Origin of the sequence: Hymenobacter nitidus (assembly GCF_020447315.1) — a bacterium.
In the GTDB taxonomy this organism is placed as follows: domain Bacteria; phylum Bacteroidota; class Bacteroidia; order Cytophagales; family Hymenobacteraceae; genus Hymenobacter; species Hymenobacter nitidus.
Window position 1 is genome coordinate 230,687 of the sequence record NZ_JAJADQ010000004.1, and the last position, 57,671, is coordinate 288,357.

50 protein-coding genes, 1 tRNA gene and 1 riboswitch (2 of these 52 running past the window's edge) are annotated in these 57,671 nt (G+C 60.1%); of the genes, 29 read left to right on the forward strand and 22 right to left on the reverse strand.

Features of this window, described 5'->3' with window-relative positions; translation table 11 throughout:
- A protein-coding gene (locus LGH70_RS09365; RefSeq protein ID WP_226184973.1) for a DUF6687 family protein crosses the window boundary here: on the forward strand, positions 1-244 show its final stretch. 833 nt of this gene lie to the left of the window's left edge; the window shows 244 of its 1,077 coding nt (coding positions 834-1,077); its start codon lies beyond the left edge, outside the window; the stop codon is at positions 242-244.
- Positions 245-248: 4 nt separating this feature from the next.
- On the opposite strand, the gene LGH70_RS09370 is transcribed toward LGH70_RS09365, so the two are convergent.
- The 6 genes from LGH70_RS09370 to LGH70_RS09395 form a co-directional block, all read right to left on the reverse strand.
- On the reverse strand, positions 249-3,686 hold the full coding sequence (locus LGH70_RS09370) for an SbcC/MukB-like Walker B domain-containing protein (RefSeq protein ID WP_226184974.1): 3,438 nt from the start codon (positions 3,684-3,686) through the stop codon (positions 249-251).
- 55 nt (positions 3,687-3,741) lie between these two features.
- Positions 3,742-4,038 (reverse strand): hypothetical protein, encoded by a 297-nt coding sequence (locus LGH70_RS09375; RefSeq protein WP_226184975.1) that lies wholly within the window; start codon positions 4,036-4,038, stop codon positions 3,742-3,744.
- A gap of 12 nt (positions 4,039-4,050) precedes the next feature.
- A complete protein-coding gene (locus tag LGH70_RS09380) occupies positions 4,051-5,292 on the reverse strand; it encodes an exonuclease SbcCD subunit D C-terminal domain-containing protein (RefSeq protein ID WP_226184976.1) in 1,242 nt (413 codons plus the stop codon).
- Between the two features lie 93 nt (positions 5,293-5,385).
- Positions 5,386-5,709, reverse strand: a complete 324-nt coding sequence (locus LGH70_RS09385; RefSeq protein WP_226184977.1) for a hypothetical protein — start codon at positions 5,707-5,709, stop codon at positions 5,386-5,388.
- 13 nt (positions 5,710-5,722) lie between these two features.
- A complete protein-coding gene (locus tag LGH70_RS09390) occupies positions 5,723-7,099 on the reverse strand; it encodes an MBL fold metallo-hydrolase (RefSeq protein WP_226184978.1) in 1,377 nt (458 codons plus the stop codon).
- A gap of 366 nt (positions 7,100-7,465) precedes the next feature.
- Positions 7,466-8,197, reverse strand: a complete 732-nt coding sequence (locus LGH70_RS09395; RefSeq protein WP_226184979.1) for a hypothetical protein — start codon at positions 8,195-8,197, stop codon at positions 7,466-7,468.
- A gap of 334 nt (positions 8,198-8,531) precedes the next feature.
- Here LGH70_RS09395 and LGH70_RS09400 point away from each other — a divergent pair, with 334 nt between their 5' ends.
- Positions 8,532-10,115, forward strand: a complete 1,584-nt coding sequence (locus tag LGH70_RS09400; protein ID WP_226184980.1) for an amino acid permease — start codon at positions 8,532-8,534, stop codon at positions 10,113-10,115.
- A 90-nt stretch (positions 10,116-10,205) separates the two neighbouring features.
- On the opposite strand, the gene LGH70_RS09405 is transcribed toward LGH70_RS09400, so the two are convergent.
- Positions 10,206-10,430, reverse strand: coding sequence for a hypervirulence associated TUDOR domain-containing protein (locus LGH70_RS09405; RefSeq protein WP_226184981.1), 225 nt, complete (start codon positions 10,428-10,430; stop codon positions 10,206-10,208).
- A gap of 173 nt (positions 10,431-10,603) precedes the next feature.
- Here LGH70_RS09405 and LGH70_RS09410 point away from each other — a divergent pair, with 173 nt between their 5' ends.
- The 6 genes from LGH70_RS09410 (at position 10,604) to LGH70_RS09430 (ending at position 19,669) form a co-directional block, all read left to right on the forward strand.
- Positions 10,604-13,657: an amidohydrolase family protein gene (locus LGH70_RS09410; RefSeq protein ID WP_226184982.1), complete on the forward strand. Its 3,054-nt coding sequence runs from the start codon at positions 10,604-10,606 to the stop codon at positions 13,655-13,657.
- Between the two features lie 31 nt (positions 13,658-13,688).
- The gene (locus tag LGH70_RS09415) at positions 13,689-14,996 is read left to right on the forward strand and encodes an amidohydrolase family protein (protein WP_226184983.1); all 1,308 of its coding nucleotides are present in this window, start codon (positions 13,689-13,691) and stop codon (positions 14,994-14,996) included.
- Positions 14,997-15,379: 383 nt separating this feature from the next.
- Positions 15,380-16,057: a response regulator transcription factor gene (locus LGH70_RS09420; protein ID WP_226184984.1), complete on the forward strand. Its 678-nt coding sequence runs from the start codon at positions 15,380-15,382 to the stop codon at positions 16,055-16,057.
- A gap of 334 nt (positions 16,058-16,391) precedes the next feature.
- A complete protein-coding gene (locus LGH70_RS23590; RefSeq protein ID WP_262905292.1) occupies positions 16,392-16,517 on the forward strand; it encodes a hypothetical protein in 126 nt (41 codons plus the stop codon).
- Positions 16,518-16,695: 178 nt separating this feature from the next.
- Entirely contained in the window at positions 16,696-18,693 is a 1,998-nt protein-coding gene (locus LGH70_RS09425) for an RICIN domain-containing protein (protein WP_226184985.1), read from the forward strand.
- Between the two features lie 73 nt (positions 18,694-18,766).
- Positions 18,767-19,669 carry a DUF6929 family protein gene (locus LGH70_RS09430; protein ID WP_226184986.1) on the forward strand — a complete coding sequence of 301 codons (903 nt, stop codon included), beginning with the start codon at positions 18,767-18,769 and terminating at the stop codon, positions 19,667-19,669.
- A gap of 80 nt (positions 19,670-19,749) precedes the next feature.
- On the opposite strand, the gene bshB1 is transcribed toward LGH70_RS09430, so the two are convergent.
- The 5 genes from bshB1 to LGH70_RS09455 form a co-directional block, all read right to left on the reverse strand.
- Positions 19,750-20,487 (reverse strand): bacillithiol biosynthesis deacetylase BshB1, encoded by a 738-nt coding sequence (bshB1, locus tag LGH70_RS09435; RefSeq protein WP_348533743.1) that lies wholly within the window; start codon positions 20,485-20,487, stop codon positions 19,750-19,752.
- 219 nt (positions 20,488-20,706) lie between these two features.
- Complete coding sequence (locus LGH70_RS09440; protein WP_226184987.1) at positions 20,707-21,732, reverse strand: LLM class flavin-dependent oxidoreductase; 1,026 nt, start codon at positions 21,730-21,732, stop codon at positions 20,707-20,709.
- 4 nt (positions 21,733-21,736) lie between these two features.
- Entirely contained in the window at positions 21,737-22,765 is a 1,029-nt protein-coding gene (locus tag LGH70_RS09445) for an ATP-grasp domain-containing protein (RefSeq protein WP_226184988.1), read from the reverse strand.
- Between the two features lie 395 nt (positions 22,766-23,160).
- Positions 23,161-23,255: riboswitch (SAM riboswitch) on the reverse strand.
- A gap of 178 nt (positions 23,256-23,433) precedes the next feature.
- Positions 23,434-24,429 carry a DUF4886 domain-containing protein gene (locus LGH70_RS09450; protein WP_226184989.1) on the reverse strand — a complete coding sequence of 332 codons (996 nt, stop codon included), beginning with the start codon at positions 24,427-24,429 and terminating at the stop codon, positions 23,434-23,436.
- An 87-nt stretch (positions 24,430-24,516) separates the two neighbouring features.
- Positions 24,517-25,818 (reverse strand): dicarboxylate/amino acid:cation symporter, encoded by a 1,302-nt coding sequence (locus tag LGH70_RS09455; protein ID WP_226184990.1) that lies wholly within the window; start codon positions 25,816-25,818, stop codon positions 24,517-24,519.
- A 397-nt stretch (positions 25,819-26,215) separates the two neighbouring features.
- On the opposite strand from LGH70_RS09455, the gene LGH70_RS09460 reads away from it, so the two are divergent.
- Both LGH70_RS09460 and LGH70_RS09465 read left to right on the forward strand, forming a co-directional pair.
- Positions 26,216-27,061, forward strand: coding sequence for a universal stress protein (locus LGH70_RS09460; protein ID WP_226184991.1), 846 nt, complete (start codon positions 26,216-26,218; stop codon positions 27,059-27,061).
- A gap of 291 nt (positions 27,062-27,352) precedes the next feature.
- Positions 27,353-28,195 (forward strand): oxidoreductase, encoded by an 843-nt coding sequence (locus tag LGH70_RS09465; protein ID WP_226184992.1) that lies wholly within the window; start codon positions 27,353-27,355, stop codon positions 28,193-28,195.
- A gap of 523 nt (positions 28,196-28,718) precedes the next feature.
- Here LGH70_RS09465 and LGH70_RS09470 read toward each other — a convergent pair.
- Entirely contained in the window at positions 28,719-29,801 is a 1,083-nt protein-coding gene (locus LGH70_RS09470; protein WP_226184993.1) for a prenyltransferase/squalene oxidase repeat-containing protein, read from the reverse strand.
- A 310-nt stretch (positions 29,802-30,111) separates the two neighbouring features.
- Between LGH70_RS09470 and LGH70_RS09475 the strand changes: the two genes are divergently transcribed.
- Entirely contained in the window at positions 30,112-31,161 is a 1,050-nt protein-coding gene (locus LGH70_RS09475; protein WP_226184994.1) for a UbiA family prenyltransferase, read from the forward strand.
- On the opposite strand, the gene LGH70_RS23825 is transcribed toward LGH70_RS09475, so the two are convergent.
- The 5 genes from LGH70_RS23825 to LGH70_RS09500 form a co-directional block, all read right to left on the reverse strand.
- Positions 31,158-32,363 (reverse strand): glycosyltransferase family 4 protein, encoded by a 1,206-nt coding sequence (locus LGH70_RS23825; protein ID WP_226184995.1) that lies wholly within the window; start codon positions 32,361-32,363, stop codon positions 31,158-31,160. The genes LGH70_RS09475 and LGH70_RS23825 overlap by 4 nt on opposite strands.
- A gap of 334 nt (positions 32,364-32,697) precedes the next feature.
- Positions 32,698-32,779: transfer RNA gene (locus LGH70_RS09485), tRNA-Leu, on the reverse strand.
- An 18-nt stretch (positions 32,780-32,797) separates the two neighbouring features.
- Complete coding sequence (hscB, locus tag LGH70_RS09490; protein WP_226184996.1) at positions 32,798-33,334, reverse strand: Fe-S protein assembly co-chaperone HscB; 537 nt, start codon at positions 33,332-33,334, stop codon at positions 32,798-32,800.
- A complete protein-coding gene (locus tag LGH70_RS09495) occupies positions 33,334-33,654 on the reverse strand; it encodes a putative quinol monooxygenase (RefSeq protein WP_226184997.1) in 321 nt (106 codons plus the stop codon). The genes hscB and LGH70_RS09495 overlap by 1 nt, the downstream gene beginning before the upstream one ends.
- Before the next feature lie 135 nt (positions 33,655-33,789).
- Entirely contained in the window at positions 33,790-34,560 is a 771-nt protein-coding gene (locus LGH70_RS09500) for an SAM hydrolase/SAM-dependent halogenase family protein (RefSeq protein ID WP_226184998.1), read from the reverse strand.
- Positions 34,561-34,694: 134 nt separating this feature from the next.
- Between LGH70_RS09500 and LGH70_RS09505 the strand changes: the two genes are divergently transcribed.
- From LGH70_RS09505 to LGH70_RS09565, 13 genes are all read left to right on the forward strand, one after another.
- Entirely contained in the window at positions 34,695-35,804 is a 1,110-nt protein-coding gene (locus tag LGH70_RS09505) for a PhoH family protein (RefSeq protein ID WP_226184999.1), read from the forward strand.
- Positions 35,805-35,920: 116 nt separating this feature from the next.
- Positions 35,921-36,367 carry a GNAT family N-acetyltransferase gene (locus tag LGH70_RS09510; protein WP_226185000.1) on the forward strand — a complete coding sequence of 149 codons (447 nt, stop codon included), beginning with the start codon at positions 35,921-35,923 and terminating at the stop codon, positions 36,365-36,367.
- 99 nt (positions 36,368-36,466) lie between these two features.
- Positions 36,467-38,734, forward strand: a complete 2,268-nt coding sequence (locus LGH70_RS09515) for a ComEC/Rec2 family competence protein (RefSeq protein WP_226185001.1) — start codon at positions 36,467-36,469, stop codon at positions 38,732-38,734.
- 139 nt (positions 38,735-38,873) lie between these two features.
- Positions 38,874-39,686, forward strand: a complete 813-nt coding sequence (locus LGH70_RS09520) for an enoyl-CoA hydratase/isomerase family protein (protein WP_226185002.1) — start codon at positions 38,874-38,876, stop codon at positions 39,684-39,686.
- Between the two features lie 166 nt (positions 39,687-39,852).
- Positions 39,853-40,362: a sterol desaturase family protein gene (locus tag LGH70_RS09525; protein WP_226185003.1), complete on the forward strand. Its 510-nt coding sequence runs from the start codon at positions 39,853-39,855 to the stop codon at positions 40,360-40,362.
- An 11-nt stretch (positions 40,363-40,373) separates the two neighbouring features.
- A complete protein-coding gene (locus tag LGH70_RS09530; RefSeq protein WP_226185004.1) occupies positions 40,374-41,273 on the forward strand; it encodes a MerR family transcriptional regulator in 900 nt (299 codons plus the stop codon).
- A 300-nt stretch (positions 41,274-41,573) separates the two neighbouring features.
- Positions 41,574-42,089 carry a sigma-70 family RNA polymerase sigma factor gene (locus tag LGH70_RS09535; RefSeq protein WP_135462914.1) on the forward strand — a complete coding sequence of 172 codons (516 nt, stop codon included), beginning with the start codon at positions 41,574-41,576 and terminating at the stop codon, positions 42,087-42,089.
- A gap of 198 nt (positions 42,090-42,287) precedes the next feature.
- On the forward strand, positions 42,288-43,790 hold the full coding sequence (locus tag LGH70_RS09540; RefSeq protein ID WP_226185005.1) for a phytoene desaturase family protein: 1,503 nt from the start codon (positions 42,288-42,290) through the stop codon (positions 43,788-43,790).
- A gap of 166 nt (positions 43,791-43,956) precedes the next feature.
- Complete coding sequence (locus LGH70_RS09545) at positions 43,957-44,799, forward strand: phytoene/squalene synthase family protein (RefSeq protein ID WP_226185006.1); 843 nt, start codon at positions 43,957-43,959, stop codon at positions 44,797-44,799.
- A 69-nt stretch (positions 44,800-44,868) separates the two neighbouring features.
- The gene (locus LGH70_RS09550; RefSeq protein WP_226185007.1) at positions 44,869-45,345 is read left to right on the forward strand and encodes a hypothetical protein; all 477 of its coding nucleotides are present in this window, start codon (positions 44,869-44,871) and stop codon (positions 45,343-45,345) included.
- 340 nt (positions 45,346-45,685) lie between these two features.
- Entirely contained in the window at positions 45,686-46,534 is an 849-nt protein-coding gene (locus LGH70_RS09555; RefSeq protein ID WP_226185008.1) for a 4-hydroxy-3-methylbut-2-enyl diphosphate reductase, read from the forward strand.
- Between the two features lie 158 nt (positions 46,535-46,692).
- Positions 46,693-47,334, forward strand: a complete 642-nt coding sequence (locus LGH70_RS09560; protein ID WP_226185289.1) for a fatty acid desaturase — start codon at positions 46,693-46,695, stop codon at positions 47,332-47,334.
- 185 nt (positions 47,335-47,519) lie between these two features.
- Complete coding sequence (locus tag LGH70_RS09565) at positions 47,520-49,547, forward strand: tetratricopeptide repeat-containing sensor histidine kinase (protein ID WP_226185009.1); 2,028 nt, start codon at positions 47,520-47,522, stop codon at positions 49,545-49,547.
- On the opposite strand, the gene LGH70_RS09570 is transcribed toward LGH70_RS09565, so the two are convergent.
- Positions 49,522-50,265: a LytR/AlgR family response regulator transcription factor gene (locus LGH70_RS09570; RefSeq protein WP_226185010.1), complete on the reverse strand. Its 744-nt coding sequence runs from the start codon at positions 50,263-50,265 to the stop codon at positions 49,522-49,524. The genes LGH70_RS09565 and LGH70_RS09570 overlap by 26 nt on opposite strands.
- A gap of 258 nt (positions 50,266-50,523) precedes the next feature.
- Between LGH70_RS09570 and LGH70_RS09575 the strand changes: the two genes are divergently transcribed.
- Entirely contained in the window at positions 50,524-51,093 is a 570-nt protein-coding gene (locus LGH70_RS09575; protein WP_226185011.1) for a hypothetical protein, read from the forward strand.
- Between the two features lie 96 nt (positions 51,094-51,189).
- Here LGH70_RS09575 and LGH70_RS09580 read toward each other — a convergent pair whose 3' ends face one another.
- The 3 genes from LGH70_RS09580 to LGH70_RS09590 all read right to left on the reverse strand — a co-directional run bounded on the left by LGH70_RS09580 (position 51,190) and on the right by LGH70_RS09590 (position 54,475).
- On the reverse strand, positions 51,190-51,579 hold the full coding sequence (locus tag LGH70_RS09580; RefSeq protein ID WP_226185012.1) for a heavy-metal-associated domain-containing protein: 390 nt from the start codon (positions 51,577-51,579) through the stop codon (positions 51,190-51,192).
- Between the two features lie 98 nt (positions 51,580-51,677).
- The gene (locus tag LGH70_RS09585) at positions 51,678-53,951 is read right to left on the reverse strand and encodes a TonB-dependent receptor (protein ID WP_226185013.1); all 2,274 of its coding nucleotides are present in this window, start codon (positions 53,949-53,951) and stop codon (positions 51,678-51,680) included.
- Between the two features lie 77 nt (positions 53,952-54,028).
- Entirely contained in the window at positions 54,029-54,475 is a 447-nt protein-coding gene (locus tag LGH70_RS09590; protein ID WP_226185014.1) for an HYC_CC_PP family protein, read from the reverse strand.
- Positions 54,476-54,805: 330 nt separating this feature from the next.
- Here LGH70_RS09590 and mraZ point away from each other — a divergent pair, with 330 nt between their 5' ends.
- The 4 genes from mraZ to LGH70_RS09610 form a co-directional block, all read left to right on the forward strand.
- Complete coding sequence (mraZ, locus tag LGH70_RS09595; RefSeq protein ID WP_135394020.1) at positions 54,806-55,282, forward strand: division/cell wall cluster transcriptional repressor MraZ; 477 nt, start codon at positions 54,806-54,808, stop codon at positions 55,280-55,282.
- Positions 55,279-56,211 carry a 16S rRNA (cytosine(1402)-N(4))-methyltransferase RsmH gene (gene rsmH / locus LGH70_RS09600; RefSeq protein ID WP_226185015.1) on the forward strand — a complete coding sequence of 311 codons (933 nt, stop codon included), beginning with the start codon at positions 55,279-55,281 and terminating at the stop codon, positions 56,209-56,211. The genes mraZ and rsmH overlap by 4 nt, the downstream gene beginning before the upstream one ends.
- Positions 56,212-56,306: 95 nt before the next feature.
- Positions 56,307-56,978, forward strand: coding sequence for an FtsL-like putative cell division protein (locus LGH70_RS09605; protein WP_226185016.1), 672 nt, complete (start codon positions 56,307-56,309; stop codon positions 56,976-56,978).
- Positions 56,962-57,671, forward strand: the 5' portion of a protein-coding gene (locus tag LGH70_RS09610) for a penicillin-binding protein (RefSeq protein ID WP_226185017.1). It continues 1,603 nt past the right edge of the window; 710 of the gene's 2,313 nt are visible here — the first part of the coding sequence; it begins with the start codon at positions 56,962-56,964; its stop codon lies off the right edge, out of view. The genes LGH70_RS09605 and LGH70_RS09610 overlap by 17 nt, the downstream gene beginning before the upstream one ends.

Genomic DNA, 57,671 nt, shown 5'->3' on the forward strand with positions numbered 1-57,671 from the left:
GAGCTTCGACGGCATCACCGACACGGGGCCGCTGCTGCGCCTTGCGGGCAATACCCTGAAGAAGGCCGAGCGGTACGCCGACCCCGACCAGCGCCCGATTTATCCATCCTCTATTGCTCCCGATGCGCTGGAGCAGATCGTAGTAGAATTCCTACGGCAGGGGTACACCCAGATTCAGCCCCGCCGCTACTGGACGTGGGCTGAAATCAGAACGGCCGGGCAGCCGCTGCGCGTAGCCGAATAGGTTGCTATTCTATCTCCACGCCGAACCCGACGACGCGCAGCGAACTGACGCCGCCCGCGCCCTTGCGTACGCTGATCTGGGTGCTCACGCGCTCCTTCAGGGCCTCCACGTGGGAAATGATGCCGATGGTTTTGCCCGTGCCCTGCAGGGTTTCCAGCGCTGAGAGGGCCACTTCCAGCGTGTCGGGGTCGAGCGTGCCGAAGCCTTCGTCGATAAACAGCGTGTCGATCTGGGTTTTACGGCCAGCCAGCTCCGAGAGACCCAGCGCCAGCGCCAGGCTCACCAGGAAGCTCTCCCCACCCGACAGTGAGTTCATCGAGCGGCTGTTACCGGCCTGATACTCATCTACGATCAGCAAATCGAGGTGCTCCTCGGGGTTGCGCATAATACGGTAGCGGTCGGTGAGGCGGTGCAGGTGGCGGTTGGCCAGCTCTACGAGGCGGGCCAGGGTGAGGCCCTGGGCAAACTCGCTGAACTTTTTGCCGTCGGCCGAGCCAATGAGGTCGGCCAGCTGCCGCCAACGGCGAGCTTCCTGCTGCTGCTTTTCCAGCTGCTGGGCCAGCTCGGCGTGGCGCTCCAGGCCCCGGTGGTGGTCGAGCAGGCGCTGCTGGCGCTGGCCCAGCTGCTGGTTGAGCCCGGCGAGCAGCTCGGTGGTAGCGCGCAGCTGCTGGCTGACGGTTTCGGCCGGCTCGGTGGTCAGGTTCCGGGTTTGCTCCTGCTGAAACTGCTGGGCCGCTTCGGTCAGGCTTTGCTGGGTGGTGGCCACGGCCCGCTCGTGGGTCTGGAGCTGGTCGGCCAGGCGGCGCACTTCAGTATCGGGCAGCAGCAGGGCGGCCAGGGCAGCCGGGTCGGGCGCCAGGCCGGCGGTTTGCAGCTCGGCTACCAGGGCTGCGTGCTGCTGCTCATGCTCCTGGTGCTGGCGCTTGGCGTCCTGCTCGCCTTTGCGCAGACTTTCGGTGGCGACCTGCAAGGCCGTTTCCCTGGTTTTCTGCGTTTCCGCCGATTTTTCCAGCTGCTGCGTGGCCTGCTCTACCGCCGTGGCCAGTTCCCGCAGAGCCGCCGCTACGTTGGTGCCGGCAAAAAGCTCGTGGCGCTGCTGCTTGTGCTGCTGAATAGCGGCGTGCTGATTCAGCAGCTCTTGCTTGTGGGCGCGGAGCTTGGTTTGCAGCCGTTCCCGCTCTTCCTCCGTCTTCTCGAACGTGGCGCTGATGCCGCTCAATTCCTGCTGGGCTTTGTTTTGCTCCTGCTGCTTGCGGCTGAATTCGGCCGCCCGCTTGCTGGCCGATTCCATAATGGCCCGGCCGTTCTGGTCGGTAAATTCCAGGCCGAAGTTGTGCAGCATGCTCACGATAATGCCCCGCACGGTGGGTACCCGCTCCTCGGCGTCGCGCAGCTGCTCACTGAGCTTGTGCATATCCTGGGCGTAGGCTTCCTGTTGCTGGGTCGCGCTGGTTTGCTGGCTGCTGGCCTGGGCGAGCTGCACTTCCAGGGCGGCCCGCTGCCGCTCCTGCTCCTGCAGCAGCTTTACCAGCGCCCGGGCCTGCTCCCCAACCAGGGGTTCCTCCGTTTCAGGCAGCAGCTGAACCGGTTCCTCCAACCCGATTTCCGGGTCGCCGCTGGTTTGCTCCAGCATGGTTACGTAAGTATTCAGGCGGTTGAAGCGGGTGCCCAGGGCGCGCACGCGCTGCCCAAGTTCCTCTTCCCGCTCCGTGTCGCGCCGCACCGAATCCTGGCTGATGCCCAGCACGCCCGATAAGAACGGGTGCTCAAGGGCGCCGCACACGGGGCAGGGCTCACCGGCTACCAACAGCTGGCGCGTGCCCTCGTGCGATAATACCAGCTGCTGCATCTGCAGGCTGCGGCGCAAATCATCATGGTGCTGCTGCTGGGTTTCCTGTTCTTTCTGCAGCGCCGCTACCTGGTGGCGCAGGCGGCGCAGCCACTGGTTTCGGTCGGCCGTAGCCGCCAACTGCCGGGTAGCCAGGTCGGCTAGCTGCTGCTGGGCACTGGCGGCAGCCTGCTGAAACTTGGTCACGGCGGCCTCGGCCTGCTGATGGCGCAGGTGGGCCTCCTGACGCCGCAGCCGCAGCTGGCCCAGCTCCGAAGTCAGGTGCTCCCAGTCTTGGATATTGGCCGACAGCTCGGGTAATACCTCGGCCAGCTCTTTTACGTTGGCATTGATTTCCAGCCACTTGCTCAGCTCTTTCAGCTGGGCCTGCAGCTCACGCAGCCGCGTAGCGGCCTGCTCGGCACTGGCTTTGAGCTGCTTACACTGCTCATTATTGGCGTCATATTCCTGCTTGCCCTTCTGCAGCTGGGCTTCCTCCAGCTGAATAACGGTATCGAGCTTTTCGGCCTCGCGCAGGCGGGGCTCCTGCTGGTGCTGGTCTTCGGTGGCCGCGTCGCGCACTTGTTGGGCCTGCTGCCGGGCTTGGCGGGCGGCTGCAAACTGCTCCTGAAGCTGCGGCAGCGCGTTTTTTAGCTGCTCTGCTTCCCGCTGCAGCCGCTGAATCTGGGTTTGGGCCTGCTGCAGCAGCGCCCAGGGTGTGCGGAAGGGCAGGGCCTGCTCGTGCTGGTTCACGCGCTGCCGGATGGGCGTCAGCGTCTCGGCTTCCTGGGCCAGGGAGAGCAGGCGCTGCTGGCCGTGCTGCTGGCGGGCCGTCAGCTCTTCCAGGCGCCGCAGCCAGGTCTGGGCCTCGCTCAGGCGCTGCTGCTCCTGGGTAGCGGTGCTGAGCTGGGTCTGGAACTCGGCTGCTTCGGCATCGAGAGCGGCTACTTCCTCGGCGCTGAGCAGGGTGACGCCCGCCAGGCCGGCGCGCAGCACGTCGACCTGCTGGGCTTCCTGCTTGGCTTTGTCGAAGGCGGCGCGCGAAATGTCGGAGTACTTGCGCGTGTCGGTAATCTTCTCCAGCAGCTGGGCCCGCTCGCCCGGGCTCGACTTCAGGAACTTGGTAAACTCGCCCTGGGCCAGCAATACGGAGCGCAGAAACTGCCGGTATTCCAGGCCGCTCAGCTCGGCCACCCGGACTGGCACCTTCATCTTGTAGGTTTCCAGAAACGGCCACGTTTCCTCGCCGTCAGCAGCAATTTGCCGCTCGCTCAGCTCCATTTTGGGGGGCTGCAGGTTGCCTTCCGGCCGCTTGCGGGCCCGGTACTGGCCCCACTTCGAGCGGTAGTGCTTGTCGTTGACCTGGAACTCGACTTCGGCCCAGCTTTCCCCCGTGCCGTGGCTCATCACCTGCTCGGGGCCGCTGCCGTCGTGGCGCGGCACCTGCCCGTAGAGGGCCAGCGTAATAGCGTCCAGAATGGTGGTTTTGCCCGCGCCGGTGGGGCCGGTAATAGCAAACAAACCCGCATCGGACAGGGGAGAAGCCGCAAAATCGACTTCATGCTGCCCGCGCAGGGAGTTCAGGTTAAAAAAACGGACGCGGAGAATTTTCATGCGGGTAAGCTAGGCCGGGAAAAGGCGGAGAAAGTATGCTTGGAGACGGGCAAGGCTAGTTTGGTTGGCGGATCAGGTTCCAGTATTCGTCGCGTGCATCCTCGTCGATGGCCACGGGCTGATTTCCAAAAAGCCGGTCGGTACCATCCTTTTTACAGCCCGAAATCCAGTATTCGGCCCCTGACTCCTCATCGAAGTAGTTGCCGTAAAGCTTCTCGCTGCCGCCTCGGAGAAATAACCGGCCCTGGTAACGGATGCCCAGGCCGCTTTTGGTAAACGTAACCCGGCCAATGCGAGCTTCCCCACTCAGCTCGCCGGTTTTGCACTCCATGTACATGATTCTGCTTTTCATCGGGCCAGTTGATTATGAGCGTTCCTGCTGCATCCATTCCAGCAACTCGTCAAACGCCTCCTGCAGCTCGGCGCGGCTGGCTTCGGGCTCGTTTTCCAGGCGCCGCTCAAACACCTGGCGCTCGGTAAAGTCGTCGAGGCTGGGCGTGAGAGGCTCGTCGTCGGCCTCCGCGCCCAGGGCCCGTAGCTTCACGAGGCGGAAGTGGCGGCGGGCCAGCACCTCAATGTGCTGCCGGTTGAGCTGCTCGATGGTTTTGAGCAACTGCTCGGCCACTTCCAGCTGGGTCAGCTCCGAGCGAACTTCCACATCGACCCAGGCCGGCAGCAGAAAGCCCGTGTTGTCGTAGGCTTCCAGGCTGGCAATAACTTCATCCAAAGCCCCATGAAACCGGGCCAGCCGCCGCGTGCCCGGCACCGGCAGGGCTTCCAGGCTGTGCAGCTTGCCCTGGGCAAAGTCGAGCAGCAGAATTTCCTTGGGGTGGTCAACCTCCGAAAACGAGAGTGGAATGGGCGAGCCGCTGTAGCGGATATGCTCCCGGCCGCCCACGCGCTGCGGCCGGTGCAAATGGCCCAGTGCCACGTAGTCGAAAATGGCGGGGAAGTGGTCGGCCGTCACCTGACCCAGGTTGCCCACGTGAATAGTGCGCTCCGAATCGGAGGGGGCGGCGCCGGCCGCGTAAAGGTGGCCGGTAGCCAGCACCGGCAGCCCCATATCCTTGAGCTGCCACACCCGCTCAATCTCCGAAACCCGGGCGTAGTGGTCGGCTATGCCCTGCTTAATGCGGGCTTCGCGTTCCTCCGCCGACTCGCCGGGCACAGAGAGGCGCACGTCCCGGTCGCGCAGGAAGGGCACGGCGCACACCACTAGGCCGGGCTGGCCGGCGGCATCGTCGAGCACCAGTACCTGGTCGTCGAAGCACTCGGGCACGCAGCCCACCACGTGCACGCGCAGGTGGCGCAGCAGGCGGGCCGGGGCATTCAGCGTGGCCGGCGAGTCGTGGTTGCCGCCCACCACTACGATGTCCCGGCAGCCGGTGCCGCGCATGTTCAGCAGAAACGAGTAGTACAGCTCCAGCGCTTGGTTGGACGGGGAGCCGGTATCGAACACGTCGCCGGCCACGACCAGGACTTCTATCCGCTGCTCGCGCACCACATCCACCAGCCACTCCAGAAAGTAGCGGTGCTCGTCGGTTCGTTCGTGGCCGCTGATAAAGCGTTGGCCCAGGTGCCAATCGGCAGTGTGTAATACGCGCATCTACAGTATTCTGGGTGAGAGTAGCTTACAAAAATAAGCCGTTCCAGTAAGCTTATGCTAACTGAAACGGCTCATCCAATGGTTCAAAGACGCTTACAGCAGAATATGTTCTATGAGCGAGAAGTAATAAACTTGATTCATGGTAAGGCGACACACTTCTTTGCTAACACTTTCTCCCTGTGCCCTTCTGAAAAAGTAGGGGAGTATCTCGTTGAATTTCTTGAAGGATAATCTTCTTCGCAAAGTCAGGATACTTGAAGGACTATTTTGGGAAGCAGAAGTAACCCATATAAGATCAAGCTCACGATTTACAGCAAACCACACTGGCTGCTTTTTGGTAATCGGTACCGTATGAAGCTCTCGGCCATCAGCAGGAATGGCATCCAAAATCTTCCTCCAGGCTTGCTGACTGTCCATAGAGGTGATTACGCTAGTGTACCGCCTGCTTCTGAAAATCAGTAATGGCGTCGCTCAGATCATAGATCTGGGCGCTGGGCAGGGCGGCTTCCAAGATGCTGCTGCCCGCGGCCGAACGGTAGCCGCCGGCGCAATGCACCAGAATGGGCTTATCGGTCGGCACCTCGTGGGCGCGCTCCCGCAACTCGGGCAGCGGAATCACCAGGGCATCGGCAAAGACGGGCTGTTTGGCCTCGGTGTAGTTGCGGATGTCGACGATGGTAAAGTCCTCGGGCCGCTCGCGCACGTGCTCCACATTGGCCACCGGGCTGGTGGCGGGCAGCACTGCGGGCGTCAGCAAGGCGCCTTTGATATTCGCCTCGTAGCCGATTTTAGCCGTTTTGCGAATTACCGTGTCCAGGGCAATCTGCGAGTCGGCAATGAGGTAGAACGGCTCGTTGGGTCCCACGACTGAGCCCAGCCACGTTTCAAACTTGCCACCATCCTGCAGATTGATAGCGCCGGGTACGTGGCCCTGCTTGAATTCGGCCTGCGGGCGGGTATCAATAACGACCACACCGTTTTCCAGGGCGGCGCTGGGCTGCACGCGCGGCACGGCCCGCACGCTGTCCTCGAAGGGTAGCGCGCCCTGCTTGTTTAGCTGCACGTCGTGGCCGAAGTATTTGGGTACGAAGGGCTGGTCTTCGAGCAGCACTTTCACGAACTCCTGCTCGCTCATGGGCTGCAGGGCGTAGTTGGTTTTCAGCTCCTTGCCAATGGTGCTGTCCAGGTCGGTGCTGGTGGTTTTGCCGCAGAGGCTGCCGGGGCCGTGGGCCGGGTAAACCCGCGTGGTGGCGGGCAGGGTCATCAGTTTGTTGCGGGTGCTGTGGTACATCTGGGCGGCCAGCTCCTCGCGCTTATGGCCGCCTACCAGCTCATTTTCGCGCAGGTCGGGCCGGCCTACGTCGCCCACGAAGAGGGTGTCGCCGGTAAATACGGCCCGCGTCTGGGCCATGTCATCGATGAGCAGGATGGAAATGCTGTCGGGCGAGTGACCCGGGGTGTTGATGGCGTGCAGCTCCACGCTGCCCAGCGTAATACGGTCACCGTCGTCGAAGGGCCGGTGGGGGTAGCTGGCCAGCACCAGCTTGCTGCAATAAATAAAGGCGTCGGTTTCCTGTGCTATTTCCAGGTGCGACGACACAAAATCAGCGTGCGGGTGCGTTTCAATAACGGCGACGATGTTAGCCTCGTGCTCGTCGGCGAAATCGTAGTACTGCTGCGGGTCGCGGGCCGGGTCGATGATGGCCACCTGGCGGCCGCAACGGATAGCGTAGCTGGCGTGGGCCAGTCCCTTGTCATAGAATTGCTGAATCTGTACCGACGCGGTACTACTGGGAAGGGGACTCATGGGGTGTACGGTTGGTGGACGCCGGGCTTTGGGAAGCTAGCGAATAGGTCAAATATAACAAACAGCGCCGGGAAATATGGGTTCGGCCGCGGCTAAATAGTTACGCAGGATGCTGCTCCCGAGCCCAGGGGAATTTCTGGAACGGCCCCTGCCTTGCTAGCCATTCGCCAAGCAGGGTAGGGGCGGCCCGCTCACGGGGGCACTGCGTAGGTGGCCACTGCGGTTGTTGTTCAGCTCAGGGCTGCAAGCTTTTGCCTGAATTAGCTGCGGTATAGACGCAAAAAGGGAGGCCCGAGAGCCTCCCTTTTGTAACTGGTGGTAATGCCAAAGGCTTGGCGGCCTCAACGCATACCGGAGTTGATGCGCTTAGCGCTGGCCCCGACGCATACCGGGCTTGATGAGTTTGCCGTTACCGTTGCCATTACCATTGTTACCTCTGCCACCACCGCGGCCATTGAGGTAAGAGTCGCGGTTGCTTTGGTAGGTCGTAAACTGCTCAGGGCTAAGAGCTGCCTTGACCACGTTGTCAAACTGAGCGGTAGCAGCGGCTAGCAGAGCCTGGTCGTTGGTTTGCTGGGCCGTCGTCCGGTCCCGGACATACGTCTCGGCACCCTGGCGGATAGCGTCGCGCTGGCCGTTGTTCAGGCCGCCAAAAGCCTGCTCGAAGCGGTTACTGATGGTGGCTGCTGTCGTCGAGCCATTAGCCGGCTGGGCCGAAGCCGGCCGCTGACCTCTACCGGTCAGATAAAAGTCTTTGCCCGCCAAGTACTGGTCGTATTGAGCGGGAGCCAGAGCCGATTGCGCCACCCGGTCGAACTGCGCGGTAGCCGCGGCTAGCAGGGCCTGGTTATTAGTTTGCTGGGCCGTGCGGCTGTCGCGGGCGTAACTTTCGGCACCCTGGCGCAGGGCATCGCGCTGACCGTTGTTCAGGCCGCCGAGGCTGCGCTCGATGCGGGTTACGATAGCCGAAGCTTCTTCGCTAATTGTCCGGTCGCCTTGCAGCACCGTGGCCGGAGCCGAGGCAAAAGAAGGTACGAGAGCTACACTATTGAGGGCAAAGGCAACTACACAGCTGGCCAGAATTTGATTAGTTTTCATGAGAAAGGGAAGTGGTCGAGAAGAGGTTTTTATCATGTTCTTTTTGGCCATTGTCCAAAAGCATGCCAAGAAAGAACAAGCACCAAATGAAGTACGCCCATACGAATTCCACGCACCCAAAGGTTGGGTTTGTTTTACGGTAGCGTTTTCGGCCGGCCCAAAACGCGGCTGGCTGATACGGTGCCCGTGGTTTTGCGGTTGGTGCAACTAATGCGCGAGGTGCTGCTCTTTGCCTAAAGAGTGCCGATTATCGCCTATATTCGGGCCAGGCGAAGCGTATTCGCACCTCTTTCACTATCCTTTCTCACCTTCTTTCTTCTCCTTTTTCTCTTGTATGGCAAATATTTTCGCCAAAAAACCACTGGCTCAGCTTCTGGGCGAGGCTAACTCCACCGGGCACGGTACGCTGAAGCGCACCCTGGGTGCCGGCAACCTCGTCGCGCTGGGCGTGGGCGCCATCATTGGTGCGGGCCTGTTTGTGCGCACGGCCGCTGCGGCCGCCCAGGCTTCGGGCCCGGGCGTGACGCTGGCGTTTGTGGTAGCCGCCATTGGCTGCGTATTCGCCGGCCTGTGCTACGCCGAGTTTGCCGCCATGATTCCGATTGCCGGCTCGGCCTACACCTACGCCTACACCACCATGGGCGAGTTTGTGGCCTGGGTTATCGGCTGGGCCCTGATTATGGAATACGCCCTGGGGGCCGCTACAGTATCTATTGCCTGGAGTGAATACCTAAACAAGCTCCTGGAGGTCTTTGGCACCAGTATACCGTATGAATTAAGCCACTCGCCCTTCGAAAAGATTGTGGTGAATGGGGCTGAAATTCACGGCCTCATCAACCTGCCGGCGTTGCTAGTTATTGCGGCCCTGTCGTTGCTGCTGATCAAAGGCACGCAGGAGTCGGCTATGTTCAACGCCATAGTGGTATTCCTGAAAGTGGCCATTGTGCTGGTATTCATTGCCGTTGGCTGGCAGTTCATCAATCCTGCCAACCACACGCCCTACCTGATTCCCGAAAATGCGGAGCCCGTTAAAGACGCCGCCGGCAAGATTATCCGCGAGTACACGGCCTGGAACAAGCACGGCTGGGGCGGTATCCTGGGTGGCGCAGCCATCGTATTCTTTGCTTTCATTGGTTTCGATGCTGTGAGCACCGCGGCCCAGGAAGCCAAGAACCCCAAGCGCGACATGCCCATCGGTATTCTCGGCTCTTTGGCCGTGTGCACCGTGCTCTACATCCTGTTTGGCCACGTGCTGACGGGTGTGGCCAACTGGCGCGAATTTGCCGACCCCGCGAAAGGCGGTGAGGCTTCGGTTACCTACGCCATCAAGGCACACATGCCCGGCTTCGAGTGGCTGAGCACGGCCGTAACCCTGGCTATTCTGCTGGGCTTCTCCTCCGTAATTCTGGTGATGCTAATGGGCCAGAGCCGCGTCTTCTTCTCTATGGCCAAGGATGGCCTGATGCCCAAGGCATTTGCTGAGCTGCACCCGCGCTTTGCCACTCCCTATAAGTCGAACCTGGCCCTGCTGGTGTTCGTGGGTGGTTTCGCGGCCTTCGTGCCCGGTTCCCTGGCCGGTGACTTGACCTCGTTTGGTACCCTGCTGGCCTTCGTGCTGGTGTCGGCCGGCGTCTGGATTATGCGCCGCTCCGACCCCGCCCAGCACCGTCCGTTCCGGGCACCGCTGTCGTCGCCCATGTTCCCCTTCGTGCCCATCATGGGTATTCTGGTGTGCACCAGCATGATTCTGGCCCTCGATGCCTTCACCCTGAAGGTGGCTATGGGCTGGATGATTCTGGGCTTCATCGTGTACTTCCTCTACGGCAAGCGCAACTCCATGCTCCAGAAGGGCATTGTGGTAGTGCCCACCGAAATGGAAGAGCAGGCCTTTATCGAGCCCGACGTGCACAACCGCTAGATCGTGCACATTGCATAAAAAAGCCCCGTTAGCAGCTGCTGACGGGGCTTTTTTATGCAATGTGCTATACGGCTGGAACCGTGCGCCGCATCACTTTTTAGCTTTGGCCGCCACGGCCGTCACTTCGCTTTGCAGCTTGATTACCCGGTCGCCGTTTTCCTGCACGATGACAAAAGCGGGGTTTTCGGGGGTGCCGTTGCGGGTGATGTCGCTGCCCTTGAGCTTGCGCGTCACGGGTTCCTTGTGAGTTTCTTCAATCTTGCCGGTGGCCGTGCCGGTGCCGTATTTCCAGCTGACTTGCGTGCCTTTGCGCATGGTGGGTAGAGTTTAGAGCCAGGTATATTTCTACGTACTGTCCTGACCCCCGAAATGTTAAGCTTACCGCCCCGCTCGGTTTGCGGATTTTTCAGGAAAAACGGCCGGAAAGTGCAACGGTGCCGCTACCTTTCCAGTCCGATGCTTTATTCATCACCCTCCACCGTTTTTCAATGTCCATCTTCTTACGCCAGCTAGGGCTGGCCGGCGGCCTGCTGCTCGGCAGTGTGGCCGCCTACGCCCAGCCTAGTACCTACCCGCGCAACGGCGTGTACGACCAGCGCCCGGGCCTGTATGCCTTTACGCACGCCACCATTTTCACCGACTACAAAACCCGCCTCACCGATGCCACGCTGGTTATCCGGGACGGCCGGGTGGAGGCCGTGGGCACGGGCGTGAAAATTCCGGCCGGCGCGGTGGTAACCGACTTGAAGGGCCACTTTATCTACCCCGGCTTCGTGGATCTGTACGCCAGCTACGGCCTACCCGAAGTAAAGGCGCCCGAGCGCCAGGGCCGGCGCAGCGGGCCGCAGTTTGAAAGCCAGAAAACCGGCGCCTACGACTGGAACCAGGCTATTCACCCCGAAACCAGCGCCGCCGAACTGTTCAAAGTCAACGACGAGCAGGCCGACATGTACCGCCGCCTGGGCTTTGGGGCCGTGCTCACCCAGCAGGCCGACGGCATTGCCCGTGGCACCGCGGCGCTGGTGACGCTGAATACGGCCCGCAAGGAGCAGGAAGTAGTGCTGGCCGACCGCGCCGCTGCCGCCTTTTCCTTCGACAAAGGCACCAGCCCCCAGGATTACCCCAGTTCTCTGATGGGCAGCATCGCGCTGCTGCGCCAGACCTACCTCGACGCCGACTGGAACCAGCGCAACCCGACCAAGGAGCAGAACCTGTCGCTGCGGGCCTTCAACCAGCAGCGCCAGCTACCCCAGATCTTCGACGTGCGCGACAAGCAGTCGGCGCTGCGAGCCGACAAGGTGGGCGACGAATTCGGGGTGCAGTACATCCTGAAAGGCCGCGGCGACGAGTACCAGCGCCTCTCGGACATTCAGGCCACGAAGGCCCCGCTCATCGTGAGTCTCAACTTCCCGGATGCGTATAATGTGGACGATGTGTACGACGCGTCCCGCATTTCGCTGGAGGAGCTAAAGCACTGGGAAATGGCCCCCGCCAACGCCGCTATGCTGGCCAAGGCCGGGGTGCCCTTCGTGCTGTCGGCCGCCGACCTCAAGGACAAGAAGAAATTCCTACCCAACCTGAAAAAGGCCATTCAGTACGGCCTGAGCGAGGAGCAGGCTCTGCGCGCCCTTACCGCTACGCCCGCCGAGCTGCTGAAGCAGCAAAACCAGGTGGGCAGCCTGAAAGCCGGGATGGTGGCCAACTTCCTGGTGTGCTCCAACCGCCTGTTTGCCGACGACAACGTGTTGCTCGACAACTGGGTACAGGGGCAGCGCTACCAGCTCAGCACCGTGCCCACCGATTACCGGGGCGTATACACGCTTAAAATCGGCACCCAGCCCGAGCTGAAAATGCTGGTGGCCGGCAAGCCCGAAGCCCCCGAAATGCGCATCGTGCTGGCCCCCAAAGACACGGTGCGCGGCACATTGTCGGTAAACGGGGAGCTGGCGACCATCGTGTACAACCCCACGCCCAAAACCAAGGGCACGGCGGTTCGCCTCGGGGGCTTTTATACGCCCGAAACCCGCTTGTTTCAGGGTGATGGGCAGCTGGCCGATGCTTCGCAGGTGAAGTGGAGCGCCCAGCGCCAGGAAGAAGCTACCCGCGCCGCCCGTCGCGACTCGGCCAAAGCCCCTGAGCCCGTGCAGCTGGGGCAGCTGCAGTACCCGTTTGTGGCCTTTGGCCGGGCCCAGGTGCCGCAGCAGGAAACTGTGGTTATCAAGAATGCCACCGTGTGGACCAGTGACGCCGCTGGCAAGCTGGAAAACACCGACGTGCTGCTCCAAAACGGTAAAATTGCCAAAGTCGGCAAGAACCTAGCCGTGCCCAAAGGCGGCCGCAGCATCGACGGTACCGGCAAACACCTCACGCCGGGCATCATCGACGAGCACTCTCACATTGCCATCAGCGAGGGCGTCAACGAAGGCACCCAGGCCGTGACCAGCGAAGTGCGGGTGAGCGACGTAGTGGATGCCGAGGACATCGACGTGTACCGCGACCTGGCCGGCGGCGTGGTGGCTTCGCAGCTGCTGCACGGCTCGGCCAACCCCATTGGTGGGCAGTCGGCTTTGATTAAGCTGCGCTGGGGCATGACGGCCGAGCAGATGAAAATTGAGGGCGCGCCGGGCTTCATCAAGTTTGCCCTGGGCGAAAACGTGAAGCAAAGCAACTGGGGCGAACTGAACGTGCTGCGCTTCCCACAGACACGCATGGGTGTGGAGCAGGTGTTCGTGGATGCCTTCACCCGGGCCAAGGAATACGAGCAGGAGTGGAAAAGCTGGAACAAACTCAGCAAAGGCAAACAGAAGAAAGGGGAGACCCCGCGCCGCGACCTGGAACTGGAAGCTCTGGTCGAAATCCTGAACCAGCAGCGCTTCATCACCTGCCACAGCTACGTGCAGAGCGAAATCAACATGCTGCTGAACACGGCCGACCGCATGGGCTTCAAGGTGAACACTTTCACCCACATTCTGGAAGGCTACAAGGTGGCCGACAAGATGAAGGCCCACGGTGTGAATGCCAGTACCTTCTCCGACTGGTGGGCCTACAAGAACGAGGTGCGCGACGCCATTCCCTACAACGCGGCCATCATGCACGACGCGGGCCTGAACGTGGCCATCAACTCGGACGACGCCGAAATGAGCCGCCGCCTCAACCAGGAAGCGGCCAAAACGGTGAAGTACGGCGGGTTGTCGGAAGAGGAAGCCCTGAAGCTGGTGACCATCAACCCGGCCAAAATGCTGCACCTCGATAAGAACATGGGTAGCATCAAGGAAGGCAAAGATGCCGACGTGGTGCTCTGGAACGACCACCCGCTGAGCGTGTATGCCCACGCCGAGCGCACCTTTGTGGATGGCCGCCAGATGTTTGATGTCGAGTCGGATGCCCGCATGCGCCAGGAAGTGGAGAAAGAGCGCCTGCGTATCGTGCAGAAAATGCTGGACGCCAAAAAAGCCGGCGCGCCCACCCAGGGTGCCACCGCCAAGGCCAACAAGCACTTCCACTGCGACACGATGGGTGAAGAAAAAGAGCTGGATAACTAGCTCTGGCCCTGACTATTAACGACTTCTGTGCATGAAAAATATTCTCTTTTCTCTCGCTCTGCTTGCGGCCACGCCCGCGCTGGCTCAGGTGCCTACGCCGGCACCTGCTCAGAGCAAGCCCGTGCTGCTCGTGGGCGGCACCCTGCACGTCGGCAACGGCACCGTGGTGCCCGATGCCGCCGTAGCCTTCGATAAGGGCCGCATTACCTACGCCGGCGCCCAGTCGGGCTTCAGCCAGGACAAATCGACTTATGAGGTGGTGGATGTAAAAGGCCAGGAAATCTACCCCGGCCTGATCTTGCCCAACACGACCCTGGGTCTGACCGAGGTAGAAGCCATCCGGGCCACCGTGGATGAGCGGGAAGTGGGCATGCTCAACCCCAACGTGCGCGCCCTGATTGCCTACAACACCGATTCCGACATCATCCCGACGGTGCGCACCAACGGCGTGCTGCTGGCCCAGGTGACGCCCCGCGGCGGCATGCTCTCGGGCCAGAGCAGCATCGTGCAGCTCGACGCCTGGAACTGGCAGGACGCCGTGGTGAAAACCGACGACGGCCTGCACCTGAACTGGCCGCCGATGGTGCTCAAGCTGAATCCGACCGAAGATGCCACGGCAGTGGAAAAGCGCGAAAAGGCCCGGCAGCAGCAGCTGCGCGACCTGGAGCAGCTGCTCAGTGAAGCCTCCGTCTACCGGGCGCTGCCCGCCGGGCGCCGCGAAAACCTACGGCTTTCGGCCCTGAACGGCTTGTTCGACGGCTCCAAAACGCTATTCATTCACGCCGACTACGGCAAGGAAATCATTGAGGGCGTGCGTTTCGCCAAGCGCCTGGGCGTGCAGAAGGTTACCGTCATCGGGGCCCGCGACGCCTGGATGATGCTCGACTTCCTGAAGCAGAATGACGTAGCTGTAGTGCTGTCCCGGATTCACGCTTTGCCCCGCCGCTCCGGCGACGACTACGACCTGCCCTACAAGCTGCCCAGCCTGCTGCAGCAGGCCGGCGTGCGTTTCTGCCTCGACTACGAGGGCGACCAGGAAACGGCTGGCTCGCGCAATCTGGCCTTCATTGCCGGCACGGCCGCCGGCCACGGCCTCACCAAGGAGCAGGCCCTGACGGCTGTCACGCTTAGTCCCGCCCGCATCATGGGTGTCGATAAGGACTACGGCAGCCTCGAAGCCGGCAAAAGTGCCACGCTGGTGGTCAGCAGCGGCGATTTGCTGGACATGCGCACCAACAACGTGACCCACGCCTTCATCGACGGCCGGGCCTTCAACATGACCAACAAGCAAACCTACCTGAATCAGAAGTTCAGGGGAAAGTATGGCATGAAGAACTAACTGCTGGCATTCAATAAAAGAGGCTCTGCTTACTACAAGTAGAGCCTCTTCTATTTTTGCTCCTTCATGCGCTATACTTCTAGCTGTGTATAAATTATTGGCATTTAATGCACTAGCGTTGGGTTAACGAAAGTCAAATCCAGCGTTGCTAGCGGGTGGAAGTAGCTGGTTTTGGTCTGTATGCCAATGTAAATTAAGCAGTTATAAACTGTAATATGCTAATATGAGTGTTTTTTGGAAAGCTGTAAGTAATTGTTTAAGTTTCACTTACGCTTAGTGGGTATCAATTAATTAAATCCCATTAGAAGCGGTGAGTGAGGTGGTGCGGGGCGCCAGAGTGGCGGCCGCGTGATGCGTGAATTTTGTGAGCGAAACTTCTGACTATGGAGAAAACCCTTACCGACGTTTCCAAGATTACGGTTTTGGTGGTGGATGATCATCCGTTGGTTGTTGCCGGCATCAAGAGCCTGCTGCAGAAAGAAGCCGGCATTCAGATCGTGGCGGTGGCTACCAGCGGCAGCGAGGCTGTGCGTATTCTGGACCGGCAGCCCGCCATCGCCGTGGCCCTGCTCGATCTGAATATGCCCTACATGAGCGGGGTGGAGCTTATCCGGGTGCTTCGGGAGCGGCACCCACGGGTGCGTACTCTCATTCTGAGCACGTTTCAGGACCATGCCTCGGTGGCCGAGGTGCTGGAAGCTGGGGGCTCGGGCTACCTGCTGAAAAGCACTAACCAGCAGGAATTGAGTACCGCAATTCGGGCCGTAGCAGCCGGACAGCGGTATTTTGGGCAGGAAGTAACGGCCACCATGGTGCAGAATATGGAAATCCAGGCCAACCACGCCAGCCGGGTGCCGCAGCCCGTGGTAGAGCTTACCAGTCGGGAGGCGGAAATATTGCGCCTCATTGCCCAGGAGTATTCCAATCAGCACATTGCCGAACAGCTCTTTATCAGCGAGCGAACGGTAGAGTCACACCGGAAAAACATGCTGACCAAAACCAAGTCCAAGTCGATAATCGGACTGATTCGGTACGCACTGCTCAACAAGCTTATCCCATAGGTCGGTAGGCTTAAGGCCGTTTGGAGCCTGTTAAAGCACAATACCGGTGCCAGCATCCGTAGCAGTACGGATACAAAAATGAGGGTTGGTACGGACTAGATTATTTTTATAAAAATTTTAACTTAGCATCATTCAATTCAATGGTAATATGTTTATATTTGTCATGAAGGTATATAAGTGAACTATTCAAATATTTACTTTCACTTCTGGCTTACCATCAGTTGAACTTCTCTTTTCTTCTTACCACCTAATTCAACACATCATGGCGTCCAAAATTCTATCCTTTATTTGCCACGTGCCCGCAATGATGCCCGGCGCATTTCCCTCCACCTCTATGCCTGCTCCTAAGCCCAGCAGAGCCGCTGAGCGCAAGACCGACACGCAGGCGCCCGGCGGACATTTCACGGCCATTTACGAGAACGAGCGTTTTGTACGTTTCAAGTACATCAGCAACGACTAGCTGCCTGCCGGTAGCCATAACCATGTCTCATGGGAAAGACCGGAGTCGTGAATACACGCAAGGTTCCGGTTTTCCTGTGAGCCCTGGCCCGCTGCCCTCCGCTCGTATTTAAGCTTAACTTGCGCGCCTGTCCATCCGTTTTGCGTGCATGCGTCGTTTCTGGTTTTGCTTTCTCCTGTTGCCCTTACTGCTGAGCGCAACCTCCTTATTTGCGCAGTCAGCTGGTTTTATCCCCGATGAAAACGCCTGGTACGGCGTAGTGGCCCGCGGTAGCGGCCGCTCGCTGGACATAGCCGGGGCATCACCGGAAGCGGGTAGCGGAGCAGTACAGTGGGAGTTTACGCACGCTTCCAGCCAGCAGTGGCGGTTTGTGCGCGTCACGCCGGGCGGCGAGTATTTTCGCCTGGAAGCCAAGCACAGCAGCAAGTGTCTGACAGTAGAAAAGCCCGACGAAAACGCCCCGCTGGCCCAGCGGCCCTGGTCGGGCAGCTTGTATCAGCAGTGGAAGCTGGTGCCCGCCGGCCCGATTGGCAGCTACGAGCTCGTGAACCGGGGTAATGAAAAATGCGCCGCCGTGGCCTCCTCCGATAAGTTTAACGGGACGCCCATTGTCGCGCAGCGCCCGGCCAACCGGGCTACGCAGCAGTGGCGCCTGTTCAAGCTGCGGCTGAACCTGGACCCAAGCCAGCCCGGCTTCGGGCCCGCCGAGCCTCTTACTGGCCTGAACACGCCGGGCAATGAGCTGCACCCCGTACTCACGCCCGACGGCAAAACGATGTATCTGTCCCGCACCAAATATGTGGGCAACACGGAAGGCAATACCGATTCGGGAGATATCTGGGTCAGCCAGTCGGCCGATGGGCAGAGCTGGGCCCCAGCCGTACGCCTGGACGCCCTCAACACGCGCCAAAACAATGGCGTCATGTCGGTAGTGGGGCCGCAGGGCAACCTGCTGCTTGTGCGGGGCCTGTATGAGCGCGACGGCAGCTTCCGGGACGAGGGGGCTTCTCTGATACCCCGGGAAAGTAGCGCCAAAGGCAAGGCCGCCCGGCCCGAGCCGCTGGATATCGTGAACTACTACTCGGCCGGAGCGGCTACGACCTTTTTCATGTCGGCCGACCAGAAGGTGCTGCTGCTGTCGCTGGAGCGCGGCGACTCGTTTGGGGGCAACGACCTTTACGTGAGCCGGGCGCTGACCAACGGCTCCTGGAGTGAGCCCCAGAGCCTGGGTGGCGTGCTGAACTCGCCCGGCTTTGAGTTTGCGCCCTGGCTGGCTCCGGATGGCCGCACGCTTTATTTCGCCTCCTATGGGCACGCCGGCTACGGCAGCGCCGATATTTTCGTGAGCACCCGGCTCGATGACAGCTGGGGTAAGTGGAGTGAGCCCCGCAATCTGGGCCCGACCCTGAACGGGCCGGGCTTTGATGCGTACTTTATGCTTAGCGCCGATGGCAAGCAGGCCTATTACGCCGCCTCCCGCACCCCCAACGGCCCCGCCGATTTGTTCCGCACTGCTGCCAGCGGCGTGGCCCCCGCCGATACCGTGCGCCCGGCTACGCCCACGATGGCCCAACGCATACTGCTGACCGGCAAAGTGCTGAATGCCAAAACCCGGACGCCTGTGAAGGCGGAAGTGAAGGCCATCCGGCTGGATAACGACATTGTTTTCAATGCTACGCTGCGCACCGATGCCAGCGGGATTTTCCAGTTTTCCTTGCCCACTGGCAGCTACCGGCTGTCGGCGGCCAGCACCGGATTTCTTACCAGCACCGACACGGTACGCATGATGGCTGCCCTCACGCGGGAGCTGCTGGTGGTGCCGGCCGAAGTAGGCGCCAAGCTCGAATTGCCGACTCTTATTTTTGCCCAGGGCAAATTCACGCTGCTGCCGGCTTCGTATGCCGAGTTGAACCGGCTGGCCCGTACCCTGACCGACAACCCCACCGTGGCTATCCGGCTGGAAGGCCACACCGACAACCAGGGCCGGGCTGACTTGAATCAAAAGCTGTCGGAAGACCGGGTGCAGGAAGTGAAGCGCTACCTCGTAACGCGCGGCATTGGGGAGGCCCGCATCAGCACCGTGGGCTACGGAGGCAGCAAGCCCCGGGCCAGCAACGACAAAGAAGAAACCCGCAAGCTGAACCGGCGCGTCGAGTTTACGATAACCAAACAGTAGCGCTCTGCGAATAGAGGCTGGCGTACTGGTGCCCTGACTGCCCATCGCCTTACCGCTTCGTTTTTCTTCTGCTATGAAAGCTACCATTCTGCGCCAGATTGACCTTCCCAAGCTGCCCTCGGCCTCGGGCATCGAAATCGTGGGCGACACGGCCTATATTATCGGCGACGACTCACCGTTTCTCTACAGCTTCGCGGCCCAGTCGTTGGTAGCGGGGGCCACCATGACGCTGTTTGAGACGGCGCATTTCAGCTCCGGGCGCATTCCTAAAGACCGCAAGCCCGATCTGGAATGCCTGACGGCCATACCCTCGGGTAGCGGCGAAACGGGCTTGCTGGTGCTGGGCTCGGGGGCCACAGCGGCACGGGAGCAGGGTTTCTGGGTGGCGCTACCCGCCGGGCCGGGCTCAGCTACGGTGCAGCCCGTGTCCTTGAGCCGCCTGTATGCGGCGTTGCGTCAGAAGCTACCCGCTGGGGTAGTGCTGAATCTGGAGGCGGCGGCGGCCACGGCCACCGAGCTGCTGCTGTTTCAGCGGACAGTGGGCTCTACGGGAGGCAACATTGTGTTTCGGCTGCCGCTGCTGGTCACGCTCGACGCTCTGCGCCACCAGGGAGCAGTGCCCGCCGTGCAGCAGCAGGAATATGTGCTGCCGACATTACAGGGCAAAGCGGCCGGGTTTTCCGGGGCCTGCACCTTCGAAAATAACGTCTTTATTACCGCATCGGTAGAAGACACTACCGATGCCATAGCCGATGGCGAGGTACTCGGCAGCTTCGTGGGCCTACTCTCGGCGGCGCAGAAAAACCCGCTGCGCCTGGCGCACCTGCAACTGCCCGACGGGAAACCCTACCGGGGCAAAGTAGAAAGCATCGTGGTGCGCCGGGCGCTGGGAGCTGGCCGCTACGAAGCCCTGCTCGTTACCGACGACGACGCGGGCGGCTCTACGGCAGTGCTGGTAGAATTGTCTGTGGATTAGCTATTTGCCAGGCCTGAAAAGCACTAGCGCGACAGTTCCAAGCTTACCGAGGATAGGCCAGATGCCCAGGCCGGGCCGGGTTAGCGCAGCTGAAACAGGTCATCCACGCCCAGCAGGCGGCGGCAGGTGAAGCCCTCGGCAAAGGCCACCCGGATGTACTTGCCACAGTCGCGGGCCTGGCCTTCGAGAATCTTCAGGAAGTCGGGGGAGGAAATGTAAGTGGACGTCGGGTCGTCGTAGTCGGGGTGGTAAAACTGGCTTTTAAACGCCGTAACGGCCTGCAGCTTCCGTTCCCAGTACTCGGAAATATCCACCACGATGTCGGGCTTCACATACGTGTTATGAATCACCTGTAGCATCAGGTCGGGGCGCCACGGGGGCTGGGGCTGGCCCTGGTACTGGGTTTCAATTTTGGGCAAACCCGACAGAAAAGCCGCGTCGTGCACCAGGTTGGCGGCCCGGCCGTGGTCGGGGTGGCGGTCCACGTTCGGGTTGGTCAGGATAATGGAGGGCCGGAAGCGCCGAATGACCTGGATGATCTGGAGCTGGTGGGCTTCGTCGTTGAGAAAGAATCCGTCGCGCATACCCAGGTTTTCGCGCACGTGCAGCCCCATGATGCGGGCCGAGTCGGCGGCTTCCACGTCGCGCAGCTCGGCCGAGCCCCGGGTGCCCAGCTCCCCGCGCGTGAGGTCGACCACGCCCACGCGCCGGCCCTTGGCAATATGCTTCATCAGCGTGCCCGCGCAGCCTACTTCGGCATCGTCGGGGTGGGCCGCAATCATCAGGATATCGAGCTTCATCGAGAGCAGAGTAAGCAACTTATAAGGCCGGCAGGAATCGGCTGGTATAGGCAAAAGAACGTCATGCTGAGTGCTGCTGCGGCGCCTCAGGCACCACGGTAGGCAGATTACCGTGGCGAGAGATGCTTCGACAGACTCAGCATGACGTTCTTGGTCAGCAACATCAGTATGCAAGCTTCCTGGAACTCTGCCGCAGGCGTATCCTGCTCAGTATGAGGCTTAGGAAGAGGTGTCGGCTTACGCCAGCACCTGGATTACGGCTTCCGAAAAACGCTCCATTTCTTCCAGCTGGGGGCTGCACTGCAGCAGGAACAAATCGACGCCCACGGCTTCAAAGGCGGCAATACGCTCGGCTACCTGGTCGGGAGTGCCAGTCAGGCCGGAGCGGAGGCCCCGGTTCGATACCGAGTAATCCTGGAGCGAAACCTGGTTTTCGAGCTGGGTGCCGGCCAGCCACTGCTGGTAGTTTTTGTAGCCCGCCGCCGAGCCCTGCACGTTGGTAATGCGCTCCAGCTCCTTCTTCACTTCCTGCTCCGTGTTGCGCACCACCGAGTAAGCAGCCACCCCGAACTGCATGGGCGGCAAGCCCAGCTTGTCGCGGCGCTGGCTTAAATCCTGAATGCGGCGGCCGATGGCGGCAGGGTCGTCGCCGTGCATCACGTAGCCGTCACACTGGGCGGCAATGAGGTTCTTGGCCGCCTCCGACTCGCCGCCAGCGTAGAGAAACGGCCGGGGGCGCGACACGGGTTTGGGCTGCAAAATTGAGTCGGTGACCTTGTAGAACTTGCCTTCGAAGGTGAAATGATCCTGCTTCCAGAGGTTGTCCACCACGTGCAGCCACTCGGCGGTGCGGGCGTACCGGTCGTCGTGCTGCTCGAAGTGCACGCCGTACTTCTTGGCCTCATCCTGCCACCACGACGATACCACGTTCAACGACAAGCGGCCGTTGCTGATGTGGTCGATGTTAGCGGCCTGCTTGGCCAGCAAAGCCGGCGAGTGAAACGTGGGCCGCACGGCCACCATCAACTCGATTTTCTTGGTCACGGCGGCCAGGGCGGCGGCCGTGCTCCAGGCATCCAGGCTCGGAGCTTCCTCGCCTTTAATGTCGTTCAGGTTCAGCTCAGCAATGAGCGAGAGGTCGTAGCCCAGCTCCTCACTGCGCTGGGCCAGCGTCTTGACGTAGTCCCAGTCGGCGCGCATGTTTTCGTCTTCGACGTTGCGCAGCCACCCGCCAAAAACGGGCATCCAATATCCGTACCGCATGATTCTAGTGAATGGAAGCCGCAACCGGCTGGTGAACAGATGCTACCGTAGTCCGGGCAACCGGCTGCTGAACGGCCGTCCTGCCAATCTGGGTTTCGAGGTAATCCACGAAGCGGGCGTAGGGGTCGAAGCCTACCACATTTACAGCATCAGCCACGAAGTTGGACAGGGCGTTGATGTCGTAGAACAGCACATCGCCGGTCCGGTCGTCAATCAGGTACTCGATGCCGCCCACGTCGATTTTGGCGGCGGCCACGATACGCTCCACGGCCTCAATTACCTCCGCCGGGGGCGTAAAAGCTTCCACCTGAATGCCTTTCTTGGGCGCTTCGGTCAGGCAAAACTCGGCCGACTGCTCCTCGGGAATCTGGCAGATTTCAGCCGGGCACAGGTTGAAGCTTTCCCCGGTGGTAAACACCTTCATGGCATAAAGGAACTTGCCGTCCAGGGTTTCGACGCGGTGAATATTGCCGCCGCGGGGCGTCACGTATTCCTGCACCAGAGCCGTCTGGTCGATGCCCAGGTCAATTTGCCCGGCTTCCACGGCCGCCTGTACCCCCTCGATAGTGTCGAAGCGGATAATGCCCGCGCCGCTACCGCCGATGTTGACCTTCACCACAATCGGGAATTGCAGCTGCTGGGCCGCATCGGCAATGCGGGAGGCATGGTTTACCACGAAGGATTTGGGGTATTTCAGGCCCAGGGACGCAAACAGCGAGAGTTGCCGGGCCTTGTTGGTTTCGATGGCCGTAGCCGCCGAGCCGTTGATGATGCGGGTGCCGATGCGCTCCAAATGCGTGGCAAAGCCGGCGGTGTGGAAGATGCCCTGGCCGTGGCCGCGCAGGTAGGCCGAAGAGCTCATCCGGTTCACCACCAGCGAGTAGCGGCTTTCGGTTTCGGACGGGTCGAATAGGTGGTGGGCAGCGTCAATCTTCTCGTAAGGCAGGCCCCGGCGGTCAAGCTCGGCAAACAGGGGCTTGAACCATTCGGGGTGTTCGTAATAAATGCCAATTGGCTTTTGGGGCTGGGCCATGGGGTAGAATAAATAAGAAAGTGTGACAAGGGAAGCGCCGCGTCACAGCCAGGCGCGGGCAGAATCCAGCCGGCGAAAAAGCTGCTTAGTAGCCTATTAAGCCCCGAAAATCCTTTCCTGAACCCAACAGACGCGTCGCCACGCAGCGGGGGCTGTTGGGTTGAAAATCAGGATGGCAGGGGTAGCGGCGGGCTAAAAGCCAGAGCAGCAAAGCAGGACCAACACAGCGCGGAAACGGCTTGGTCAGCCGGCAGGAAAATAGAGGAGGACGACTAGCAACAACAGCCAGCGCCGGCCAGAGGCCAACAACAGACTGCGGCAGGGGCAGACTGGGGCTGGGCTACGAAAGCAGCGGGGAAGGCAGAAAAGTTGTTGGCAGTGTCCACGGCAACTTGTTTTTATATGGTCAGGACTTGGCACCGTTCCAGCTCATCACTGGGGGGTTGCCGGCGTTTCGTCGAGCCTGTCTCTCCACGCCTCTGTATAAAAACAATCCTTTGGTCAGAAAGAATTGACGCTGCAAAGGTAAGGCAGCGCAAGGGATAGTTACAACTCCATCCGAAACGCCCCTTTACCCGGCCAATTTGGGGTTGGCCGCGCAGCATGGGTATAAACAAGAAAACCCGCCGGAGGTTCCGGCGGGCTGATTGTGAGGTGGCAGGCCACGGCTAGTGCGCTGGTCTGGCTGCTTTGGCTTTCACTTTAAGCTTCGTGTTCTTCGGGCCGGGAGTAGTATGCTTAAAAGCGGCAGGCCGCGCGGCCAGCACCTGCTCGGCGGCCACGCGCTGCAGGCTCACGGCCTCGGCCGCAGAAATGCCCAGGGCGCCGGCGGCCAACTCCCCGTGGCCCAGCCGGCGCGGGTCGTAGCCCGTAATTTCCGCAAAAAGCACGCAGGCATTCAAGTAAGCGCCCCACTGGCTGGGATGGTACTGGTCTTCGCCCCACAGGTTCACTTTGCCGGTTTCGGGCGCGTAGGGGTTGCGCAGGGCCACGCCGGCCTGCATGGCCCGCAGCCAGGCATCTCCGGCCGGGGCCACGCCCGCGAAATGACCGTTCTGCCGCGCCGCGCCGTAGTAGCCGCGGTGTAAGTCCAGCGTCATCGAGTCGATGGGCAGGCCGGAGTAGGCTTTATTGGGCTGATAGGTTTGGTCGGCGCGGGCCCAGGTCTGGTAGAAATACAGCTTGGCCGCCGGGTTGGCTTGGTGCACGGCCTGCTCCAGGCGCGTAGCGTAGTCCCGGAACACGTCGGGCCGGCCGGTGCGGTGCGCGGGCAGGGGCCACATGCTGTGCTCCTGCAGCACCACCGTGTGCCAGCGCGGCTGCCCGATAATGGCCCGGGCACTGTCGTAGTGGGCTTTCAGGGCCTCGCCGTTGATGCACTCGAAGTGCACGTCGTAGCGTAGGCCGGCCTGCTCCGTAAACTGCTTGAAAATGGCCGGAATACCGCCCCAGGGCCCGATTTTCTGCTTCCCGACTTTCTCAATGGTAATCGTGGCCGCGTTGTAGCTGAAGGCCGGCTCGTAGCGGGCATGCAGAAAGCTGTTGCCCACGAATAGAATAGTGGTAGGCGCCGGCGCCTGGACCTGGGCCCGGCCGACGGCGGGCAGTAGAAGGCTGAGCAGCCCAAGCGGCACCAGGCTGGTTCGGAGCCAACGTATAAGCATAAGCTGGAAAAGTCCGCGGGGATAGGGTAGGCCGGGGCGGTAAAAGTACGGAACTGATGCGGTTACCCGCTTTTGCGGCGACAAAATCTAAACCTCTACCTCGTCCGACTCGGCGGCGGGCACCAGACCCAGTACCGCCCGCTGATGGCGCATTTCGTCGAACTCGCCCTCACTCTTAGCAATGACCAGCGTGGCTACTCCGTTGCCGATAACATTGGTAATAGCCCGGGCCTCCGACATAAACCGGTCGACGCCCAGCAGCAGGGCCACACCCTCCACCGGAATGATTCGGGTGGCCGCCAGCGTGGACGCCAGCACGATAAAGCCCGAGCCCGTGACGCCTGCCGCGCCCTTGCTGGTCAGCATCAGAATCCCGATTAACGTCAGCTCCTGAGTTAGGGAAAGCTCGATACCAAACGCCTGGGCCAGGAAAATAGTGGCAATGGACAGGTAAATGGAGGTGCCATCCAGGTTGAAGGAGTAGCCTGTCGGAATGACCAGCCCGGCCACCGAGCGGGAGCAGCCGTAGCGTTCCAGCTTATCAATCATGCGCGGCAGAGCCGATTCGGACGAAGACGTGCCCAGCACCAGCAGAATTTCCTCCTTGATAAAGCCCAAAAAGCGCCACAAACTCAGGCCATAGTAGCGCATAATCAGGTTCAGAACCCCAAAAATGAACAGGAACATGGTCAGATACACCACTAGCATCAGCTTGCCCAGGGGTAGTAGCGTGGCCAGCCCGTATTTGCCCACGGTGAAGGCCATGCCGCCGAAAGCGCCCAGTGGCGCCAGCTTCATGACCAGGCCCAGCACGGCAAACATAGCGTGCGACAACCGCTCGAAGGTGGCAATCAGCGGCTCGCTGTAGGCCGGGGCAATGCGGCTCAGGGCCAGGCCAAAGAGCACCGCAAACAGCAGCACCTGCAGCACGTCGCCCTCGGCGAAGGCACCCACCACGCTGTGGGGCACTATATGGGTAAAGAACTCGACCCAGTTCATGTCACTGGCCTGGGCCGTGTATTTGGAGGCCTCGGCAGCCTGCGCGGCCGTTTGGGTGGCTACCGAGGCGCGGGCGTCGATGCCCGCGCCGGGCTGGGTGAAGTTGGCGGCCGTAATGCCGATGACCAGGGCCAGGGTCGTCACAATTTCGAAATACAACAGGGCTTTGCCGCCCACGCGGCCCACTTTTTTCAGGTCGCCCATGCCCCCGATGCCCAGCACCACCGTCAGGAAGATGATAGGGGCAATGAGCATCTTGATCAGGTTGATGAACGTGTCGCCGATGGGCTTGAGGGCCGCTCCGAAGTTGGGAAACAGCGCCCCGACCAGAATACCCAGCGAAATGGCCGTGAGAACCTGAAACGTGAGGTTGGAAGTGAATTTTTTCATAGCAGAGCAAGCAGGCCGCCCCCTTTTTGCATCAGCAGAAGGGGGCGCAGCCTCGCGGGAAAAGTCCAATCAGCCAGCCACCGTGGGCTGGGAGTGGGCGTGAAGATACCCCGAATCATATCTACTGCGCCGGGTGGCCGGGGCTGCGCCGGTTAAGCACTGCTGGGCAAGGGCGCAAGTAGCGGCAGCCGCCCGGCGGGCGAAGGGTAGCTGTTTGGTGCTGGTTGAGCCCAGCAATTACCCGCTGGTATAGTTGTGACAATTATAAATAATGTCTATATTATCCAGGTTGATTCCCCGCTCTATCAACTCCGCCAGATACCCGCGCGCGGGGCAGGATGGCCGGCCTTCCCAGGCGCTGTTTGCTCACTCAGTTGCTCACTCAGGTTCCGCTCCTATGAAAAACATCCTGGTACCCACCGATTTTTCCGCCGCCGCCCACAATGCCTTCGAGGTGGCGTTGCGCTTGGCCCAGCGCACCGGCGGCAGCGTCACGCTACTGCACGTGGAAGAGCACCCCGATACGCCCCGGTTCAGCTCGTCGGGCGGCCGTATGGGAGCCAACAGCATCGAGGACGTGTTCATGCTTAAGCTTTTGCAGAAGATTAAGCACCAGATGCACGAGCTAATGGCCGAAGGGCGCCGCCTCGCGCCCGAAGTACCGGTACACGATCTGCTGCGCACGTCCAGCCTGGTCAATTCGGTGCTGGAGGTAATTGCCGAGCGCCACATCGATCTGGTGGTGATGGGCGCCCAGAAGCACAGCGCCTGGCAGCACTTTTTTGCCGGCTCCAACACCGAGCGGCTGGTGCGCACCGCCACCTGCCCGGTGCTCACGGTGAAGCACCCCGAAATGCAGTTCAATGTGCAGCACATCGTATTTCCCTCCGACTTTTCGGACGAAGCCGACCGCGCCGTACCCGATTTGCAGCGCATCCAGGCCGTTTTCCCCGATGCTACCCTGCACCTGCTCAAAGTAGTGCCCGACATTGACCAGTACGCCGCCGCCATGGCCCGCATTCAGTCGTTTGCCGAGCGCCATCAGCTGACCCACGTCGAGCCGGAGGTAATCGACGCGGCCGACGTCAGCGTCGGTATTCCGCTGTTTGCCCAGCAGGCTCACGCCGATCTGGTGGTAATGCCCACGCACGCCCATACCGGCCTCAGCCATTACCTGCACCACAATGTGGCCGAAAACGTGGCCGTGCATGCCGCCCCGCCGGTGCTCACGTTTCGGTTGTAGTCAGCAGTAAATGAATAACATGAAGCAGCCGCTCCCCACAGGGCGGCTGTTTTGCTTGTTACCCTGAGCTGCTCAAGAGCATTCCGGTTTGTGATGACAGCTTCCGGGAAAAAGCACTAGTCTGTTTGCAAATGACTGATAGACAAGTTTGTAAATAAAGTGCTGCGCATGGTGCAGAGAAGTATGATCTGGTTGATTGATACAAGAGGAAAACCTGAGCAGCCTTTTGCCGGTTGAAACAGCCGGCCGGTTGCTACCGGCCCGCACCCACACTTACCCAACTCTTCACACATGGCTACTACCCCCAAACACTGGTTTATTACCGGCGTCAGCACCGGTTTCGGCGCGGCGCTGGCCGACTTGCTCCTCGAAAAAGGCGACAAAGTAGCGGCCACGTTCCGTCAGCAGGAGCAGGCCGATGCGTTTACTCACAAAGCCGGAGCTAACGGCCGCGGCTTCGTGGTGGAAGTCACCGACGAGGCCCAGGTAAAGCAGGGCATTACTGACGCCATTCAATATTTTGGCCATTTGGACGTCATCGTCAACAACGCGGGCTACGGCTCCCTGGGCAGCATCGAGGAAATTGACGCGGCCGAGGTGCAGCGCCAGTTCGACGTGAACGTATTCGGGCCCCTGCACGTGCTGCGGGCCGTGCTGCCCCACCTGCGCGAGCGGCGCAGCGGCCACGTGCTCAACATCACCAGCATCGGCGGGCTGAAGACCTTCCCCGGTGTGGGCGTGTATAATGCCAGCAAGTTTGCCCTCGAGGCCATCGGCGAAAGCCTGGCCCAGCAGGTAGCTCCGCTCGGCATCAAGGTCACCAACATCGAGCCCAGCGGCTTCCGCACCGATTGGGCCGGCCGCTCGGCCAACATTGTTACCACCGGTATCGAGGACTACCAGGCTACGGTGGGCGAAAACCTGAAGGGCATTCAGGGTTACAGCGGCCGCCAACCCGGCGACCCGCAGCGTGCCGCCCAGATTATGTACGACCTGGTGCGCCAGGAAAATCCGCCTCTGCACTTGCCCCTGGGCAAAGCGGCCGTGAAAGGCGCCCGCGAGAAATTTGCAGCCCTGGTAAAGGAGCTGGAAGGCGTGGCCCCCACCGGCGACTCCGCCGATTTCCCGGAGTAGGCGGTGCTTTCGTCAGCCATCCGGCTTGTCATCCACACGAAAAAGCCCGGAGCACATTGCTCCGGGCTTTTTCGTGTGGGCCCGTCCGAAGGCTCCAGGGGGGTAAGGTAATAAGATAGCAGGTTGGTAGATAAGAATCAGGCTACTTGTTTCATAGCGTTGTTGCTGGCCGGAACCAGGGAGTGGTTAGCCGGGGAGTCAGGGCCAGCGGTGTGCAGCCTTGGGCCGCGGGCCGCGGGCTTGCGGTACCCAAACGCGCCGGGCCGGTAGCCAAAGCCGGGGCAGGCCGCGCGGGTCATACAAACAAGCTGGCCGTGGTGACGGGCTCGGGGCCGCGTGGGGCCGGGCGCAGTGCGGCCGCAACGTACAACAGGCAGTTTTTCAGCAGGAAAGACATAAGCAGCTAGTTTGCAGGAGTTATTTTACGCTGCAAAGTTGCCGTGCTCCTATTACCCCAGTATGCCGCCAGCATCAAGAATATGTTAGCTGCCTCGGCAGCCAGCCGATGTGGCGGACGCTGTACTTAAGTGCCGGCTTGCAGCGTCCGATAGCGGGCCAGGGCTTCAAGGCAGAAGCCGGTCGTCATTTCCTCGGACCCCCAGCCCAGCAGCAGCTTGGGGCCGCCGTAGTAGAGCAGCCACCGTGGCCAGGAGCCGTGAGCGAATTGGGCCTGCAGGATGTAGCGCACGGCCGCCTCCAGCTCGGGCGGGGCGGCGCGCAGGTTCAGCAGGCTGCACACGGCCCAGGCCGTATCGGCCAGGGTTTCGCCGAGGCGGCCGTCGGGCTTGGCCTGGGCCAGAATCCGGTCGATGATGGGCTGGCGCAGCGGCTCCAGCTTGGTGATGCCGACGTAATAGTTGCGGGTAAAAAAGTAGTACACGAAAAACGGGTCCCGGTACCACAGGTCGCAGTCGGCCTCTTTATTCTCCCGGATAATGCGCAGCAGGAAGTCGATTACGGGCTGGGTTTCCGGAATATCGCCCAGGTAGAATAAGGCATTGGCATTCACCACGCCGTCTATGTCGTTGCGGCTGGCTTCCACGCCGTACCAGAACAGAAGGCTTTGCACGGGCCGCAGCAGCTCGGGCAAGGTGATGCGCCAGAACGTGCGGTTTTTTACGAAGCGAAACCGCAGCAGAAACCAGGAATAAAACAGGCCCTCATCGTTGCGGTTGGCCAGTATCAGCGGGATGTTCGTCGGCACCGGGCAGGCAATGCCCCGGGCCCGCAGCAGCGCCGATACGCATGAGGTATCGTCAATATCGAGCGGGCATAGGTAGCGCAAGCGGTGGTAGTTCGTGAAGTGGTTCCAGACACCGCCGCGGTTCATCTGCCCGCGCAGAAACTCGGCGGCTCTCGTTACGATTTCGTCGACCAGCGGCACCTCCGGCAGGTGCAGCAGGGAGTGGGCAATCAGGGAGGATGGAAATACGGAGCTGTCGGAGTACGTCCAGCCCAGCATGGGGGCTTCCTTGGCGCAGTGGACGGCAAACTCCCCGCTGGGAAACTGGTGCTGGTGCAAAAAGGCTACGGCCCGCGTTATGGCTTGGTCGAGGTGGGCGGGGAGCAGGGTGGTATCAGTGGCAACTAGCGGTTCGGGCGGCATACAACTTCAGGGTATAGGCAGGATTTGGCGCGGCCAAACCAGAGGGGTAATGGCGAAAGTACGACTAGCGCGGGGATGGGCGAGCCAGTAATCCGGTGCGCACTGGGTTGGCCCGGTTATATACGGCCGGAAATAGTGGCTAGCAGGTTATTAGTCAACTGCCCAAGCTGAAAAAATTGCGGGTAAAAAAATTAATGTTGCAACAGGTATACTCACAAAATAGTAATTTTTTCTTTACTTTGTACAATAATAAGCACGGCGGCGGCACTAGCGGAAGTTGACGGTACTTATCTGGTTACAACTTACTGTTATGTCACGAGTACAAGCTGCCCCACTACAGGGCTTCAGCGGTCAACTGGCCGAAATAGCCCGGGTGCAGGATTGGTGGAGCTGCAAATTCTCTCCCGTTTTAGCCACGTTTTACGCCTCAGCCTGCCTGACCGGCCTGCCCGTCTGGCCCCTGCTGCCCCAACTGCTGCTGCTGCTGCTGGGCCTGACGGTGGGCGCTACCTACGTCAGTGTTATCAACGACTGGACCGACCAGGCCGATGACCACGCCGGGGGCAAATACAACCGACTGGCCAACAAATCCAGGGCTTTTCCAACGATTCTGTTGCTGTTGTGCCTAGGTACCGGCCTGGTGCTGGGTATTTATTTCTGGCGCTGCAGCCCCCTGAGCGGCTTGTTATACCTGGGCTCGTGGGTGGCGTTTTCCTGTTATTCCCTACCCCCAATCCGGCTGAAGAAGCGGGGGCTGGCCGGGGTGCTCTCCGATGCCGCAGGGTCCCACTTCTTTCCTCAGCTGCTCACCGTTTCCCTCGTTGCCGCCTGGACCGACCAAACCCTGCCGACGCTGTGGTACGCTGCCGTGGGCGTTTGGGCCCTGGCCTGTGGCCTGCGCAATATACTGCTGCACCAGCTCGATGATGTGGAAGCGGATGCGCAGGCCGGCGTCACGACGTGGGTAACGCTGCGGGGGGCGCGCTTTGCCCAGCGGTTTGGGCAGTTCGTGGTGTTTCCGGTTGAAGTGCTGGCCTTTGGCAGCATGCTGGTGATAAGCCAGCAACTCTGGCCGGTGCTGCTGCTGCTGGTCTATGCGGGTCTGGAGGTATTCAAGTGGCGGCTGTGGAGTAGCCCGCCCATGGTGCTGCAGCCCAACTCCCGCATTATGCTGGGCGAATACTACGAGGTTTTCTACCCGCTGGCCTTCGTACTGGCCCTGAGTGCGCGCCACCCGATTGATGGCTGGGTGCTGGCCCTGCACCTGCTGCTGTTTGGCCTGCGCTTCTGGCAAACGCTGCGGCTCGTTGGCTGGGCGGGCTCGTTGGTGGTGCGCAAAATACTAAGCCGCGTCGGCTAGGAAACGGCGGCCGGAATAAGGCCCAGCAGCTTGCGGGCCAGCTGCTGGGGCGCGTCGGTAGGAACGGCCGCCCGGGCCTGACGCGCGGCTTCGGCCCCCATCTGCGGCCAACTGGTCCGGTGGGTCCAGGCTCTTTCCAGCGCCTCATCCAGAGCCTCCACCGTCGCGGCAGCGGCCAGAAACCCCGTTACGTTATCGGCCAGCAGCTCGGCCATGCCGCCTGCGTTGGCCGCAATTGTGGGGCGCCCCGACAGCATGGCTTCGACCAGCGCCAAAGGCAGGCCCTCGTGGCGCGAAGGCAGAATCAGGGCCTGGTGCTGCTGCCAGATGTGCGTTACATCGGGCAGGTAGCCGCCGAAGCTCACGGCGGCGCGCAGATCCAGAAAATCAACCATATCCCGCAGAGCCAGCTCATCCGGACCATCGCCGTAAAAGGAAACGTGCAAGGGCCGCTGCCGCCATTTGGGCTGGGCCAGCACTTGTAGCAACAGGTCCTGCCCCTTGTCGGGGATGTGCAGGCGCGCCACGCACGCCAGACGTACCACCCCGTCTGAAGCGGTAGCGGGACTAGGTAATTCGCCCGCAAATGGCACGTTGTAGGGGTTCCAGACAACTTCGGCTGCTGGCAGGCGCTGGCCCAGCTGCAGTTGGGTTAGCTCCAGGTTGTGGCGCGAAACAAAGAAGCATTGGCGGGCCGTCCGGAAAATCTGCTGTATCAATGCCCGCTCCAGATTTGGGGGCAGAAAGAAGTCGATGGCCTTCTGCGACAAAAGCACGTAGGCAAAGCCCAGGCGCCGACACACATCCGCCAGAATAAAGCCGTCGTAATTCGAGCCCTGGGAAATGACGATGAGGTCGGGCGCTAAGGTCCGTAGCCCCCGGCTTAGGATCTGCTGGCTGATTTTGCGCCAGGTGAACTGCCAGCGGTAGGGCAACAGCCGGTTGGTAACCCGCTTGCGCAAGGTAACGGGCAGCGCCAGATCCGTAACCGGACAGCCAGCCTCGCGCAGGGCTATGATGCGCCGGTGCCGCACATCCACATTCGTTTTGAAAGCCTGCACTGTGTGGCCCGCGCGAGCCAGCAGCAGGGCCGTGCCGGCCCATAGCTCTTCGCTACCACCCCATTCCCCGGTGCAGGAACTCACAAAGGCAATACGCAGGGACGCGGCCGAAACAGCAGGAGTGACGGATGTTCTGGTCACGAAATCGAAGGGTAATTATAAAAGGCAGAGTATAGTTGACCAGCCTGTATCGTGACTTTCCGGGGAAGGTAAGACGGCTATATCCTTCAAATATACGCCGCCATGGCCGAAGAGATGTTAACTGAACTATTTAGTTCGGGTAAGTAGCAGTAAAACAGGCGAAAAGGGTTGACTGAAGCAGCCGCAAGAGTGGTTGGACGGTGCATTCAGTGCTGTAATATTACCGGCCGGGTAAGGATAGTGAAGCGTTATTTTACCGGAAAGCAAAAAGCCTGAAAAACGGCTTCTGTTACCAGATCTGCTGCTTTTCAGGCTTTTCGTACGTGTATTCTAGTACCCAGAGCCGGGGTCGAACCGGCACATCTTTCGATATCGGTGTTTGAGACCGACGCGTCTACCGATTCCGCCATCTGGGCTTGTCACGTTCCCACAACTCAGGAACGGGTTGCAAACTTAGCGAGACTTTCGTGAATACGCAACAAATACCGCTTTTTCAGATAGTAGGTCCGGATTTGCTGCAAAGCCTGGGGCCGCACGTCCACCGGCAGGCCCTCATACCCAGCCAGAACCGGTTCAATACCCGCATCAAGGGTGGCGCTCAGCTCCTGGGTTTCGTGCTCCACGCGCTGCACGGCCGCGGGGTCGGGCTCAAATTCCAGCTCCATTAGCTGCTCGTTCAACTCCATTACCTCCATCAGAAAATCCGGCGGTAGCTCCTGTTTGCCTTCCTCCAGCAAGCCGTGCCGGTTCAGAATATAGGCCATACGCTGGTCGGGGGCGGCGAGGGTGCGGTAGGCGTTGGTATTCAGCGTGGCCAGCTGCAGAATTTCCTGCTGCCGCTCGGGGCTGGCCGTGGCGTGAAAATCGGGGTGGTATTCCCGGCTTAGCGCGTAATATTTGCTTTTCAGCGCGGCGGCATCAGGCTGGAAGGTCTCCGGCAAGCCGTAAAATTCGAAGTAGTCGGTGCTCATTAGCTTGTTGGCAGGGCAGAGGAGTAAGGCTGCGTCCCGGCCGGGTATACGGAGAAAGCCAGGACGGGAGCCGCAAACAGGGCTTTGGTAGCCGGCCACACCTGCCCAAACAGCCCCGAGCCACGATACGCATTCAGCGCCTCCGCCGATTCCCAGTGGCTGTGCGTGCAGTACACGCTCGGCGCATCGGCATCTTGCCACAGCTCCAGGTGCTGGCACCCGGGCATCTGCCGAATCTTATCCTCAGAAGACCGAAAAATCTCCAGAAATTCCGGCACACGCTCCGGCGCGAAAGTCATGCGCACAATGCGGATCAGCATGATATTAAGAGAAGGAAATGGGTGGAAAAATGGAAGGTGACAGAATGACGCTACTTGATTAACATAATAATTAAACAATAGTAAAACGTCGATCCAGGCAATTCAGAGCAGTTTTGTAGCCAACAACAATTGCCGTTAGCCTTCTACTGGAAAGCGAATATCAACCTGCGAGTCGAAATAGAGGCCGAGCAGCTCGGCGGCATTGCCCTGGTTTACCCCGATGCACAGGCGGTCCTGGCTGTTGAAGATGCAGACCGCGTCGCCGGGGTCGGCAGCCTGGAAGTGGGGCGCTACCTCGCGCACGGTTTCGCGGGCGAAGTGAATGGTGCAGGGGCGGCCCCGGGCTATAACTTCCATAGCCGTGCGGCTGATGTTGGTAATCAGGTTGCCGTAGTGGTCCACGTGAATAACATGGCCGGTAATGCGGTTGTCCTGCAGGCGCAGCTGCCGGTTCAGCAGCTGGTACGAGTCGCTGGCAATGGGGCCAAGGTCTGTTAGCAGGCCGCCCTGGGCCAGGTGTACGGCGGCGGGAGTCAGGATGTCGCGGGTAGGAGAGGAGGTAGCGGCGGCCGGAATCTGCACCAGCTCCTCGGGCTTACCGTCGGTGAGCAGGGCCAGCAGGCCGTTGTTGGCCGCCACAAAGTAGTGGTCCTCAAATAGGGCCGCCTGCCAGCCGCCCTTGGCGCCGCCGTGGTCGTTGACGCCAATCAGGTGGACCGTGCCCTTGGGAAAGTCGCGAAATACGGAATCGAGAACGTGTAAGGCGTGCGCGATGTTAAAGGGTTCGACAGCGTGGCTGATGTCCAGAACCGGTTGGGTGGGCGCCAGCTGCATAATCCGGGCTTTCACGGCGGCCACGTAATGGTCGCGGTAGCCAAAGTCGGATAGAAACGTAATCAGCCCCATGCCGGAATTTCTCAGTTATTCGTACTATTGTTTACCCTGCTCTAGGGGCGGCAAAAGTAGGCGATTTGGGCGGAACCACCCTCCCTTTCGCCCGCAGCATTCTCTAACTCTCTCAGCTTAAAAGCAACTACAGTTTGGTCGAGAAAATCATCACGCTCGAAAACGTCTCTCTTGTCGACTTCCTCGGACCCGACAATCAGAACATCCGCCAGCTGGCCGCGGCTTTTCCCGGCAGCAAAATTATTTCGCGAGGCAACGAAATTAAAATTCAGGGACAGACGCCCGTAATTGCCAGGATCAATGAAATCCTGTCGTCTCTGATTGAGCATTATCATCAATTCGGGCAAATCACCGACAAAACCGTCGCCCAGTACCTTTCCTCCTCCGACGAGGAGCAGGAAGAGCGGCAGATTGCCATGACCTCGCCCGCCGACGTCATCGTCTTCGGCGCCAAGGGCGGCGTTATCAAAGCCAAGACTCCCAACCAGCAACGACTGGTAGACGCCGTCATGAAAAATGACCTGGTATTTGCCCTCGGACCAGCCGGTACCGGCAAAACCTATATTTCGGTGGCGCTGGCCGTACGGGCTCTGAAAAACAAGGAGGTAAAGAAGATCATCATTTCCCGACCCGTAGTGGAGGCCGGCGAAAGCCTGGGTTTTCTGCCCGGCGACATGAAGGAAAAGGTCGACCCGTATCTGCGCCCGATTTACGACGCCCTGGAAGACATGATTCCGGCCGAAAAGCTGAAATTCTACCAGGAAAACAAGATTATCGAAATTGCCCCGCTGGCCTACATGCGCGGCCGTACGCTCAACAACGCCTTTGTGCTGCTGGACGAGGCCCAGAACACCACGCCCTCGCAGCTGAAGATGTTCCTGACCCGCATGGGCCCCATGGCGAAGGTGATGGTGAACGGTGACCGGAGCCAGATTGACCTGCCCACCAAGCAGAAATCAGGCTTGATGCAGGCTCTGGACATTCTGAAGGACGTGCGCGGCATCGGTTTCGTGGAAATGACGGCCGACGACGTGGTGCGCCACCGCCTGGTAAAGGAAATCGTAGTGGCCTACGACCGGCACGATGCCAACGAGCAGCGCGACCAGGCCAACCGGCCCGTGCGCGAGGCCCGGCCCTACCGCTCGAACACCACGCCGGCACCCGACCCGGCCCGCCACCCCGACGCCCGCCCCGAGGACGACGGCATGACGAATCTGCCGGTAAACCGCGAGCAGCAGCTGTAGAGCGGTTTTTAGGACGATAAAAAAGAACCACCTGCAACGCAGGTGGTTCTTTTGTTTGCGGCCATTGGCCTTTCTTTGTGCTTCACTTACACGCCTGTCCGCAGGCCTTACCACCGATGATTTCTGCCGAGCCCGTTTCTGACCTGCGCGACCTGGACGCCGCCTTTACCATCCGCGAAACCGTATTCGTGCACGAGCAGGGCGTGCCCGCCGACGCCGAATACGACGTGCACGACCGTACCGACGCCCGCCACTACCTGGCTCGGGCCACCGATGGCACTCCCTGCGGCGCGGCCCGCTGGCGTACCACTGAGAATGGCGTGAAGCTGGAGCGTTTCGCCGTGCTGCCCGAATTTCGCAATCAGGCCGTGGGCAGCGTGCTGCTGAAGCGGGTGCTGGAGGATGTGCAGCACGAACATCCCGAAGCCATTGTGTACCTCAATGCGCAGCTGCGGGCCATTCCGTTCTACGAGCGGCACGGCTTCAGCAAAGTCGGGGACCAGTTCACCGAGTGCGACATCGAGCACTTTAAAATGGTCTGGAACCGGCCCGAGCATCAGTAGTCAGGAAACTCTTTCCTGAGGTATGGCCGGAAACTGCGGATTAGTTTGAGTATACTTGGTGCGTTAAGTCACTATTGCTATTTACTCTGCTATTCTGTTATGATACACTGGGCTCCGTATGTCTTTGTGCGCCTGTTTTTGTCTCTGGCCGGTGGCGTCTTAACCTACCTGTATATCGGGGCCGCTCTGCCGGATCTGCGCTGGCCGCTGGCCGGACTTACCCTGCTGTTTGTTGCGGTGCAAACCTGGGCCAACCGCCGCCCGGCGCCCGGGCCCACGGATGCCGCCGGCTGGCTAGCCATTATTACCTTATTCGGTGCGGGCCTCACGCTCACCCAGCAGGCCACCGAAAAGCGCCGCCCCGAGCACCTAAGTCAGCTCAGGGGGGACATCGAGTTTTACCGCGCCGTGGTCGACGATTATACCGTGGTGCGGCCCGCTACCTACGCCACGACTGTGCGCGTGTCGGCGGTGCGCATCGGGGGGAAGTGGCGGGCGGCGCTGGGCGGCATCCGGGTGTCGGTGCCCCGCGACTCGGGCGTGGCCGCGCCCCGCTACGGCGACGTGTGGCTGGTGCGCGGCGGCCCGGCCCCGGCCAAGGCCCCGCTCAATCCGGGCGAGTTTGACTACCGCCGCTACCTGGGCTACCACCAGATTTACCACCAGCAGTTTATTCACGCCGACCAGTACCGCCCGATTGCCTTTCAGCCACCGTTCTATCTGAAGGCCGTCAGCATGCGGGCCGCGCGGGTACTCGACGGCGTGTTTCGGCAGTACGTGCAGCACAAGCGCGAATATGCTCTGGCCTCGGCCCTGGTCTTGGGTATCAAGGATGAAGTGGACCAGGACACCAAACAAGCCTATGCCAACACCGGCACCACGCATATCATGGCCGTTTCGGGCCTGCAGGTGGGCTTGCTGTTCACGCTGGTTACCCTGAGCCTGAAGCATTTCTTTGGTGCCACCCGCGGCTTTCGGTACTGGTCGGCAGGCGTGGGGCTGGTCGTTATCTGGAGCTACGCCTTTCTGACGGGCCTCTCGGCCTCGGTGCTGCGGGCCGCCGTCATGTTCAGCTTTATTATTGTGGCGCGGGCTTCGGGGCGGCAAAGCAATATGTACAACACCCTGGCCGTCGCCGCTTTCTGCCTGCTGTGCTACGACCCTTATTTGCTGGCCGACGTCGGGTTTCAGCTGTCTTTTCTGGCGGTGCTCAGCATCGTGTACCTGCAGCCCCAGATTGCCTCCTGGCTTGATTTCAAGGACCGGGCGGCGGCGCGTATCCGGCCCTGGCAGCCTGTGGCCGTGCAAAAGCTCTGGAAAGCCGCTGGTTGGGTTGCCGACTGGATCTGGCAGGCTACGGCGCTGTCGTTGGCGGCGCAGGTGGCCACTTTTCCGCTGGGCCTGTTCTACTTTCACCAGTTTCCGCTCAGTTTTCTGGCTTCCAATCTGGTGGCCGTACCCATTTCCTCGGTGGCGGTGTACGTGGGGCTGGCCTTGCTGGCCGCTAAGGGCCTGGTAGCCGGCATCGGGCTTTTGCTGCCGGGTTCCCTGCTGGTTTGGCTCGACTGGCTGCCCAAAAGCATTGCTTGGCTGTTTGAGCACATGATTTGGCTTTTCAACGAGTACATCTTCTGGATTGGCCGCACCATGCCGGGCGCCCTTATTCGGAACGTGCACGTGACGCCCCCGCAGGCCTGGCTGATCTTTGCCATTCTCCTGGCGCTGCTCACCTTTCTGGCCGTGAAACGGCTGCCTTGGCTGGGCTTGGCCTGTCTGCTGACGACCGTATTTGCCGGTACCCGCGTGTGGGCGGCCCGCTCCCACATGAGCGACGAAGAGCTGATAATCTACAGCATTCCGCGCCGCTCGGTGTGCGGGTTCTGGCAGGGAGCCACCGCCCACATCGTTACGGTCGATTCGTTGCCCCTCTCCGAAACCGAGCGGACTTATCGCATCGTGCCCGGCATTATTCAGCGCGAAGCCCGCCAAGTGGCGTACCACACCGGCTGGCATCAGGCCCCCATGCCCACGGCTCAGCCTACGCCGCACGTGACGGTGTGCGTGTGGCGGGGTATTCGCCTGGCTTTTGTAACGGGGAGGGTGGAGGATGCCCGGCTGCCCAGCCCCGTCGACGTGGTGGTGTTGCGGCGCAATGCCTGGGTGAAACCCAGTGAGTTAGCTCAGCTGTTCGGCGAAAAAGCACACGTTATTTTCGATTCTTCCTGCAAGTCCTGGTACGTGGCCCGGCAGGATTCGCTGCTGCAAGCAGCTGGCTTTCAGACGCATGACGTTACTAGTCGCGGTGCTTTTACCATGCGCCCGCGCGTAGCGGCAGGGCTGCCGGCTGGGGTGGCCGAAACCGAATAGGGCCGTACTTCGCTATATAGTTTATTTAAAGCACCATTTTTGTTAGGTTTGGTAAAGTCCGACCTACCGCCGTTTTCGCTCTGCGCGCTTTTACTTTTTTGCGCATAGCTCTGCCTATCAACGCTTTGCAACGATCGTCATGGATAATATGCCTACCCAGGAGCTGGAAGCGCTGCGCTACATTCGCTACGAAATGCGCGACGCCATCGGCTACATCACCCTGAACCGCCCCGACAAGCGCAATGCCCTCAGCTACGATATGGTGTCGGAGCTGAAAGAAGCGTTTGAGTTTGCTGAGGAAGACGAGTCCTGTAAGGTAATTGTGCTACGGGCCGAAGGAGCCGTTTTCTGCGCCGGCGCCGACCTTGGCTACATTCAGGAGCTGCAGGGCTTCGGCTACACCGATAACCTAGCCGACTCCACGCACCTGATGCAGCTGTTTCACCAGATCTACACCCTCAAGAAGGTAGTTATCGGGCAGGTGCAGGGCCACGCGCTGGCGGGCGGCTGCGGGCTGGCTACCATCTGCGACTTTGCTTTTGCCGTGCCCGAAGCCAAATTCGGTTACACCGAGGTAAAAATCGGATTTCTGCCCGCCATCGTCAGCGTATTTCTGCTGCGCAAAATAGGGGAGGCCCGCACCAAGCAGCTCCTGCTCACCGGCGACATTATTTCGGCCCAGGCTGCCGCCGACTTCGGGCTGGTGAATTTTCTGGTACCCAAAGAGGAGCTGGCTGAGAAAGTCTACGAGTTTGCCCGTCGCCTGTGCGTCGAAAACTCCGCGCAGAGCATGGAGCTGACCAAGGAAATGCTGGCCCGTATTCCGGAAATGCCCTTGGAGGACAGTTTGCGCTATGCCGCCCAGATGAACGCCGAAGCCCGTGGCTCCCTCGACTGCCGCCGCGGTATTGCGGCCTTCCTGAACAAGGAGAAGATTTCCTGGGAAAACTAGACTAAAATCGGCGTAAAAGGCCATATTCGGCCTGCAGCTAACAAAACGGGAGTATTTTTCAGCAGGGTGTTCTGGCCGTTTCGTCAGAACATTTTTGCCTTAAGAGCGCTTTGTCTTTCATATACAGGTACAATCCCGGTTTATCACCTCTTCACCTTCCGAATCCATGACGACGCCGGCAGCCGTAGCCCTCACCACGGCTACTTTTCTGGGAATGGAGTTTGTTGCCTGGTTTATGCACAAATACGTGCTGCACGGTGCCCTGTGGTTTCTGCACCGCTCGCACCATGTGCGGCACCCGCACCACTTTGAGCGCAACGACTTCTTCTTTCTGTTCTACGGCGCCCTGTCCATGGCTGGCATCATGTACGGCTCGGCCGAGAAAAGCTGGCCGTTCTGGGTCGGTATCGGCATTGCGGCCTATGGCTCCGTCTACTTTTTCGTGCACGATGTGCTGATTCACGGGCGGCTGCGCTTCTGGCGGAAATCCAGCAACAAATACCTGCGGGCCTTGAATATGGCGCACAAGATGCACCATAAAACCACCGGACGCGACGGGTCCGAGGAGTTTGGGATGCTCTGGGTGTCGCCGAAATATTTTGAGCTGGCACTTCGCAAGCCGGCTCCGGGGCGCCAGCGTCAGCGCCGTAATATATCCGCTTCATCGAATTCGTAGGGACAGCATACGTGGGACATTTTTCAATCAGTGACCTGGAGAATATATCCGGTATTAAGGCGCATACTATCCGGATGTGGGAGCAGCGCTACGGTATTCTGCAGCCAGAACGCACGCACACCAACATTCGCACCTACTGCGACGACGACCTGCGCCGGCTGCTGAACGTGGCTACGCTGTGCGGGCAGGGTCATCGCATTTCCAAAATTGCCCAGCTCAGTGAGCAGGAGCTGGCTTCGGCCGTTATTTCCTGCTGCCAGGATCCCCACGACTTTGGCCGCCAAATTCAGGCGCTGCTGGCCGCTACCCTGGAAATGAATGAGCCCCAGCTCTGTAAGGTGTTTGATGGTGCTATCCGTCAGCTTGGCTTCGAGGACGCCATCATGCACGTAGCCTATCCGTTTTTGCAGCGCATCGGCCTGCTATGGCAAACCGGCAGTATCAACCCGGCCCAGGAGCACTTGGTAACCAATATTATCCGGCAAAAAATCGTGGCCGGCACCGACCGGCTGCCTCCGGTGCTGCCCAGTGAGTCGCGGCGCTGGGTGCTTTATCTGCCCGAGGGAGAGCTGCACGAGCTAGCACTCCTCTTTATGAACTATGCGTTGCGGGCCCGGGGGCAGCATGTGCTCTATCTGGGACAAAACCTGCCGGCCGCTGAGTTGGCCGCCGTATGCAAGGTCTATAATCCCCACCTGGTCTGCACCGTTATGACGGCGGTGCCCGAGCGGGCTCAGGTGCAGAGCTACATCGACGAGCTGGCGGTGCTGTGCGCCGGTACCACGCTGGTGCTGTACGGCCCGTTGATGAACAGCCAGAGCCTGACCTTGCCGGCCAATGCGTATCACCCAAAGCTGATGACCGACTTCCTGGGTTTCGTGGACACGTTGCAGGACGAACAGAGCGCCTAAGAGAATTCTATTCTTGTACTTATTAAAAAAGCGCAGCCCATTCCGGCTGCGCTTTTGTTTTAGCGGGTTTCAGTATGGCTTTTTCATCGGGCAATACTTCCGGTTTATCTCCCGAAAACGGAGGCAAGCCGAATTTATGGGCAAAAGGGTCGTTGCCGAAGCATGGGGTCGTACCTTGGTCGGGAATTAATGTACAGACATATAATTATGGCTAGTTGAGAAAAATTCTTATCTGACTTAGCCATCATTCAAATCTTCCCGTATATTTGTTTAACCTTTTGCCACGAAAAGCTAAACAGTATGACCTCTTTGGAATTCACCGATCAAGTACAAAAGATTTCCTACTCTCTAAAGCCCGTGGCCATGAACCTGACCCGCGACGCTGATGATGCCAAGGATTTGGTGCAGGAAACGTTGCTCAAAGCCATGTTGAACAAGGACAAGTTCAAGACGGGCACCAACCTGAAGGCGTGGTTGTACACCATCATGCGCAACACCTTCATCAACAACTATAATAAGATCACCAAGCGCAATAGCAATATTGACAGCACGGAGTACTTCCAGTACTTCAATACCGATGAAAACTACATTACCCACAACGGCGCCACGTCCGACTTTGTGGTGACGGACATCAACGAGGCCATTGCCAACCTGTCGGCCGACTACCGGACCCCGTTCATGATGTACTACATCGGCTACAAGTACCTGGAAATTGCCGAAAAGCTGCAGATTCCGATTGGTACGGTAAAAAACCGCATTCACATTGCCCGCAAGGAGCTGAAAGACGCTCTGAAGGTTTACGCCCCCGGCGTGTAGGGAATAGGGAGAATAGTTCTTGCGCCCGGGCGTAATACGGGCCGTCAGCCACGAAGCACTAGCTCCGGGCTGGCGGCCCGTAATTTTTTGCTCCTTATTATACAATGTCTGGTTTGGCTGGCTACCCACTTTGGGAGCCGGTGAAAACAAAGTTGGGAGCGGGTTTGTAGCTTGCCACCACCTTTTCTCCTTCTCGTATTGACTTCCGCCCCTTCTCCCCAACACGTCCTGGTTATCGGGGCCGGCTTTGCTGGCCTGTCGGCGGCCACTTCCCTAGCCCAGCGCGGCTACCGCGTTACGGTGCTCGAAAAGAATGAAGGGCCGGGTGGCCGGGCCCGGGTTTTTCAGGCTGATGGCTTCACCTTTGATATGGGCCCAAGCTGGTACTGGATGCCCGATGTCTTCGAGAAGTACTTTCAGCGCTTCGGCCGCCAGGTAGCCGACTATTATGAGCTGCTGCGCCTCGACCCGTCCTACCAGGTAGTGTTTGGGCCGGATGAGGCGGTAGATATTCCGGCGAAAATGGCCGAGCTGCGCCAGCTGTTTGAACAGTACGAGCCCGGCAGCGCGGCCCGGCTGGATGAGTTTCTGAAGCAGGCGGCCTATAAGTATGAGGTAGGCATCAACCGCCTGGTGTATGCGCCCAGCCGCTCCCTGCTCGAGTTTGCCGACCTGAAGCTGCTGGTCGATATGGTGCGCATGGATGTGCTGCAAAGCATGCACAAGCACGTGCGCCGCTTCTTTAAGAATCCGAAGTTGCTGCAACTGGTGGAGTTCCCGATTCTGTTTCTGGGCGCTACTTCCGAAAACACGCCCGCGCTCTACTCCCTGATGAACTACGCCGACCTGGCGCTGGGCACCTGGTACCCCAAAGGCGGCATGCACCAGATAGTGCAGGGTATGGTAAAGCTGGCCCAGGAGCAGGGCGTGACGCTGGAATACAACCAGGAAGTGCGGGAAATAAAGGTGGAGAATGGCCGGGCTACCGGCGTAATGACGGCCGCAGGCTTTCGGGCTGCCGATGTGGTGGTAGCCGGCGCCGACTACCATCACGCTGAGCAGCACCTGCTCCAGGCCGAATACCGGCACTACGACGAGGCCTACTGGGACAAGCGCACCATGGCGCCTTCCTCATTGCTCTTTTACCTGGGCATCAACAAGCGCCTGCCCAAGCTGCGCCACCATAACCTGTTCTTCGACGAGGACTTCCGGCAGCACGCCCACGAGATTTATGAAGCGCCCCAGTGGCCCAGCAAACCGTTGTTCTACGTGTCGGCGCCGTCCCAAACTGACCCGACAGTGGCGCCGGCCGGCTGCGAAAACCTGTTTCTGCTCATTCCGGTGGCGCCCGACCTGGCTGACCCCGACGAAACCCGGGAGCGGTACTACCATCTGATTATGGACCGGCTCGAGCGGCACGTGGGCGAAAACATCCGCGACGCGGTGGTGTACAAGCGCAGCTACGCCCACCGCGACTTCGTGGCCGACTACCACAGCTACAAGGGCAATGCCTACGGACTGGCCAACACCCTGCGGCAAACCGCTATTTTGAAGCCCACGCTGAAAAGTAAAAAGGTTAATAATCTGTATTTTACGGGGCAGCTCACGGTTCCCGGGCCGGGCGTGCCGCCTTCCCTTATTTCGGGTCAGGTAGTGGCCGGGGAAGTAGAGAAGGAACAGGGCCCGGCCCGCCGCCGGTAGGTTGGCCTGTTGCCTCCAGAATGTAGAACTATGGACAGCTTTCGTAAACGCACAGACTGTTAGCTGGTTGCTGCGGCAGGCAAACTGCTGAGCCGCCTGCGCCCGTACTAAGGCAGGAGCTTCCGTTCCGGCTTCTTTCCCTCTGACTTCCAACTCCGCCCTTCCCTTGGACCACGTCGCCCTCTTTGATCAAACCAGCCTGGCCTGTAGCAAGCTGATTACCAAGCGCTACAGTACCTCGTTTACGCTGGGTATTCGCACCCTCGACCCGCGGTTTCATCTGCCGGTGTATGCGGTATATGGCTTTGTGCGCTGGGCCGATGAAATTGTGGATACCTTTCACGACCGGGACAAGGCTGCCATGTTTGCCGATTTTCGGCGCCAGACCGATGAGGCCCTGACCACGGGCTTTAGCCTGAGCCCGGTGCTGCACTCCTTTCAGCTGATGGTGCGCCGCTATGGCATCGACCGAGAGTTTATTGAGGCCTTTCTGAAAAGCATGGAAATGGACCTGGAAGACCGCAGCTACCACCAGTCCATGTATGAGGAATACATCTACGGCTCGGCCGAAGTGGTGGGCCTGATGTGCCTGCGAATTTTCTGTGAGGGCAACGACGACTTGTTTGAGCGGCTGCGCGAGCCGGCCCGGCGCTTGGGTTCGGCGTTTCAGAAGGTGAATTTTCTGCGTGACATTCGCTCCGACTACGAGGAGCGGGGGCGGGTATACTTCCCCGGCGTGGTGTACGAGCGGTTCGACGACGCAGTGAAGCGCGAAATTGAGGCCGATATCCGGGCCGACTTCGAGGCGGGCTACGCGGGCATCGTGCAGTTGCCGCGCGCCGCGCGCCTAGGCGTGTACCTGGCGTACGTGTATTACCTCAAGCTTTTTCACAAAATCCGGCAGCTGCCGGCGGCACGAATATTGGGAGAGCGGGTACGCGTGCCCGACAACACGAAACTTTTGTTGCTCATGGGCTCGTACTTTCGTTATCGCCTCCGGGCTATCTGACCACGAACTCACTGCCACGTGAAACGTTTTCTGTTGTTTCTTTTCCCGCTTTTCACCCTATTCTCTGCTGTGCCCGCCACTTCTCCCTACCACCTATCTGCCCTTCGCCGCCACTACGAGCAAGCTGCCGCCGACAAATCGGCCGGCGAAAAGTTCTACAAGCTCATGGCCGACTACAACGATAAAGATGCCGTAATCCTGGGCTATAAGGGCGCTGCTGAGGCCATCCGGGCCCGCGACGCCTCCATGTTCAACAAGCTTAGCTACGTGCAGGCCGCCAGCCGCACTTTCGACCAGGCCGTAGCCCTGGACCCGAATAATGCCGAGGTACGCTTCCTGCGCTTCAGTGTGGAAACCAACCTGCCGTCGTTTCTGGGCCTGAGCCAGCATGTGGATGACGACCGGCAGCTGTTGGTGCAAACCTTGCTTAAGCACCCCAAATCGGGGCTGGATGCTGAGGCTTTCCAGACCGTACGCGGGTTTCTGGTGAGCCGGGGCCACGTCAGCGACGAAGAGGCTCAGCAACTCAACCGCATTAGCAGCTAGTGCAATAGAGCTACAAGAAATACCACAAAAGAGCCGTTCTACGCTTTGGAACGGCTCTTTTTGTGTTTGCAGCTGAGTTCTTTTGTTTATGTTTTATAGGTGTAAAGTAAAACAAAAGCGCAGGTAGCGAGTATAGATGACAGAAAACTAAATGCCTTTATGTTAGGTTGATGGTAGCAAGGAGGCGGACATGGGGCAGACAAGGAGCTGCTTTGCGTGTTTAACTCCTTAACACAGAATCTTACTCCGTAGTCAGAACCGCATCTAGCTTGTATTTCGTATCTTCTGCCTCCGTGAAGCCCAACCGTAACATTCCGCCCGCTTCCTTGGTTTCCGAGCTATGCCGCACCACCTGAGCGTCCGTATTGATCCTAATTCCGGTTTCTGTTTCGGCGTAATCTATGCCATTCAGATGGCGGAAGATATTCTCGACGAGCAGGGCTACCTTTACTGCCTGGGCGACATCGTGCACAACGATGAGGAGGTGCAGCGCCTCGAGCAGCGCGGCCTGCGCATCATCGACTATGACACGTTTGAGCAGCTGCGCGACGAGAAAGTGCTGATTCGGGCCCACGGTGAACCGCCCAGCACCTACCAGACGGCCCTGCAAAACGACCTGACGCTGATTGACGCTTCCTGCCCGGTGGTGCTCAAGCTGCAGAACCGCATTAAAACCAGCTACGATAAGAAGGAGCGGATTTTTATTTACGGCAAGCACGGCCATGCCGAGGTGCGCGGCCTGCTGGGCCAGACCAGCGGCAACGCCGTGGTGTTCGAAAGCTTGGATGAGCTGCTGAGCCATGAGCTGCCGGCCAACATCACGCTCTACAGCCAGACTACAAAAAGCACCGACAGCTTCTACCGCATCAAAGGCGAGCTGGAGCACCGGGGCTACGCCGTGAACCCCAACGACACTATCTGCCGACAGGTCAGCAACCGCGACAAAGATCTGCGCAAGTTTGCCGCGCAGTACGACCAGATTGTGTTTGTTTCGGGCACCAAAAGCAGCAATGGCAAGGTATTATACCAGGTGTGTAAGGATACCAACCCCAACACGCACTTCATTTCCAAGGTCGAAGAGCTGCGGGCCGATGTCTTTCAGCCGGGTCAGTCAGTAGGTATCTGCGGCGCCACCAGCACGCCCATGTGGCTGATGGAAGACGTGCGGGATGCCCTGCTGGCCCTGTAAAACCGCGAACTTCGCCGTGCCGTAGTGCCTTCTGAGTGCCTTCAGCTTTTGATTTCATGCCCGCAACCTCATCCTCATCTACTCTCGTTTCGCCTGCCCCCCACCGGGTAAAGCCCGAGCCCCTGGGCTGGACTGGGCCGGGGGTAGCGTTGAGTATTATGGTGGTCTGGACTGCGCTGCTGATATTTCTGCTGGCTTTTTACCGGCCCAATTGGCAAACGCCCTGGCCGTATCTGCTGGCGGTGCTACAGACCCACCTCTACACGGGCTTGTTCATCACGGCCCACGATGCCATGCACGGCGTGGTGAGTGCCAACCGCCGCCTCAATACGGCCTTGGGCACGGTGGCGGCCTTTCTGTTTGCCTACAACTGGTATCCGCGGCTGCTGCCCAAGCACCACGAGCACCACCGCCACGTTGGTACCGCCGCCGACCCCGACTACCATGACGGCAAACACCAGGGCTTTCTGCCCTGGCTGGTGCGCTTTGCCCTGAACTACGTCACGTGGTGGCAGATCGGCTTGATGGCCCTGACTTACAATCTGCTTAAGCTGGCTTTCCCGATGGCCAATGTTATTGCCTTCTGGATGGTGCCGGCCGTGCTGGCTACCGTGCAGCTATTTTTCTTTGGGACCTACCTGCCACACCGGGGCGAGCATGCGCCCGATAACCCGCACAAGTCGCGCACCCAGTTGCGCCACCATGTGTGGGCTTTTGTCAGCTGCTACTTTTTCGGCTACCACTACGAGCACCACGACCAGCCCTACCTGCCCTGGTGGCGGCTGTGGCAGACCAAGTAAGCTGAACATTAACAGATTGCGCAACAAATTTCCTGACTGAGCGGTGCTACAGGAGGAAATTTAAACACGGAATGTGCCTATATTCAAGCTTCACAACCTGTTGTTGAGCTGCAAGATTGGCCATGACGCGCTTCTGTTCGTTCTGCTTACACATTTGCTGTACCTGGGCGCTCATTAGTGGCGTAGTGTTGCCAAGCACTTTGGGGGCGCTGGCCGCCGCTGCCGACCCCGCGTCGCAGGCTCTCCCTGATACCCTGCAAAAGGACCTGGCGCTAACCAACAAGCCGTTGCCGTTCCACCCGGAGGCTCGTCTGCGCTACGGACAGCATTTGCTGCAGCAGGCCTTGGTTGCCAAGAGTACAGACAAGCAGGCTGTCGGACACCGCGTAATTGCCTCGGCCCAGCACGAGCTTCTTCGCTTCGACCAGGCGCTGCAGCATTACCGGGCCGCGCTGCGCCTGCATCGGCAGCTGCGCCAGCCCCGCCAGGCCAACGTCGACCTGGTGCATTTGGGCAGCACTCTACTTAGTCAGGGCGACACGGGGCAGGCTCACCGCGTGTATCAGGCGGCGTTGCGGGGCTTCACGAAGCTGGGGCTTCCCACTAGCATTGCCCATGTGCAAGAACGGTTAGGAGTTCTCTACGGGCGGCAGCGTAAGTGGCAACAAGCCTTGGCAAGCCACAATCAGGCCTTAGTGGCGTGGCAGCAAACCCATGACTCCACCAGAATGGCGGCCACCCTGAATGCCGTTGGGAACCTGCATTATCAGCAAAAGAACTACAGCCGCGCCCTGTTTCACCTGCGCCATGCTATGCAGGTAGCCCGGCCCACCGATAGTCTGCCGCTGAGCGAGAGCATGGCCAACGTCGGGCGGGTGTACCAGGATATGGATAACGACATCATAGCGCTCAACAGCTTTGTGCGGGCCGAGCAGCTATTGCCCCATACCGCGCCGGCAAGTGTGCGTGCCGCCCTGTGGCAGGCCGTTGCTGCCACCCACGATTCCCTGGGCCATGCCGCCGCCGCGGAGCGTACACTGGTAAGTAGCATTCCAATAGCGCGGCTCGGGGGCTCCAAAACTCAGCTGAGCGCTATATATCAGTCGTTGGCCAGCCTATACCGGCGCACCGGCAATTATCGGCAGGCGCTGGCGACCATGACGCGGTTTGCGGGGCTGAAAGACAGTGCTTTTGCCGAGGAGCGCTCCGCCCAGGTAGCCGAGCTGCGCACCCGGTATGAAACCGAGAAGAAGGAGCGGGAAATTCAGCTGCTGACCAAGGATCGTCAGATTCAGGAGGCCAAGCTGCGGCAGCAGGCGGTGCTGCGCAATGCCCTGGCGGCCGGGGGCGTGCTGCTGCTGATACTCGTGGCCGTGCTGTATCGGGGGCGGCAGCAGCAGGCGCGGGTCAATAAGCTGCTGGAGCGTAAGAATGCCGCCATCAACCGGCAGAAAGAGGAGCTGGGCCGTCTCAACCAAACCAAGGATACCCTGTTCTCGGTTATCTCCCACGACTTGCGCAGCCCGCTCAGCTCCCTGTATTCGTTGCTCAGCCTGCTGAATATGGGTTCGTTGCCGCCCGAGCGGCTGGCCCTGCATTCGGCCCGTCTCACCCGCGGCCTGAACACCACGCTGTTGCTGCTCGATAACCTGCTCAACTGGTCGGCGGCGCAGATGAAGCACGACAAGATCCGGCCCGAGCGGTTGCGCCTCGATGTGCTGGCCGAGGAGGCCGTGTCGCTGCTATTGGGCGATGCTGAGCGCAAAACTATTCTGCTGCTCAACCAATTGCCGGTGCCGACCTTGGTGCGGGCCGACGTTAACATGGTGCGGCTGGTGCTGCGTAACCTCTTGGGCAACGCCATTAAGTTCACGGCGGAAGGCGGGACCGTAACGCTGTCAGCAACGCACCAGGGAGGGTTTTGGAGCATAGCCGTGCACGATACTGGCGTCGGCATTCCGGCTGCCGACCACGACAAGGTATTCGGCAAGGCAGGACCTTTCTCCACTATTGGCACCGCCCGCGAAAAAGGGACGGGCCTAGGCCTGCAGCTGTGCAAGGAATTTGTGGAGCGCAACGGCGGCCAGCTTTCCTTCGTCAGCGTGGTGGCGCAGGGCACAACCTTCACTTTCACGCTGCCCGCTCTGAGTCCCGGGCAAGCCGAGGAAGTGGCGCCCAGCCCGCATATTACTGTGGCTGCTGCCGCCGAATGAGGGAGCGGTTGACGATTCGCTCGGTCACCCGCTCACGGTAGGTTTGGCCCAGCGGCAGGGAATGGCCGCCCACCTTTACTTCCAGATTGCTCACGGCCTCGATGCGGGCCGTATTGACGAGGTAGGAGCGGTGCGTGCGCACGAACAGGCCCGGGGGCAACTGCTCCTCAATGTTCTTTAGGTTCACCAGCGTCAGGTGCGTACGGCCATCGGCGGTGTTGATTTTGGTGAAGTCCTTCAGGGCCTCGATATACAGGACTTCGCGGTAGTGCAGGCGCACAAATTGCGCGTCGGTGCGAATAAAGAAAGAGCCCCAGCCCGAGAGAATATCCTGGTTGCCATCCGATTCCACGAGGTTAGTGCGCAGAATACCGGCTATTTTATTGACGGCTTTCAGAAACCGGTCGAGCGAAATGGGCTTGAGCAAAAAGTCGATGACGTCCAGGTTAAAGCCTTCCATGGCGTACTGCGGGTAGGAAGTCATCAGTACCACCAGCGGCGGGTGCTGCAGGGAGCGGACAAGGTCCAGGCCGCTGAGGTGGGGCATGGTCACGTCGGAGAACAGCACCTGCACGTCGTGGTGCATCAGGTAGCGGTGTGCATCCAGGGGGTCAGTAAAAGCCGCTTTCACATCCAATACATCCGTCATAGCCACATAGGCCTGCAGCAAATCCAGCACCAGCGGATCGTCGTCGAGCAGCAAACAGCTAATCTTCATAAAGCACGAGTTTCGAATAGGAAGTGGGTGAATATAGAAAGTTTAAATCGATTTGTGCTATTAATTATAAGAAGAAATCAATACTCGACGGGCTAATCCCGAGCTTCCATCTACTTTCGGTGGGGGTTGCTATACTTTAAGATCTTGGCAATAATAGAATTACATAACTTTTACTGAAATAAATCCTGACCTCTGCCTAGGTGGTTCTGGTTGTTTTCTTCTCGCGCATGAGTGCTCCTACCAACACACCTATCTCTTATGAAACGTATTACCAGTACTTCCAGGTCGGTTTTGCCGCCCGTTGTGCTGGGGGTTGAGCTGACCATCGCCAATCACCAGGACGTACGCAAGTCGCTTCGGTCGGCCTTCGGGCTGAATACCCGGGCCATCAATCTGCGCATCGACCCAAGCATGGATCTGATCTATCTTTGCGAAACGACGCTGCCCAACACGCTGCCCTGCTTGTCGAGCCTCACCCGGCCCGGAGTAGTGGCGGTCATTCTGCGCTCCGTGCGCCTGGAGTGGCACCCCGAAACCAATCAGGCCATCGGCCGGGGTACGCCCACGCTGGCCGCCCTGGAAAGCGGCAGCTGCTTTCTGACGGCCAATGGCCGCAAGGTGTCTATTGCTTCCTTTTCGAGCCGCAATGTGCATCCCACGCGCATCGTGATGGAGCCCCAGGGCGAGCCAAACCTGCTGGAGTATCTGCGCGCCGACTCCTTCACTCTGGAAATATCCGGCACCAACCGCCGCCGCCTTACCCGTTCCCTGGCGTTCAGCGCCGTGCTGGAGTTTGACGTCAAGCTGGCACCGGGCGCCCATGCCTGAGCCGGGTTGAATTCACGTTAGCCATAACACAAAAAAGCCTGCTTCTAACCGAGCAGGCTTCTTCGTTGGTATATGTTCGGTAGGTAACTCCGCCACTTAGTGGCCGGAATCGGTGTGCACGGCGTTTGTTTTCTTGCAGCAATCCGGCAGCCGGTCGTAGGCGCGGGCATCGGCTACTTCTTTATCGGCATCGTAGCCCGTGCGCTGCACGGCGGTGCGCAAGGCGGCCGGGGTGGTTTTGTCGGGCCGGTACGACACGGTCAGAACCTGGCTGGCGACGTCCAGGGTAGCTCCCTGCACGCCTTTTTCGTAGGCCATAGCCTTTTCCAGGCGGGTTTTGCACATGTCACACACGGCCGAGGTTTTCATCTGGAGCTGCTCGGTGGTGGGGCCTTTGGCTTTGGGCGCGGGGGCCGTCTGGGCGTAGCTAAGCTGGCCGGTAAGCACTACAAATGCCGTCAGCAGAAAGGATTTGAAGGTTTTCATGAGAATGGGAAGATGACTAGAGGCAGAAGATGTACGGGAAGAAGCAAGAATGACAGTGGCCCTGGTAACAAAGAGCCTGCCGGAAGAAGTGCCCACGGCTACTCAAGCGTGAAGCGCAGGCCGGCGTAGGTGAGGCGCCCGTAGGTGGGCCCCCAGATCATGGCCGCGTCGAAGCCGGATGCGAAGGGAGTAGCGGCCCCCGCAATGGCATCGGGCTGGCGGTAGTTGGTCAGGTTCTCGACGCCCACATACACTTCCAGCCGCTTGAAGGCCCGCGTTACCTGGGTGTTGAGCAGGGCGTAGCGCGGGGCGTATCTCAGCGTGAGCGGTGCGGGGTCGGTGCCGTGGCCGGTATGCCCGGGCATGCCCGGGTTGTGCGCCAGGGGCCGTTGGCCAAACCACTGGGCCGTCAGGTCGGCGCGCCACTTGTCAAAGGCCGTGGCGTAGCCGAGGTTGGCAAACAGGCGGTGGCGGGGCGTCAGGGCCTTGGGCAGCAGCTCGCCGCCGTAGGTGGTTTGCACATCCAGGTACTTATATGCCGCCTTGGCTTGCAGGCCTTTCAGCGGCTCCACCTGTACCTCGGTCTGGAAGCTGCGCGAAAAGGAGCGGCCCCCGGCCTCCAGGTTGCTAATTTGCAGCAACATTGGAGCGGTGTAAGCATCGGCTACCACCTGGTTGCGGAACTCAGTGTGGTAGTAGTCGGTAACAAACGTAGCCGGCCGGCCCGCTACCGTGAAATACTGCGTGAAGCTGCCCCCCACGTTCCAGGCGCGCTCGGGCCGTAGGTTGTTGCTGATAACAAAGTCGCGGGAGCTGACCAGCATGCCCGAGTTTTCGGCAATGGGGTTGGCCGTGCGGAAACCCGTGCCAGCGGCCAGACGCAGCACCGTGTTGGCCAGCGCGTCGTATTTCACGTTCAGGCGCGGCGTCAGCACCCAGCCGTAGAGGTTGTGGCGGTCCAGGCGCAGGCCGCCGACCACCGTCAGGTTGCGGGCATTCTGGTAGGTATACTCGGCAAAAGCGCCCGGTACCCGCTCGTAGCGGCGGCGGTTTTCTCCTTGGTGGTGCTGCCCGATGTACAGCTCCTGGTAGTTGTCGTGCAGGTAGCTGGCACCCAGGCGGTAGGTGTGGGCTGTGGTGCCCAGTACGCTCTGGAACAGCAGCGTTGCCAGGCCCGTGCGCTGGGCACCGTCGTAGGTGCGCTTACCGTACCGGGAATCAAACGCGTGGCTGGTGCCGCTGAGCAGCAGGCCCAGGCTCTGGTAGGGGCGGCCGGGCCAGGTATAGGAGGTTTTGGAAAAGCCAGTGTAGCGGTCCGTGGTTAGGGTGGTACCGTAGAAAGCGCCGGGGGCATCCTTGCGGAACCCCGTTTGGCCGCCTTCCCGGGTTTCGCGCAGGGCGCCCACTCCCAGCTCACTCACGATGCCGGTGCCCGACTTGTATTTCCACTTGTTGAACACATTATACTGCGTGGCCAGCGGCAGGTCCATAAAGCCGTCCTTGTTCCGGTCGACGCGGCGGCCGAGGTGGTCGGAGTGCAGCAGCAGGGCCGTGCTGAGCTTTTTGCTGAGCGGCGTGGCCAGATTCAGGTTCAGGTCAAATTTGCCCAGGTCGTTGCCATACGCGTTGAACAGCAGGCGCTCGGCTTTTTCCGGGTCTTTCAGGCGCACGTTTACCTGCCCCGAAATGCTTTCGTAGCCGTTCACCACCGAGCCCATGCCCTTGATGATGTCGATGCCCTCAATCCAGGTGCCCGACAGGTAGCTCAGGCGGTAGGGAGTGGCCAGGCCCCGCAAGGCGGGCTGGTTGTCGACGGTGAGCAGGGAATAGGCCCCATCGAGGCCCAGCAGCTGAATCTGCTTGGCCCCCGACACGGCATCGGTGGTCGACACCTCCACGGCAGCATTGGTTTCGAAGCTCTCGGCCAGGTTGCAGCACGCCGATTTTGTCAGGTCGCGGCTGGTAATCACCTGGGTGTTGGTGGGCGTCAGCGAGGAGTAGGCCGGGGCGCGCTCCTCGATTTTGACCTCGCCCAACTCCACGGACCGGCGCAGGGCTACCCGCAGGAAGGCCCGGTCGGTGGCCGCCACGGCCAGGGTGTCGGCTTTATAGCCGAGGGAATTGATAATCAGGTGGCTGACCTGGCCGCGGGCGGGCCGAACCAGGGTGAATTTGCCGCTGGCATCGGTGGTAGCACTGGAATTAGCGGCTTCCAGCCAGCGCACCACGGCGCCGGGCAATGGGGAACTGCCCGCTGCGTCCATCACCTGGCCCTGCACGGGCGGAATGGCATCGGACTGGGCAAAGGCCACGGCGCTACTGAGCAACAGGCCCAGCACGGCCAAAAAGCGGCGCCCTATGGAAGAGTACATATAGTCTGGTATTAGAATTCTTGCCGGAGAAACAGGGGCAGCTGCCCCGCGCTACGTTGCGCAGCGCCGGAAAAAATCTAAACCCGCCAGGTGCAGACGAAAGCCAGCAGGTGCCGGCCGGCCCGTAGGGGCGGAGAAGAGTCGCTGGCGTGCCAGGCCGTTGCCTGGGCTAGCAGGTGGGAAGGCGCAAACGGTACCCAGCTGGCTACCGGCGGCAGTGCCAAGGTAAAGGAAGGCACCAGGTGCTTGGCCAGGGCATGCGCGGTAGCGTCGAGCTTGTGAAAGTGGGCATCAAACTCGCAGCAGGATTTTTTAAGCTGAGCCTTATCGGAGAGCAGGTGAGAATTCTGCTGAGCTTCGGCAGCCGGCGGGCACTTGTGCTCGGGCGCACTGAAGATGATGCTGGCCGTGCTGCGACCACTGCTGCGGCAGGTATGCGACAGTACCGTGAGTCCCACCGAAGCGGTGAGCACGAGCAGGGCCATAAAGCCGCTGAAGAGCCGGTGGAGCACAGGGCGTTTCACAACGGCAAAGATACGTACGGCGGCTTAGACTACCGTGTACAATGCAGAAGTAGGAAGTACAGTATTCGGTTGATAGTGCTCCGCTTCCCCGGCCCCTGTGCGGGCGGTTTACCCCGTGGGGCACGGGCTGCCATTTTGGCAAAAACGTCTTTTTTTACCACCTCCTTCTTGGGCGGGACAGGTAAAGAGGAAAGAAAAACTGCTTCTGGTAGCTGCAAACGGCAGTTTTGCGTAGTGGTAGAAAATGGTAAATCGTGGTTGCCTTTTCCGGGGCATTGCGTACTTTTGCTATCATCCCATTCCCACGCCTCGTCGGCACTCCTGGCATCTATGAACCTTCTCTCTGGCGAATATGAGTGCAAGCTGGACCCGAAAGGGCGCTTGGTGCTGCCCGCCAAGGTGAAGGGCAACCTGCCGGAAGCCTCCGGCAACCAGCTGGTACTGGTGCGCGGGTTCGAGCCCTGTCTGGTGCTGTACCCGCGCGAATCGTGGCGCGTGATTCACGACAAGGTGATGGCCCTGGATGAGTTCAACGAGGAGTACCGGCAGTTTCAGCGCAACTTCTTCCGCGGAATGACGGAAGTGGAGCTCGACAACATCGGCCGCTTTATGCTGCCGCGCACCATGCTGCGCTACTCCGGCATCGAGAAGGAAGCCATTATCGTGGGCCTGGGCAACCGCTGCGAAATCTGGGACCCCGAGAAATACGACGAGTTCCTGATCAAAGACCAGCAGAGCTTCTCGAAGCTGGCCCAGAAGTTTTTATCCACCGACACACCGCCCGCCAGCGGCCCCCTTGCCGCATGAGCCCCGACTACGACAACGATACCGCCTACCACCGCCCCGTGATGCTGACCGAGTGCCTCGAAGCCCTCGACCTGCGCCCCGACGGCCGCTACGTGGACGTCACCTTTGGGGGCGGGGGCCACTCGGCCCGCATTCTGGAGCGCCTGACCAGCGGCCACCTCTACAGCTTCGACCAGGATGCCGATGCCGAGCAGGAGGCAGCCCAGCTGGCCCGGCCCCAGTTCACTTTTGTGCGGGCCAATTTCCGCGACCTACAGGCCGAGCTGGAGCAGCGCGGCGTGCTGCCCGTCGATGGTCTGCTGGCCGACCTGGGCGTATCCTCGCACCAGTTTGACACGCCCGAGCGGGGCTTCAGCACCCGTTTCGACGGCCCCTTGGATATGCGCATGGACCCCGAAGGCGACCGGACCGCCGGCGACATCGTGAATGAGTACTCCGAGGCCGAGCTGCACCGCATTTTCGGCATGTACGGCGAAGTCACCAACGCCCGCACACTGGCCAACACGCTGGTGACGGCGCGGCGCGGGCAGACTATTCAGACCATTGCGGCCCTGAAAAAGGCCATTCAGCCCTGCACGCCCCGGGGCAAGGAAAACAAGTATCTGGCCCAGGTTTTCCAGGCCCTGCGCATCGAGGTGAACGACGAAATGGCGGCCCTGCAGGAAATGCTGCTGCAAACGGCCCAGGTGCTGCGCCCCGGTGGCCGGCTGGTGGTTATGTCCTATCACTCGCTCGAAGACCGGCTGGTCAAGAACTTCATGGCCAAGGGAAAATTTTTCGGGGAAGCCGAAAAAGACCTGTTTGGTCACACCAACACCCCCTTCGAGGTGCTGACACGCAAACCCGTGGAAGCCACCGCCGAAGAGGTGGCACTGAACAGCCGGGCCCGCTCGGCCAAGCTGCGCATCGCGGTGCGCCGCGACGAGTGAACCTAAAACTGGCCGGATTTTCGCGCCGCGCCGCCGCTTTCGTGCAGTTGATTTTTTAAGCTGATACGCCAACCTCCTTTTCCTCTCCCGAGATTTTGGCTACCAATACCCTCAAACCCGTCGCTAATACGCCGCCCCGCGCCAATGTGCCCCGGGAAGCTGCGCCCGTGCCCGCCGCCGCGGCTCCCGAGCCTGCGCCCCTACCCGAGCCGGAGCCCGCGCCCAAGCCCAAGGCTGCCAAGCGGGAGAAAGCCGCGCCGCGCAGCACCTGGAGCGTGTTTACCCTGCTCGACCGGCTCACCAGCGTCGACAGCATCTTCCGGGAGGGCCTGCCGGTGCAGTACCTGCCGCACGTGCTGTTTATCATGTTCCTGACGCTGGTTTACATCGGCAACACGCACTGGGGCAACCGCATGAACCGCAGCATTCAGAAGCTGAAGCTGGAAACCGAGGATTTGCGGGCCGACTACACCACGCTCAAATCGGACTACATGGAGGCCAGCAAGCAAAGCGAAGTGGCCCGCAAAGTAGCGGCCTACGGACTGGTCGAAAGCTCCTCGCCGCCTTTCCGCATTACGGTGCCCGCCGGTCGCCTCGACGAAGCCGAACTGGATGCCGTGCCCGTTATTGCCGCCGATTCGCTGGCGGCCATGTCGGCGGCCGACTCGACGGCCCTGGTCGATTCGGTGCAGGCCGCCGGTGCCCACTCTGCTACGACTACTCATTCCACCAACTCTTCCCGTCAGAGCCATGAAAGGAAGCGTTAAAAAATCCATTGTTACCCGCGTCCGGCTGGCGTTTTTGGGCGTCTGCCTGTTTTCGGCCGCCATCATGTGGAAGGTGTCGCGCATTCAGTTCAAGGAGGGCGACAAGTGGCGCTCGTTGGAGCAGGAGCGGCGCATCGTATACCAGCCCGTTTTTGCCACCCGCGGCAATATCTACTCCGATAACGAAAGCATTATGGCTACCTCGTTGCCCTTTTTCCGGGTGGCCTGGGACCCCAGCGTGGTGGACGACAAGACGTTCAGCAAGCAGTCGGTGGATTCCTTGTCGCTGCTGCTGTCGCGCTTCTTCGGCGACCGGAGCCCGCAGGAATATCAACGCAAGCTGAAGAATGCCCGGTCGGCCAAAATCCGCTACGTACGGCTGAACTCGCGCCAGATCAACTACCAGGAAAAGAAAATGCTGACCCAGTGGCCTATTTTCCGGGCCGGCAAAAACAAGGGCGGCGTTATTTTCGAGAAAGTAGATAAGCGCTTCCGACCCTTCGGTGGGCTGGCCCAGCGCACCATCGGCTTCCTGAACGAAGACAAAAACGGCGCGGGCCTGGAATTCACTTACAACCGCCACCTGGCCGGCAAAGACGGCGAAGCCCTGTTTGAGCGCCTGCCCGGCGGCAACAAGCCCATCTACGACGGCACGGAAGTGAAGCCCCAGCCCGGCTACGATGTGAAAACCAC

Excerpts from the sequence above, each read along its gene's own strand:
- LGH70_RS09555 (WP_226185008.1), top strand. The coding sequence starts at position 45,686 with ATGCCGCACCACCTGAGCGTCCGTATTGATCCTAATTCCGGTTTCTGT.
- LGH70_RS09420 (WP_226184984.1), top strand. The coding sequence starts at position 15,380 with ATGGAGAAAACCCTTACCGACGTTTCCAAGATTACGGTTTTGGTGGTG.
- LGH70_RS09405 (WP_226184981.1), bottom strand. The coding sequence starts at position 10,430 with ATGCGCAAAGGCACGCAAGTCAGCTGGAAATACGGCACCGGCACGGCC.
- LGH70_RS09525 (WP_226185003.1), top strand. The coding sequence starts at position 39,853 with ATGACGACGCCGGCAGCCGTAGCCCTCACCACGGCTACTTTTCTGGGA.
- LGH70_RS23590 (WP_262905292.1), top strand. The coding sequence starts at position 16,392 with ATGCCTGCTCCTAAGCCCAGCAGAGCCGCTGAGCGCAAGACCGACACG.
- LGH70_RS09380 (WP_226184976.1), bottom strand. The coding sequence starts at position 5,292 with ATGCGCGTATTACACACTGCCGATTGGCACCTGGGCCAACGCTTTATC.
- LGH70_RS09470 (WP_226184993.1), bottom strand. The coding sequence starts at position 29,801 with ATGCCGCCCGAACCGCTAGTTGCCACTGATACCACCCTGCTCCCCGCC.
- LGH70_RS09390 (WP_226184978.1), bottom strand. The coding sequence starts at position 7,099 with ATGAGTCCCCTTCCCAGTAGTACCGCGTCGGTACAGATTCAGCAATTC.
- LGH70_RS09515 (WP_226185001.1), top strand. The coding sequence starts at position 36,467 with ATGATACACTGGGCTCCGTATGTCTTTGTGCGCCTGTTTTTGTCTCTG.
- LGH70_RS09410 (WP_226184982.1), top strand. The coding sequence starts at position 10,604 with ATGTCCATCTTCTTACGCCAGCTAGGGCTGGCCGGCGGCCTGCTGCTC.
- LGH70_RS09535 (WP_135462914.1), top strand. The coding sequence starts at position 41,574 with ATGACCTCTTTGGAATTCACCGATCAAGTACAAAAGATTTCCTACTCT.
- LGH70_RS09475 (WP_226184994.1), top strand. The coding sequence starts at position 30,112 with ATGTCACGAGTACAAGCTGCCCCACTACAGGGCTTCAGCGGTCAACTG.
- LGH70_RS09395 (WP_226184979.1), bottom strand. The coding sequence starts at position 8,197 with ATGAAAACTAATCAAATTCTGGCCAGCTGTGTAGTTGCCTTTGCCCTC.
- LGH70_RS09450 (WP_226184989.1), bottom strand. The coding sequence starts at position 24,429 with ATGCTTATACGTTGGCTCCGAACCAGCCTGGTGCCGCTTGGGCTGCTC.
- LGH70_RS09385 (WP_226184977.1), bottom strand. The coding sequence starts at position 5,709 with ATGGACAGTCAGCAAGCCTGGAGGAAGATTTTGGATGCCATTCCTGCT.
- LGH70_RS09520 (WP_226185002.1), top strand. The coding sequence starts at position 38,874 with ATGGATAATATGCCTACCCAGGAGCTGGAAGCGCTGCGCTACATTCGC.
- LGH70_RS09510 (WP_226185000.1), top strand. The coding sequence starts at position 35,921 with ATGATTTCTGCCGAGCCCGTTTCTGACCTGCGCGACCTGGACGCCGCC.
- LGH70_RS09500 (WP_226184998.1), bottom strand. The coding sequence starts at position 34,560 with ATGGGGCTGATTACGTTTCTATCCGACTTTGGCTACCGCGACCATTAC.
- LGH70_RS09430 (WP_226184986.1), top strand. The coding sequence starts at position 18,767 with ATGAAAGCTACCATTCTGCGCCAGATTGACCTTCCCAAGCTGCCCTCG.
- LGH70_RS09440 (WP_226184987.1), bottom strand. The coding sequence starts at position 21,732 with ATGCGGTACGGATATTGGATGCCCGTTTTTGGCGGGTGGCTGCGCAAC.
- LGH70_RS09415 (WP_226184983.1), top strand. The coding sequence starts at position 13,689 with ATGAAAAATATTCTCTTTTCTCTCGCTCTGCTTGCGGCCACGCCCGCG.
- LGH70_RS09585 (WP_226185013.1), bottom strand. The coding sequence starts at position 53,951 with ATGTACTCTTCCATAGGGCGCCGCTTTTTGGCCGTGCTGGGCCTGTTG.
- LGH70_RS09580 (WP_226185012.1), bottom strand. The coding sequence starts at position 51,579 with ATGAAAACCTTCAAATCCTTTCTGCTGACGGCATTTGTAGTGCTTACC.
- mraZ (WP_135394020.1), top strand. The coding sequence starts at position 54,806 with ATGAACCTTCTCTCTGGCGAATATGAGTGCAAGCTGGACCCGAAAGGG.
- hscB (WP_226184996.1), bottom strand. The coding sequence starts at position 33,334 with ATGAGCACCGACTACTTCGAATTTTACGGCTTGCCGGAGACCTTCCAG.
- LGH70_RS09575 (WP_226185011.1), top strand. The coding sequence starts at position 50,524 with ATGAAACGTATTACCAGTACTTCCAGGTCGGTTTTGCCGCCCGTTGTG.
- LGH70_RS09560 (WP_226185289.1), top strand. The coding sequence starts at position 46,693 with ATGGTGGTCTGGACTGCGCTGCTGATATTTCTGCTGGCTTTTTACCGG.
- LGH70_RS09400 (WP_226184980.1), top strand. The coding sequence starts at position 8,532 with ATGGCAAATATTTTCGCCAAAAAACCACTGGCTCAGCTTCTGGGCGAG.
- LGH70_RS09370 (WP_226184974.1), bottom strand. The coding sequence starts at position 3,686 with ATGAAAATTCTCCGCGTCCGTTTTTTTAACCTGAACTCCCTGCGCGGG.
- LGH70_RS09455 (WP_226184990.1), bottom strand. The coding sequence starts at position 25,818 with ATGAAAAAATTCACTTCCAACCTCACGTTTCAGGTTCTCACGGCCATT.
- LGH70_RS09375 (WP_226184975.1), bottom strand. The coding sequence starts at position 4,038 with ATGAAAAGCAGAATCATGTACATGGAGTGCAAAACCGGCGAGCTGAGT.
- LGH70_RS09570 (WP_226185010.1), bottom strand. The coding sequence starts at position 50,265 with ATGAAGATTAGCTGTTTGCTGCTCGACGACGATCCGCTGGTGCTGGAT.
- rsmH (WP_226185015.1), top strand. The coding sequence starts at position 55,279 with ATGAGCCCCGACTACGACAACGATACCGCCTACCACCGCCCCGTGATG.
- LGH70_RS09495 (WP_226184997.1), bottom strand. The coding sequence starts at position 33,654 with ATGCTGATCCGCATTGTGCGCATGACTTTCGCGCCGGAGCGTGTGCCG.
- LGH70_RS09460 (WP_226184991.1), top strand. The coding sequence starts at position 26,216 with ATGAAAAACATCCTGGTACCCACCGATTTTTCCGCCGCCGCCCACAAT.
- LGH70_RS09465 (WP_226184992.1), top strand. The coding sequence starts at position 27,353 with ATGGCTACTACCCCCAAACACTGGTTTATTACCGGCGTCAGCACCGGT.
- LGH70_RS09445 (WP_226184988.1), bottom strand. The coding sequence starts at position 22,765 with ATGGCCCAGCCCCAAAAGCCAATTGGCATTTATTACGAACACCCCGAA.